Here is a 56,286-nt window from a genome sequence, read left to right on the forward strand (position 1 = left end):
GTACTTGCCGTAATAACCGGATAAAGCACCCAAGCATCCACCCGCAAGGACCGGGATTAATGTCGAAATGAAACCTACTAATAATGAAATTCGTCCGCCGAACACAATTCTTGTAAACACACATCTCCCGAAATCATCCGTTCCAAACGGATACTCCAGACTTGGAGGCAGTAGAAGTGTTGAATAATTGTTTTCTATCGCAAGCGTATACTCGAAAGTAAAATAGCTGCAGATCGATATGGAGAGCAGAACTGTGATGAATAAAAGACCAAGTACAGCCATGGAATTTCTAAATAATCTTCGCAAAATATCAATCCACGTCACGAGTATCTCCTTGTTGTCATTCTTAATTTTGGATAACAACGTAAATCCTAGAAGCAAGGAGAATATATTGCCTGTAATCGAAGTGACGAGTAACAGGTAAGCCAGGGGTACAAGCCTGCGATCCACCGCTCCGTTCTTCACAAAGACAGTGATTATAAACATGGAAAGGACATGTAAGATGCTGATCCCGATAAGAATGCCCATGCCTAGTAAAAACAAATTAGAAACGTAGGGTTTGAATACATTCAGACCTGAGATACTGATGATACAAAAGTTCGTCAAAGCCATATAAATGGCTAGTGTATATTCAATCGATTTTTCTTTTTTGATCATGTCGAGCGCAGCGATCGCAACGAATATATTCCCTGTCAGCAGAGCAACAATCAGTGAAAATCCGAAGATCCGAGTCGACGTTTTGATCGCATTTCCATCCAAGACATCCTTTTTGATTTTCACCGAAACGAGCAGCTGTAACAGTCCGAAAATCAAATAGATACCTGCAAAAGTAAGAAATGGAATATGTATGGTCCGCTCGAACAAATCGTAACCATTGAATAAAAATAAGATGGATATTACAAGAGAAGAAGACCATGCAAAGTTAGAAAGCTTGTATTCCTGAAAAGCTTTCAGTTTGCGTTTTGTCTCACGTTTCATATAGTGTTGTTTGCTCATCATGCACCCGCTTTAGTAGTCTCTCATTTTGGATCTGATTCGGGGGTCTAGGAACGCATACAATAGATCTACCAGCAAATTGACCAGTGAAATGGTCACGGCTACATAGATCACCCCAGCTAGAATGCCCGGAATATCTGGAATAAACTGCTTATCTACGATATAGCTGCCAATCCCGTTGATATTAAATACTTTTTCCGTTACAGCAGCGCCGCCGAGCATACCGCCAAACTGTAATCCGATCACAGTGACGATGGGAATAAGCGCATTGCCGAGTGCGTGCTTTAAGATGACTTTGCGTTCATTCAATCCTTTGGCTTTAGCCGTAACGATATAATCTTGATGAATCACCTCGAGCGTGGAAGACCTTGTCATCCTAGCTACCGATGCTGCGAGTCCCGTCCCTAACACGATGGCTGGATTGATTAAGGATAGCCAATTGTCCGGATTATAGGTGGCTGGCAGCCAGTTTACCTTAATAGAAAAATTCAATATGGCTACGAGCCCCTGCCAAAAATCCGGGATCGATAAACCAATTAATACAAGTAACATGAAGCCATAATCGAAGAAAGAATACTGCCTTGTTGCCGAAATAAGACCAGCAGGTATAGCCATAAGAATGGCGATGATTAATGAAATCACCGTTAATTTCAATGTGATCGGAAGCTTGCGAGTAATCTCTGTTGACACCATTTCGTTCCCGGAGAATGACTTGCCTAGATCAAAGGTAATGAGTCCTTTAAAGGAGTTCCACAATTGAATGAGATAAGGCTGATCCAGCCCGTAAACCTCATTGAATTGATTCAATTGATCCGGTGTTGCCGTCTGACCTAGTATGTTAGCCGCAGGGTCCAGAGGAGATAAATATAGAATCGTGAAGACTAGAAATGTGACTCCGAAAATAACAAACACCATCATGACTAACCGATCGAACACATATTTCAGATATGGCTTGCTGTAGATGTAAATGATCAGGTACATCAATAATCCCGGAAGTAGTGAAGCCATAAAAAATAACGGATTCGAGATCAGCATTTTAAAAGTACCGCCATAAGTAACTTTATTAACCCCGCTAACTCTCATGACTTCCTCTACTTTTTTCGTAACCTCTTCATGAAAGACGTTGTCTGCGAATCGTTTCGCCTCTTTTTGAAGCTTGATTGTGCTAATCGGTTTATTAAAAAATAAATACTTGTTAGTAAGCTGTTTTCTAGCCTCCTCTATAAGTCGGTTTTCATATCCCTCTTGACGATAACGATTTACTGTCTCCTCTCTAATCTGCAAATATGGATCGGATTTCTTTCGAACGAGATAAATAAGGGTCACAATCAGATTGACTGGCAGTCCCGATACAAAAAGCAGGAACTTGTACAGTGAGTTCCTTAGCATCTTTTCATAGGTGCTGCCGATCTGTTGTTGGATGTTTCGATTGTTACTTGTATTCGTGTTTCTCAGCGCCATACGATTCGTGTGGGTAGTTGCCATGGAACAGCCTCCAAATGTGAAAATGCAAAAAAGACAACAAGAAACAAACTGGATCAGTTTGCTTCTCGTTGTCGAGTTAGCTGTATTTATTATCCAAAGGTTAAATAATAATAATTGTACTTCATCCTGCTATGAGGATGCGTTGGGGTGCGAAATGTATGTCCAGTATATCTGGTACATCAAACGTCTTCAATTCCTAGTTATTTAGTATGAATTACAACCCTTGGTTAATTCTATTAAAAACATCTGCAACAGTCAACAGTAAATTTGGAACCAGATTACTTATTGGATGCCGACTGCGTTAAGCTATACCGATTTGGGGGCACTGGCAAATTCAGATGATCACGAAGCGTATCACCTTCATATTCGGTCCGGAACAATCCTTTCTCCTGCAAAAGTGGGACGACCAGATTTACAAAATCCTCCAAACTGCTCGGCAAAAGCGGTGACATCAGCATAAAGCCGTCTACTGCTCTTTCAACAAACCATTTTTCTAAATTATTGGCTATTTTTTCAGGCGTTCCTACAAAGTCGTTGACGGTATATGACCCGGTTAACAAAGAATATAGTTCTCTAAGAGTTGGGTTTTCTTTGATAACGAAAGGACGAAATTTCTCATATTCGAATCGTACACCCGTCAGTTCGCCAAATCCAATATCAAGCGTTCTGGTTTCGAGCGTATGCTCACTTAAATCCAAACCTCCAAAATAATCGGTCAGGAACTTTAAGCCTGTTTCGTCGGTTATTAATGATTCCAAGTAGGCAAGCTTCTGCTGCGCTATCTCATCGGTTTCCCCAATAATCGGCGAAATGCCCTGTAGAATATGCACTTCATCCGCGGAGCGGCCGAAGGAGACGACCTTACTTTTGAATGAACGGTAAAATTCTTGAGAGTCCTCGAGGCTATTTTTATGTGAAAAAATAACCTCTGCGCTCCTAGCAGCGAACAGTTGTCCAGGCTCCGAGGATCCGGCTTGCACCAGCACTGGGTGTCCTTGTTTGGAGCGATGAATATTTAACGGCCCCTGCACCGAGAAAAACTCGCCTACATGGTCCAGCTTGTGAAGCTTGCTGCGGTCAAAAAACTGGCCGCTTTCTTTGTCGCGAATGAAGGCGTCATCTTCCCAGGAATCCCATAAGCCTTTGATCACGTCAATAAATTCTTCAGCCCGCTTATATCGATAGCTATGCTCATAATGCTCACTGCCATTGAAATTCAATGCTGTATTCCCGGACAAATCTCTAGTCGTTACTATGTTCCAACCAGCTCTACCCTTGCTGATATGATCAACGGACATGAATTGTCGCGCCAGATTAAAGGGTTCTACGTAAGAGGTGGAGGCTGTCGCAACAACGCCAATCTTCGAGGTTGCCCCTGCTAAAGCTGTAATTAAGGTGATAGGTTCATAGCGGGTCAAAATATTCGGATGCGACTCCTCATTGATAGCCAAGCTATCCGCAATAAAGGCAATATCAAACTTTCCTCTCTCCGCAATTTGAGCCAAATGTTTGTAGTAATCAATATCTATGCTGGCATCCGCCTGAGCATCAGGATGTCTCCAAGATGCTACATGCATACCGGTTCCCACCAAATAGGCGGACAGTTTTATTTGTCTTTTACGAGACATGAGGCTTCCTCCTTTAATTCCAAGTAATACAATGAATTTAATTTGTTTTAATTTACCACCCTCCCCAATAACCGTCAATCCCAGGATGAAAAGCCTGAACAAGCGGTGAAAGAAATATTCTTGACAGAATTTAAGGCGTCATTTAAATTAAACTAACACGCTCGGATTAATTGGCATTAAGGAGGGTCACCATGATCGTCATCAAAAATCTCAATAAAACATATCGAACACCCCAATCTGTGTTCACTGCTTTAGAAAACGTCAACCTTGAGATCGAAAAAGGGGATATCTTTGGCATTATAGGCTTTAGCGGTGCAGGTAAATCAACACTAATCCGATGTCTAAACCGGTTGGAGGAGCCTGATTCCGGGAGCATTGAGATCGAAGGCAAGGTCATTACAGACCTCTCAGAGAAAGACTTGCGCCTAGCTAGACTGAAGATCGGCATGATTTTCCAACAGTTTAACCTCCTTGAATCCAAGACTGTATTTGAAAATGTGGCCTTCCCCTTGCAAGTTGCAGGTCATCCCAAATCGTACATTCGCCAGCGTGTTAGTGAAATACTGGAGCTTGTAGAACTAAGCGATAAAGAGAATGCTCATCCATCCCAGTTGAGCGGAGGTCAGAAGCAGCGGGTTGGCATCGCCAGAGCTCTCGCTAATGAGCCAGACGTACTTCTCAGTGATGAAGCGACATCAGCGCTTGATCCTCAAACGACCTACTCGATTCTAGAGCTGCTAAAAGACATCAACCGTAAGCTTAATTTGACCATTGTGCTGATCACCCATGAACTCGATGTGCTGCAGCACATTTGCAAAAACTTTGCGGTTATCGAGAAAGGTAAAATCGTTGAGCAAGGATCCGTGGACAAATTTTTCCTACATCCCGAAAGCGACACTGCCAAGAAATTTGTAAAAATCATTGATTTCTACCGCAATAAGCATCACATCGAAGAGAGGGTGCGAGTCAGCATATGATTCAAGAATTAATCGAATTACTCTGGCCTGCTCTTTTAGAAACACTCTATATGCTGTTTTGGTCTTCCATTTTCGCATTGATTATGGGTACTGCGCTTGGCGTCACTCTAGTAGTAACGGAGAAAGGCGGTATTCTTGAAGCTACGGTGCTCCATAAAGTCATAAGTTTGGTAATTAACTGCATTCGCTCCATTCCTTCTATCATATTAATCGTCCTGCTGCTGCCTTTATCTCGCTTGATAGTCGGAACCACCTTGGGACCTACGGCCGCTATCGTGTCACTTTCGATCGGTATCGCACCTTTCTTAGGAAGGATAATCGAAACATCGCTGAAGGAAGTTGGCATTGGGAAAATAGAAGCGGCAAAAGCCGTTGGAGCTTCCCCGTTTACGATTATTTTCAGAGTGCTTATTCCTGAAGCCCTGCCAGCGCTTGTACGCGGAGTCACGATTGCTATTATCGCCATCACCGAGTTTACTGCGATTGCCGGAGCCATCGGTGCTGGAGGGCTGGGCAGTTTGGCCATTCGCTTCGGATATCAGAGATTTCGTGAAGACGTCCTCATCGCAACTGTCATTATCATTATTCTTCTTGTGCAGATTTTTCAGTGGACAGGAGACTACGTTTCTAGGTCCATAAATAAAAAACGCTTCAAGCTTGATTAAAGCTAGAGCAAGATTGTTCCTATCGGTTTCATTGCATGACCAAATATACATAAAAGAAATAGGAGTGAGTTATCCATGGGTAAAAAGGGATTATTTTCTATCGTTTCATTATTCGTAGCTTTTAGTGTTATCCTTGCTGGGTGCGGTGCCAAGAGCAGTACGGAAGCAGCGAGCAGTCCTAAAGCGTCCTCACCAGCAGCAACTGCGGCAGCACCAAGCAGCGCTCCAACAGAAGCACCAAAAAAAGAAGTCACTTTAACCATCGGATCTGCAGAAATCCCGCACTCTGAAATCCTTAATTTCGTTAAACCGAAGCTTAAGGAACAAGGAATTAACCTCGTTGTTAAAGTCACGGATGAAGGTCTGTTGAATCAGCTGCTTAAAGATAAGCAAATCGACGCGAACTTCTTCCAACATGTGCCTTACTTCGATTCAGTTAAAACTGAAAAGGGCTTCGACTTTGTGAATCCGATCAAAGTTCACGTTGAGCCTATCGGCTTCTACTCCACCAAGCTCAAATCGAAGGATGATATTAAAGATGGCGCGAAAATTGGCATTCCAAACAACCCATCCAATGAATATAGAGCGCTTGTACTCCTTCAGCAGCAAGGATTAATCAAGCTGAAAGACGGTTTGACTACCTACCAGGCAACACCTAAAGACATCGTCAGTAACCCGAAAAACCTGAAGTTTGTGGAAGCTGAAGCCCCTACTTTAGCTAGATCCTTACAAGATCTTGATGGCGCGGTTATCAACACGAACATTATTATTGAGGCTAAAATCGATCCAAAAACAGCCTTGTTCAGAGAAGATGCAAACTCTCCTTACGCCAACGTAATTACCGTTCGCAAAGGTGACGAAAACCGCGATGAAATCAAAAAACTGGGAGCTGCTTTAACCTCTCCTGAAGTGAAAAAATTTATCCAAGACAAGTACGGAGTAGCGGTAGTTCCTGCATTCTAAAAAGGAAAAAGCGTCCTTCAAACCGGTTGTACGGTTTGGTGGACGCTTTTTATAACAGATTGTGCTATTTGAAGTTCGGAAATTATATCAGCTCTTTGCGCGCTTTCAAATATCTATACAATATAAAGCCTGATAAAGCACAGATGAGCGCACACAATCCAATAAATCCGTATCCAGCTTGTAGTCCTCGCAGTAGACCCATTTCACCTTCAGCTCCGTAGAGGTTTTTGATGCCGTTTGTGATAGCTCCAATCGCATAGTTACCGATAACACTGCCGATACCCATGAGGGTAACGGCAAATGTGATGGCGGTTTCACTACTGTGTGGGTATCTCCTAGCAATAAAGGCCATGACCGTAGGGTAAATCAGCGAAATTCCTACCCCTGCGACAGCGAACAGAACAGCAAGTGACTCTCCTCCCCAGATGGCGAGGAAGGTACATACTGCAGTAAATCCAGAAAAAATAATGAGGGATAGATTGAACCCGATCTTATCCGTGACTGGTCCCAGCAGAAGTCTTCCAAGTGAGAAGCATAAGAAGAACGCAGACAACATTCCGGAAGCAGAAACAGGTTCCCACTTATAGGCTTTTTCCAGAAAATTGACCAACCATCCTCCCACAGCCATTTCCGATACAACACCAGACGTAAGAATGAGTACGATTAGCCAAATAGCAGGATCGCGTATCAGCGTTTTGAACGGAATTTTCTCCTCATGCTGCAGATTATCGCCCGGAAAAGAGCCGAGAAATGCTGGAATCATCGGCAGCACTGACAAGGAAAGCATAATGAGATACATCCCCCGCCAGTCTACCATATGCCCGAACAAGCTCACCGACATCAAACCTGACGCGAGCATGGGGGCCGCGATAGAACTGAGCCCATAAAAGAAATGGGATAGGTTCATCATTGTACCGGTATTTTTGACAAAAATGCGAGCTCCAAGAATGGCAAGAGCGATCTCGAGCATACCGTTGCCGATGTACATCAAAAAATAAGACGAGGAAAAAACCGGATAGCTGTGGGAGAAAAAGATAAGGATACCCGAAACCAGCATAGTCCCGAAGGCAAGAAGGCTCACAGCTTTGATACCCAGTCTGCGAGTCAAGTAAGCCGTAAAGGCACAGGCGATCAAATAACCCAACGCATTGAGTGACAAAAGGGAGCCAAGCTGCTTTTCATCCAGATTAAAATCGTATTGAATTAACGGAATTGCTGGACCTTTAATATTTTCTGAGATTCCAAAAATAATGAATCCCACAAAGATGGTTGCTAGCTGCATAGCATAAGTTTTATTTAACCCGCGTATACGTTTGTTCATTGAGATAATTCTCCTAACTTAAAATAAAGCGTATCGAGACATTATTTCAAACCAATTCATATAAATCAACATAAAAATTATAAAAAACCGACTGCATTCGCAGCCGGTTAATTCTTGTTGTATGAATCTGTACCTTCTTTTATCATCGCATTAAAATACCTTTATACGCCTTTAGACATGGTATATGGAAATCCCTTACTGCATTTATAGGTATTTTGTTTTATAATTAAAGCTCGAACATGACGAAATATGTCGAATTCAGTACAAAGGGGGCAGCCAGTGCCTATGCTAAACGAAATAAAAGCAAACCAAAGAAATAAGATTAGCTTGGCCACACTTTTAATAGGGCTGGTCTCCCTATCCGTTCTTCTGACTTTAACCATTCTGCTCGTTGCTTCCTATCAATCGAAAAAAAAATCACTGATCGACACAACACTCACTTTGAATTTTTCAAGTGCAGGCAAAATGAGCCAGACCATAGACTCTTTGTTTAAATCCATGCGTAGCAGCTTGTACTATTCTGCAAGCATTTTTTCAAATATAAACGCCATGAATGCAAATGAAGTATATTCTAATCTAGAATTAATGCGTCATAGCAGCAACTACTTTAATTCCATTTCCGTGGTGGATGAAACGGGACTTGTTCGAAATGTGTCTCCGGAATCCATCGGCACAGCTGGAAAATATATTACAACGGAAGCGGCCAAGGCCGCATTGGTATCGCAAAAGCCCTACCTCTCCAAACCTTACATTACTGCAAATTCCAAGCGCCTCATCGTATTTATGAGCGAACCCATATTCGACAAGGAAGGTATATACCGAGGGTTTATCGGAGGAACTCTTTACCTTGAAGAATACAACATATTGAATATGATCTTCGGGAGTAACCCGACAGATAAAGTAGGTTCATATTTTTACATAGTGGAATCCGACGGTCATGTGCTGTTCCATCGCGACACAACTCGGTTAGGCGAGGATATTAGCGCCAATCAAATCGTTCGAAAGCTTATTCAAGGTCATAGCGGATATGAACAGATGGTCAATTTGAAGGGAGAGACTTTACTAGCAGGATACGTAAAGGTTCCGGAAAATGGTTGGGGTGTAGTTGTGCAGTCGCCAATAAGTGTCGTTTATGAACAATTGCTTCGTCATATAACAGCCATTCTGTTGTATGCGATACTTCCATTTTCGTTATTAATGCTAACCGTCATAGGGCTTGCGCGCAGATTGGCGAAACCTTTTGTATCCTTGGCCGACCTGGTGAGCAAAATCGGTAGAGAAAAAGTCGAACTCCCTGAAGGAAAACAGCATTGGAATAGAGAGCTCGATTTGTTATCAAAAGCAGTTAGATATGCATTAACGGCTATAAAAAAACAGACCGATCAATTGACGCATGATGCAATGACAGATCCATTGACCGGGTTAACAAACCGAAGAACACTCGAAGCAATCATGCATAAATGGATTGAGGAGCAAACATCGTTTTCTATTATTATTATGGATATTGATAGATTCAAATCTATTAATGACACTTATGGTCATCAAGCTGGGGACGAAGTGTTGAAGCATTTCGCAAAAATTATCACTTCAACTGTTCGACCAAGTGATGTGTGTTGTCGTTTCGGAGGTGAAGAATTCATTGCACTTATTCCTCAAGTTGCTGCTGACGATGCTTATCATGTTGCCGAACGAATTCGCAATACACTAGAAAATAATACAAATCCTGTTGGACAGCCTATTACTGTCTCCCAGGGCATCGCACACTATTCTTTGCATTCAGATTCGGCTGAAGAGCTGATTCATATGGCCGACCAGGCCTTGTATAAAGCTAAGGAATCTGGAAGGAACCAGACAATTATAGCAAATGTCAACGAAATGAGTCGTTAAAACAAAGCCAAGGGCAGCTTCCAAGTCAGCATTCGACTTAAGAAGCTGCCCTTTTGTTACAGTTCTACAATATTTCCTTCATTTTCTTTCGGATATAGAATTACGACTTCTTTTAGATATCCATGCCGTTACATAGATCATAAGCAGCGTAGGCACAATCGTCCACAAGCTCACGAGCATAAAAAGCCACAGGTTACTTTGATTTGTCTCAAGCATTTTGCTTCCCGGCAAATAATTGAGAAGAAACAGTGCCCATACAATAGAGGCTATGTTTAAGTACACGAATGGTTTCATATCTATCACCTGAATCCAATGTCCCCGAAAACATCGATTTTTATTCACTTATATAAAGGTTTAAAAAAACTCGCCAAGGAAAAAATAGGAATTAATAACCGAGGGCGGTGTACATTCACATAAGATGAACAATGCTAACCAGACAAATATTCAACTCGACATGCAAGCTAGTATCGATGCGATCAAGGCGGATATGTACGATACAGGTGATTTGGTTGTAAAAAAAATCGAGTTTGAGAACAACAAGGTTATTGGTATCTTGTACCTAGGTGGCCTCGCTGACCCAACCGACTTGTTAAATAAATTAGTGAAATTTCCCGAAATAACAAACGATGAAATTGGGAACATAGATTACTTAGTATCTTTGCTTGAAATTAGAGCTAACAATAGCGTGGAAACCATCGAAGAAGCAGTTGAAGAGTTAATCAGTGGTTGTACCATTTTTCTTTTGGAGGGTGCAACTCAAGCTTTATCTGTAGATACGATTTCCGTCCAAACGAGATCTGTTAAAGAGCCAGAAAACGAAGTCTCGATTAAAGGACCACATGATGGTTTTACCGAGTCGTTAACGAACAACATCGCGTTAGTACGCTTCCATTGCAAATCTTCAAGGCTTAAAGTGGAGTATAAGAAGATAAGTTCATACACGAAGAATACGATTGCCATATTATCCATTCAAGGTATCGTTAGTGATGACATCTTGCAGGAAGTGCATAATCGAATCTCAAACATTCCTGAAGAAGATTTTCTTGATGTCAACTATATGGAGGAATGGTTGACGGATAACAAGTGGACGCTGTTCCCTCTGATAGAAACCACGGAGCGACCAGATAAAGCGGTGGGCGCGCTACTGGACGGAAGAATCGTTATCATGCTAAATGCGGTGCCGGGGGCTTTGATTGTCCCTTATGTATATTTTCAGTCGCTTCAGGTGAGTGAGGATTATTACTGGCGCTATCACGTCTCAACCATTCTTAGGTTGTTACGGTTACTTTGTACCTTTATTACATTGTTCTTGCCCGCTTTCTACATTGCAACGGTAACTTACCATCCTGAGTTCCTTCCAACACCCTTATTAATGAGTGTCGTCCAAGGAAGCGAACCTGTTCCTTATCCTACATTAGTTGAAGTCCTGCTGATGGAGGGAGTATTTGAGATTTTGCGCGAAGCAGGAATTCGGTTGCCTAAGCAGGTTGGTTCAGCGGTCAGTATTGTGGGCGCGCTTGTTCTGGGGCAAGCAGCTGTTCAGGCGGGAATTGTCTCGCCAGAGACGGTTATTCTCGTTGCCTTTACAGGCATTTGCTCCTTTACAATCCCTGCAACCAGTGCTGCCTACGCTGTTCGTTTTGTTCGGTTCTTTGTTATTATCTCAGCAGGAATTTTAGGTTACGTAGGTTTGATGGCAGCTGCCATTCTCATATTTATACACTTATCTTCCTTGCGTTCCTTCGGGGTGCCTTATCTTTCACCTATGGCCCCATTTAATTGGTCCGATAGTATAGATATATTTTTTCGACGTCCACTAACATTGAGCAAAAAACGCTCATCTCTTTTTCGAGTGAAAGGCTTCATGCGCTCTGGAAAGAAATAGTACCAAGAACTTCTGTAAGGTGGTTAGCAAATGGAAAAAGAGGTCATTTCAAATCGACAGTTCATGCAGCTGCTTGCTATTATTTCCATTGCCACAACCATTCTATATGTTCCACAGTCCCTTACCGCTACGACCGGCAGAGATGGCTGGCTTTTTATATTTATCTTCGGACTTTTTGGATGTATAAACATTATGTTGTTTATTGTTCTAGAAAGACTTTTTCCTGGAAAAAGTTTTTTTCATATTAATCGTATAGTGTTTGGGCGCTTTATTGGCGGGCTATTCAACTTTGCCTATATTTTTTATTTTATTGATTTATGTACGTGGGTGATGCGTGAGTTCACTGATTTTTTTCTTATTACAATAGAACCTTCCACCCCCTTCTCTGTGTTTCTAATTGTTGCAATTGTTTTATCTTCTTATGTGGTGTTTCATGGTATGGAAGTGCTTTCTCGCATGAATGAAGTCATTTTTTTCATCACTTTTTGTGCCTATCTCATCCTTTGCTTGCTCCTGGTTAATCAATATCATCCTGAATACTTATTACCTATTTTGGAAAACGGCCTTTTAGAGCCATTGAAATTTTGGGCAGTGCCGACGTCCTTCTTTGGAGATGCTTTTATCGTTTGCATGTTTATCAACCATGTTCGGAAAACAAAACATACACCTGTTTACGCGGTCATAGGTATGCTTTTAGCTATATTACTTTCATGCATACTCGTTTTGGTCTCTACGATGACTTTGGGAGCAGAAACAACGGAAAAGCTAACTTATCCGACGCTGTCACTGATTCGCAACATCAATATTGCCAACTTCGTGGATCGGATTGATATGTTTGTTGTAACGATTTGGATGCTTGGCATCTTTATCAAGTTCTCCTTTTATTTCATGGGAAGTGTGTATGGTCTCTCGGAGGTGTTAAGCATAAAAAACCATCGTTGGCTTATTCTACCTATCGCTCTTTGTATGTTTATTCATACCAAATTTAAGGTTTCCAGCCTGGTACAATTATCGACAATTTATAATGTGAAACCGTGGTATTTCCAAACTTTTCAATTGTATCTTCCCATTTTAATCCTGCTAGTGGCCTTGATTGTCCGCAAAAGAATGAGCAAACAACCGTAACAGGAGGAAACATCATGCCTAAGCGGATCATTTCCTTTATGATCTTGATTGTAATGCTAGCGACATTGACGGGTTGTTGGGGAAGGGAGGAGCTCAATGAAATAGCTATTATTCATACGCTTACTATCGATAAAGAAGAAAATAACAACATTCGTGTAACGGTCGAAATATCACAGACGGTTCCGCAAGGTCAAGCACCTTCAGGGCTTAGAGGAAATCCCGTGTACCTGTCTGAGGTAGGGGAAACGCTTTTTGATATTGCCAGGAAATTGAGTGCTACTACGAGCAGAACTTTGATTTGGGGGCATATTAGCGCTATTGTTTTCAGTAAAGAGGTGGCAAAAGAAGGCGTACAGAAACACTTTGATATTCTCACTCGTTTACGTCATTTTCGAAACATGACGAATGTGTACATTACAGACGGAAAAGCAAAGGATATCCTTTCAGCCGAAGTTCCGCTGCAAAAATTGACCTCAATAGGGCTTACTGGGCTTATCAAAGCGCAAAAAAGCAACGCTAGCACCAAACGAGTAACACAAATGCAAGTGTTTCAGACCTTAACGAATGATTACAACGATTTGACTGTACCGGCGTTACATGTGTATAAACATCCCATAACAGAGAAATTGAACTTGCGAGTAGGAGGCATGTACGTCTTTGCCAAAGACAAACTGATTTCCTATATGGACGGAGAAAAAACCAAGTCTTATCTTCGAGCTATCAATGAATCGAAAGAGGCAGAGGAAACGCTTCATTCCGAAGAAAAAAAGAAGTCCTTTTCTTTTGAAAACACCCATAACTCTGCGAAGATCATACCGAATATGCAAAACGGTATCCCCTCAGTTACGATAGAACTTCACGCAGACTTTGACGTGGCAGAGGTACAAAAAGAAACGAAGATCGACCCTGAACAAATTGAAAAGTGGAAAGTTGAACTGAATGAGTCGTTAAAGGAGCAGATGATGGCGTTTATTTCTTATACAAAAAAAAATAAGGTCGATCTCATCGGAATTAAAGAAATCGTTCATCGGAAGTACCCCAAACAGTGGAAAGACCTCGAAAAGGATTGGAACAAGATTTATCCCGAAATTCAATTCCACGTTGTGGTTAAAAGTAAAATCGAACACACCTTCTTGCTATTATGAGAAAACCTCTATCGAAGCCAATCAGAGATGTGCGACCGCGTTTAGAGGTAGGTTTTATCGCCAATAAGAAAGCGGTCTTCGGGATCCGAAAACTTATACTTTCTTATGTGGTGGGAAAGGAGGGGCATCCCCCCCTCTCAATGTTAGAACCCTTATTTCATCAATGCTCTGACGATGCCCTTGATATGGTAGATGGATTGTTGCGTGTATCGATCATGAAGTGCGCTCGATTCGCTTTGTTGAGCCGTCATGTATGGATTAGATACCGGCGGCATAAATTCCATGGTAATGCATCCTTGGTATCCGAGTTCCTGCAATGTTCTAAATACATCCTCAAAGTTGGTTTGGCCTAAACCAGCCGCTTCTCTCGTGTTGTCAGCGATATGGATATGAGCCAGATATGGAGCTATGTTCTGAAGCGCGGATCTGTGGCTTCTTTCCTCAATATTCATATGAAACAAATCAGCCATGATTCGTACGCTGCTTTGATCCACCTCTTGGGCTAGCTGTTTAGCCGCGCTTAACGTATTAACCAAATAAGTTTCAAATCGATTTAACGCTTCAATCGCCAGAACGATGTTTTTCGACTCCGCATAGGCTCCTGCTTCTTGAAGACTGGAGACTGCCAGCTTCCATTCTTCCTTATAGGTCGAATCCGGGCCACTTTTCCCGACTGGCGACGGAACGACGATGACAACAGAAGCCCCCAACTGAACAGCCATGTCGACGCACGCCTTCACATATTGAACGGCATGACTCCGTATTTCCACATTAGGACTAGAGAGATCGCGATCCAATGTATAGATCCCGCATATGGAGGTGCATGCCAGACCGTACTTGCTTAACAGCGATTGAACAACACCCAGGTCCATCTTATCAGGTTCACCGGCAAGCTCCACACCGTCATAACCGTACTTTTTCAATCGAACGAGACTAGTTTCCAAATCTTCATTTCCGTAGATCCATTGCGTTACGCTATATGAATACACTACGCTGCCTCCCCCTTAGTCCTCCTACTTCCTTTAACCCAGAAGGAAGCCTTCCCCGAGCGGGTCAGACGGGTCAACAATAAACTGGTGTGTCCCGGTAATGAAAGCTCGCCCTTGGATAAGAGGGACGATAGCTTCATATTCAGCCACTTTCACAGTTTCCATGACGCGTCCCGTAAACTGACTGTCTACAATACTTTCATGCACAAAGTTTTGACCGATCTCTAACTCGCCACGGGCTTGCAATACTGCCATACGCGCGCAAGTTCCCGTTCCGCAAGGCGAACGGTCAATTTGCCTATCTGCAAATATCGTCACATTGCGCAAATGCGAGCCTTCCTTACGCGGAGAATCCGAAAAGATCACGCCATAAATGCCCTGCAGCTGCGGCTCTAAAGGATGGCTAACTGTCATATTGCTCTCGATGTAGGCTTTAATCGAAGATCCCCACTCTTGGAGTTTAGACAACTCAGCAATGTCAACAGAGATGCCCAACTCCTCTGCTTGGACAATCGCATAGAAGGCGCCGCCAAAAGCGATGTCTACCGTGAAAGACTTTCCTAGAACCTCTACTCGTACGTCTTGTGCGAAAACGAATGAAGGAACGTTCAGAAACGAAACCGATTTCACCTCTGTGCCTTCACATTCGGCTTTAGCAAACACTTTGCCGGCCGGAGTATCCAAAATAATCTGCGAGCGTTCCTCGGCTGCCGGAAGAAAGCCCATTTCAATGGCAGCCGTTACTACAGCAATGATGCCGTGCCCGCACATTGTGCTGAATCCTTCATTATGCATAAAGAGTACGCCGAAATCGGCATCTGGACTTACTGGCGATGTAATTACGCATCCGTACATCCCATGGTGCCCTCGCGGTTCAAACATGAGCACCTTCCGAATGTAATCATAGTGTTCGCGAAAGTAAGCCCTTCTCGCAAGAATGGTATCGCCTTTTAACGGTGGAATCCCCCCTGTAATAATACGCAGAGGCTCTCCTCCCGTATGCGCGTCAATTGTTGTATAATACTGCTTTAGTTCCATCGTTAACGCTCCTTTCTCAATGATCTTCTGCAGGCGGAATCAATAAAAATCCCTCATTAAGCTCATCGTCCTCATGCATAAAAAATGTGTGCATTCCCGTCATCCATGCCGAACCTTCAATTCTTGTCACCACAGCCGGGAAGCGACCTACCTTTGTCGTGCCGACGACCTCGGCACGGAACAGCGAACCGACAATACTCTCGTGTACGAACTCCTCGTTCATGCGTATTTCCCCTTTGGCAAACATCACCGCAAGCTTAGCCGAAGTTCCAGTACCACAAGGAGAGCGGTCAATTCCGCCAGGAGGGACAATCACGGTATTTTTCACATGGGCATCCGGATGTGTCGGGTCTGTATAAAATTCAACGTGGGTTAATCCTCTTATATACGAAGCCTCCGGATGCACCACCTCAACCGATTGATTAATCGCCTTACGCAAGTTTACAGCCATTTTCACAATGGTATCTGCGTTGGAAGGCGTAAGATCAAGCCCCAGCACCCGGGCATCCGTTATCGCATAAAAGTTGCCGCCGTATGCGATGTCGCAGTAGACGCCGCCTAATCCCTCAGCTTCTACCTTTACATGCTTATATAAAAAAGCGGGAATATTTTGAAAAGCAACTTTCTGGACCTTCCCGTTTTGCACCGCAAGCTCCGCTTCAACCAGTCCCGCAGGCGTATCGAGCTTCAAATACGTCGTTGGCTCCGTGACGGGAATCATTCCGGTCTCGACCAATGCCGTACAAACGCCTATGGTATCATGGCCGCACATCGGTAAATAACCGCCAGTTTCGATATAGATCACGCCGATATCCGCTTCCGGATGGCAAGGTTCCACGAGCAGAGCGCCTGACATGACGCCGTGTCCCCTCGGATCGTACATCAATATTTTTCGAATCCAATCATACTCCGTTTTCATATGCAGCATTTTTTCCGACATCGTTGACCCTACCAGTTTGGGAAGTCCGCTGATCACCGTTCTTGTAGGATTTCCACCGGTATGCGTATCTACGGTCGTAAACACTTTTTTGCTCTTCACGTAGGATCCACCCTTTCCTGAAATCTCTCAAACTTTAGAGGTTCGGTTGAAATTATCGTTTCGGACTGCTCCGTAATGATTTGGCTTATCAGTTTCCCCGTCACCGCAGCTAAGCTGATTCCGTCTCCTTCATGCCCTGCCGCGATATAATAGCCCGGCACCTCATGGACTGCAGAAACAATCGGCAAATGATCTTTCGTCCATGGCCGGAGTCCCGTGTAAGTACGAATGATTTGAAAATCTCCGATTTTGGGATAAAAACGAAGCGTTCTTCTCGCCATACAACGAACAACTTCCATATTCACGTGGGTATCAAAACCGACAAACTCCCGGCTGCTGCCAATCAAAAAGTTTTGGCTTTCCGTAGGTTCGAATACGAGTGCAACGCCATATTTCTCCGTGAGTGGGTCGACTTTCCGCCGGCCGCCGAATTTGGAGATCAAATAGCCGAATTCCATCACTTTCCGCAAACCTACAGGAACTTGGCGCGAGGCAACGATCAGATGCCCTTTCCGGGGCACGATCGGAATGTCCAAGCCGACCATTTGGCCGATATGCGGAGCCCAAACACCTGCTGCATTCACGATTTTTTTAGCTGTAAACTCACCCTGATTCGTGCTGATCTTGAAATTCCCTGTTACCCTATCTCTGTTGATGGAAGTAACTTCCGTTCTCAAACAGACACGGGCACCATATTTTTTTTGAGCATCATCAAATAAGGAGTAAGTAAGTAGATAAGGATTGACGGTCGAATCCGTGCCGCACTCGAGTCCGCCCGGAAGATCGTCTGCCAGAAACGGCGACTCTTGGCGAATATCCTGCCGGTCCAGCATCCGAAACGGAAGTCCTAACGCCTTCTGCCTATTCACCCACTGCTGGGCTGCCTCCATTTCTTCATCCGTTTCACAGACGAGAATGCTGCCTGGCGCCCTATATTCGAACGGACATGCCAATTCCCGGCTCAGTTCATCGATGATCTTTTGACTAACCAGCGACATTTGACTGTCAAAGCCTGGATCTTTATCGATAGCCAAAATGTTACCGTCGCAACGAGATGACGTACCGCTCGCCAATTCCCCTTTCTCGAGCACGGTTACGTCCAACCCTTGTTTACTCAAAAAATAAGCAATGGCTGAACCGACGATTCCACCTCCAATAATGACAACTTCCGCATGATTTACACCCATAGACATATTCCCTTTCAAAATGTAGATTCATCACTCATACATTTTTAATAAGCAATTTTCGTGCCAAATCGTTTGAGCAACATGTGTCTAAAAAAATTTACACATATTCACATGAAGCGTATAATTTTAAATAAAAACGCTACCACAACATAAGGCGAGGTCATGACAATGAAGCACAAATCCCCACTCATAGAAGATTTGATTCAGAACAATTATTGTTTCATCGAAAAAGATGGCGACGCGGAAGCTCAGTTTGCGCAATATACATCCTCCCTGCAGCCGAATCAAAAAACGGTGCTATTTTATAAAGACGGCTTGCAGCTTTATTATTATGTTGGAGAGCATCCGTCTAACGGGCTTAGCTTGATGAATATACCTTGGCAAACCGCCGTATCCGTCTCCCAAAAGACGCCGATGGACGCTGTCATCCCACTTTTTCACAAAACCGATTACATCCTTGTGAAAAATACTGCCGACCAACCGATCGGTTATGTGACCGCTGCTGATATGCTTACTGCCTTTCATCAAGCACACCAAATCTTGGAAGCTTATTTCGAGTCGATGATCGACACGATGGATGCCTCCATTTCCATGATTGATGATCAAGAACAGACGGTCGTGTGGACCAAAGGAGCCGAGCGAATCTTTTCTATAAAAGCCGAAGACATCCTTAACAAGCCAATGTCCGATTTCTTCCCTGCTGATATGCTGCAAATCTTACAAACCCATCAAACCGGTGATTCTGTGTTTCGTAAGCTGCACCAACCGCGACCCGATTTATATGTCCTGATTAACTCGAACCCTATTCGGCTTAAAGGACAAATCATCGGTTCCGTCGTTGCAGAAACGGACATCACCAGTGAGGTCAGGTTGAATCAGGAGCTATTCAACGCCACTTCCAAGGTCCATCAACTGCAGCAGCAAATGGCCCAGCTTCAACCATCGACTGATCCATTCAGCCCAATTAAAGGGACGAGCAGCGCCATTAAACGAACGATAGACATGTGTAAAAAAGTTGGCACGACCAAAGCAACGGTACTCATTCTCGGTGAAACCGGTGTCGGCAAGGAGCTTTTCGCCAAAGCCATCCATGACGTGCGAGAAAAATCGGACGCTCCTTTTATCGCGATCAACTGCGGTGCCATTTCTCCTTCCTTATTTGAAAGTGAATTGTTCGGATATGAAAAAGGTGCCTTTTCTGGAGCTGACAATAACGGCAAAAAGGGGAAAATACAACTTGCGACGGGCGGTACCCTATTCTTGGATGAAATTGGTGAAATGCCGCTCGATATGCAGGTCAAGCTTTTGCGTGTGCTGCAGGAGAGAACCTATTTCGCCGTAGGCGGAACCAAGCAGTTGAAAGCCGATTTTCGAATCATTGCTGCCACAAATCGCGATTTAAACGCACAAGTCAAAAACGGGTCGTTCCGTGAAGATCTTTACTACCGCTTGAATGTGGTTACGATTGATATCCCCCCGCTTCGTGAGAGAAAAGAGGATGTAATTGAACTGACTCATTGTTTCTTGAACGAATTTTCAATTAGCTATAACAGGTTCATTCAACATATCCCGCAAGATGTCTTGTTGGATCTGCTGCATTACAGTTGGCCCGGCAATATACGAGAGCTACGGAACACGATTGAACGTTTGGTCGTTTTTGCTACAGACGGATCGGTGAAAAGAGATGACCTGCCGATGTCGATCTATGCCAGTAAGACCAGTAAACATAAGGATGATTCTCCTCTCCAAGAGGAAATTCCGAATGTGATCCAAACCTTGCAGGAGGAGTTGGAAGTACACGAGAGACAGATCATTATCAAAGCTTTGGAACTGGAGAAGGGCAACAAACTGGCGGCAGCCAAACGGCTAGGCCTGTCCCGCGCAACGCTGTACAACAAGATGAACAAGCTGGGTTTTGCCGAGTGAATCGTTCAGATTGATAAAGATGACTCCTGTATTCGGTATTCGCAGGGAGTCATCTTTTTTACATCCATTTATAGCGATTGCTAATTCGATATAATGAGGTCAAAGCGCTCAGAGTAAGCTTTAACCAAAGTTAGCTTGACTGGTCGATAAAACTGTCTATCCATTAATTGTGCCGCTTCAAAACTGGTAGGCATAACTCAAGAATTCGATTTTATTGTCGGTTCAGCAGCTTCGATGCGCTATCGTGATTGCCAATGTTGTAGTTTCTACAACAATTCATATGCTAAAAGGCTATTTTCCAAGTAAAAGTTGTAGTTCGTACAACAATTCGAACCCATTTGTCGTGAAATGGCCTGAATAGGGCTAAATTGTTGTACGTTATGCAACATTGAAGGGATAGAGACGGGATCTAAGGCCGAATTGTTGCACTTTCTGCAACATCATTCGACCGAGAACATGGTTTCATTCATTTACTCATTTACTCATTTACTCATTCATTCACTCATCACTCATCACTCATCACTCATCACTCACCACTCACTCACTCACTCACTCACTCACTCACTCACTCACTCATCACTCATCACTCATCACTCATCACTCATCACTCATCACTCACTCACTCACTCACTCACTCACTCATCACTCACTCTCCAACTCGCTCATTCAGACCCCATTTCCCACACCCCCAACTATTTCACATATCCCCCTTCTTCTTCATTAATTGTTAACGTAAAAAGACCCGAAAGAGGTCACTTTATTCAAAGTGTCCATCTTTCGGGTAACCGTTCAACCATGGGCTCAGGCTGTTTTTTTGTTTACGCTTTGGCGTAATAGAAACGTTTCGATTCAAATTGTACATTTGATGAAACCGCAATAAAAACAGTATTTCTGTGAAATAAAGTGGTTATATAGGTAATTTCACTGTTATTTAATTGTTTATTGACTCCAAAACTAATGCTATTTATAATGATTTACATATCAATCGAAACGTTTCGATTCAATTCAATACCAAATACATTGTCCTAATTAGAAAGAGAGTGAAGAACATGACAAGACCTAATGACACAGACATCTGCATCCGAGCTGGAGAGTTGGCGTTCACTTTTATGAACAGCGGGGATATTAGAAAGATCACCTACAATCAGACGATGATCAATCAGCTGATAGCTAACCCAATTGATGGTTCGATGAACAATCTTTATCTGCGTATCCACCGGGAATCATCGCTATCCTTTGTGCCGCTGCTCGGCATCCGTTCTTCAAGCCGGATCAGTCGCGGTGACTGCCAGATTTCTTGGAAGGGTCATGCCGATGAGCTCGAATATGAGGTCATATTTACGCTCACTCCTCAATTGATCTGGTTCTGGGACGTACGGGTCCATGGTCATGGAGCGGACATCGATCTTGTCTATGGGCAAGATGTGGGCATTGCGGATCAAGGTGCTGTCAGATCAAATGAAGCCTATCTATCTCAGTACATGGATCATTCTGTCTTTCATGACCCTGTCAAAGGCTGGGTCGTCTGTTCTCGTCAAAATATGCCGCAGCAGGGGCAATTCCCGTATTTACAGCAGGGCTCATTAACAAATGCAGCGGAATACACAACGGACGGGTTCCAATTCTTCGGTTTATCCTATAAGGCAACGAACAAGCCCGAGGCGTTGACTAAGGTCAAGCTCGCCAGCGAGATCTATCAATATGAATTTGCCTATACAGCTCTGCAATCGCAGCGCGTGATCGTCGATGGCATGGCGCGATTTGTTTTTTACGGACTGTTCAAGCCCCACCATCCGGATGCAATTGTAAGCCTGGCATACGAACAGGAAGTACAGGAAGCATGGGCATATGCGGAGGCACTAGATACAAAGTGGGATGAAGATCTGGATTCAGTCAGCCTACAGCCCAGATTCGGCGATCCTCTTCAAGTCGAATCTATGACAATCGAAGAGATCGTGCGCGACTTTCCTAGCCGTCATCAAGAGGAATGGGATAACGGGGTTCTGTTGTCTTTCTTCACCGAGGGGCACGAGCATGTTGTATTAAAGGAGAAAGAGCTGCTTGTGGAGCGTCCGCATGGACATATCCTCATGACGGGGGATAACGCTCGCATGAACGAACAAGTGCTTACTACCACATCCTATATGTACGGCATATTTAACTCGCAGCTCGTGGTGGGAAACACGTCCTCCAACAAGATGATAACCAATGCCCGCAATGCGCTGAATGTGCTGAAGACTTCAGGCCAAAGAATATTTATTGAGATACACGGTGAATTCCGGATGCTCACGATGCCATCGATGTACGAGATTGGCTTTAACTACGCGCGGTGGACCTATAAGACGGCTGAAGACACGATTGTAGTCACGAACCACACTGTAATGGACACGCCGGAGGTTCATCTGACCGTACAATCCGTAAGCGGAAAGCCCTACCGATATCTGATTACGAATCAGGTGTCAATGAATAACAATGAATACGGAGTGCCTTTCCTCATGGAACGTGAAGGCGATGTTCTGGTGTTCCGTTCGTGCGAAGGTTCGGATAACGCACGAACCCTTCCAGACCTGTGTTACCGTATGAAGCTTACGGGAGCGGATGTGACCGTGACCGACGAGACAGCACTAGCCGATCATGCTAATCCGGGATCATCTTCGCTCGTTGTGCTCGAATTAAGCGCTTGTTCGGAATGGAGTTTGACGGTTCAAGGACTTATTCATGGCGGTGAGCTGCCGTTCGAGAGGCCAAATATGGCTGCAGAAATAGAACGCTACCGCGAATACTTTAGAAAAGTAATGAATGGCTTCCAATTATCGCACAGGGGTGAAGCGACGGAATCACTAAATAAGGTTAATGCTCTTGCATGGTGGTACACCCATAATATGCTGGTCCATTATTCCGTTCCGCACGGGCTGGAGCAATACGGAGGAGCGGCTTGGGGCACGCGAGACGTATGCCAAGGGCCTACGGAATACTTCATGGCAACGCAGAAATACGATCAAGTGCGCGAAATAATAAAGACCGTATATGCCCACCAATATGAGGATGACGGGAACTGGCCGCAATGGTTTATGTTCGATCATTATTACCGTATCCAACAAGAAGAAAGTCATGGCGACATCATTGTATGGCCGCTTAAGGTTATCGCCGATTATATCTCGGCTACGCACGATTACAGCATTCTTCAGGAGCGCATTCCTTATACGGAGCGGGAGGGCTTCGAGTTCACCGAGGAATGCCCGACCCTGCTTGAGCATGTGCAGAAGCAATTGACGTACATGAAGAATCATTTTCTTCACGATACTCACTTGTCCGCTTATGGCGACGGGGACTGGGACGATACGCTCCAGCCAGCTAATGCGCAGCTCAAGCAATATATGATCAGCAGTTGGACGGTCGCCTTGACCTATCAAGTGCTGAATCAATTATCCGCCGCTCTAACGGATGAACACCAAGAGCTGTCAGCGGAGCTGCATAAGCTAGCATCTGGCATTCAAGCCGACTTCAATCAATATATGCTGCAGAAGGATGTCATTCCCGGCTTCGTCTACATGGAGAAACCGGGTGAAGCAGAGCTTATGCTTCATCCGACCGATACGAAGACGGGCATTCAATATCGCCTGCTGCCGATGACTCGAAGCATGATCGCCGAGCTGCTGACTGAAGAGCAGGCTGAATCGCATTACCGGATTATCAAGCAGGAGCTATACTGCCCTGACGGCGTCCGCTTGATGAACCGCCCGGCACGATATGCTGGCGGCGTAAGCACGCATTTTAAACGTGCGGAGCAAGCGGCGAACTTTGGCCGTGAAATCGGGCTGCAGTATGTGCACGCTCATATCCGCTTCGTCGAGGCGATGGCGAAGCTCGGCAAGGTTGACGAGACTTGGCAGGGTCTTGCCATGATTAATCCGATCGGCTTACGGGAAGTGGTGCCGAACGCCGAACTGCGCCAAAGCAATGCCTACTTCAGCAGCTCAGACGGGAAATTTAATACACGTTATGATGCCCAAGAACGATTCCAAGAGCTGTTCGAAGGGACAGTTCCGGTCAAAGGCGGCTGGAGAATCTATTCCAGCGGACCAGGAATTTACATGAACCAGCTCATCTCCAACTGTCTCGGCATTCGCCAAGACGGAGGAGACCTGATCATTGATCCCGTGCTTCCGCATGAAATGGATGGGCTTCAATTCGACTTTAACTGGAATAACCGCGGCGTAAGATTCGAATATCATATCAGCGGGTCATTGGAATGCCACATCGAGATTAATGGCCATGCAGCAGAGATCGAAGTCATGCCAAACCGTTACCGCCATGGCGGAACAAGAGTGCGGCGCGAGCAATTAGAGATTTTGTTAAGCAGTGAAGATAATGTTATTGCGATTTACATCTAATGGAATCAGTGATCTTTCGGTGGCACCGATATATTGGTATAGTAAGGGGAAATGATGCATTGATCGTTAGGGGCGAGTTATTGTGGTTAGTATTAAAGATATCGCTAAAAAAGCGGGGGTTTCGATCTCCACGGTATCCTATGCATTAAACGGGAACCCCAAAGTGACGAAGGAAACGAGCAGCCGAATATTGGCCGTGGCCAAGGAATTAAATTACATGCCCAATGCGGCGGCCAGATCACTGAAGAAGCGGGAAACTAAGATTATTGGGGCTTTTCTTACGGATTTTAACGGAGCGTTCTACGGGGAACTGCTGCAAGGGATCAAAGAAGTGCTGAATAAAAAGGGTTATGACTTAATCGTTTGCAGCGGCGCGCAATCCCACCGTATGCTGCCAGAACGGAATATTGACGGAGCCATCGTGCTCGACTCATCATTCTCAAGCGAAGAGATACTTCAATATGCGGAGCTCGGACATAAGCTGATTGTGCTCGACCGTGAGCTGAACCATTCGAATGTGAATCAAGTACTGCTCGATAATAAGGCGGGGGCCGCATTAGCTATGGAGTATATGATTGAAAAAGGGCATCGTAAGATCTATGTCATAACGGGGCCTGAAGCCTCGTTTGATTCGATGCAGCGCCTTCAGGCTGTCCGTCAGGCCGTGGAACGCCATCAGCCGCTTACCTATACGCAGATTCAAGGCGACTTTAACAAGTCGGCCGGCGAAGAAGCCGCCGAACGAATCATTCGCGAATATACAGAACCTGTCGCTGTCTTCTGTTTGAACGATGAGATGGCCATCGGCTTATATAATGCCGTCAAGGAATCCGAGTATAGGATTGGCACGCACATTCATATTATCGGTTTCGATAATATTGAATTGACGCAGTATACGGAACCCCGTCTTGCGACGATTGATTACTCGAAGCGAAAGTGGGGAGCATTGGCCTCCGAACAGCTATTAAAGCTGATTGCGGATGAAGAGATCAATCACGAACGCATCTATGTGACTTTGGTCAAAGGCGATTCTGTACATTCGGTATGAGGAAGAGGTTGTCCCTTAGTCATTCAATGACTTCTGGACAACCTCTTTTTTTGCAATCTTACAATCTGCGCAACTGCTTTGGATAGTGTGTCAACACTTCAACCTGGCCGTTTGGCTGCACATACACATCGTCCTCGATTCGAACGCCGCCAAGTGAAGGCAAGTAAATGCCCGGTTCGATCGTGAATACATGTCCCGGCTCAATGAGCATCTCGTTTTCACTGTTAATCGATGGATCTTCATGCACATCCAGACCTAAGCCGTGACCGATCCGATTATTGAAATAAGCGCCATATCCCTTTGCTGCTATGACACTTCTCCCCGTTTGATCGATGACTCCGTATGGTGTGCCCACTTTGACCGCCTGAATGGCTGCCAAATTCGCGGATAACACGGTTTCATAAATCGTTTCCTGCTCCTTGGTTCCTTCCCCAATTAAAAACGTTCGGGTGATATCCGAACAAAACCCGCCCGCATATACGCCAAAATCGAAGAGTAAAAAATCATTCTCCTGGATCGAATAAGCGCCTGGTTTGCCGTGAGGCAAGCATGATCTTTTTCCGGTCAAAATGATCGATTCGAATGCCGGCTTATCGCCTCCGAACATCCTCATCTTATATTCCAGTTCAGCCGCAAGCTCCTGTTCCATCATGCCGACTTTAACTTTTTGCACGGTACTTTCAAGCACTTTTTCGGCAATATCCACTGCCCGGCGAATGCTGACAAGATCTTCTTCTGACTTAACCAGCCGCTCTTGTCTAATAAATGGTTCTATATCCGTATTGTGCACCTCGGGAAACAACGTCTGCAGCTGCTCAACCTGGTAAAGACTGATCACTTTTTTTTCCAAACCCAACGTACCGATGCGAGTTCTACCCACTTTGTCTTTCAACAGATCGTAAGGATTCTCGCTGTCTGAACAAGGGATCAAATCGCGAACGAATGAATGCTGCTGCGCAGCTTCCAAATCCAAGCCGGGAACAATCATGCTTTCACGAGCGCTGCCCATGTCGACGATAAGCGCCATGAATCGCTCATGCGGATTCGAATGGAACCCGGTAAAGTAATAAATATTCGTTGGATTCGTAATCAAGGCGATATCAATTTGCTTTTTCTCCAAGTAACTACGCAGTTTGTGCAATCTCAATTCATAAATGGAACTCATACATGTACCCTCCCGTTTTCGTAACAGTCATCCTTAGATTAGCAAAAACCGTGCCAATATTTCCAGTTTTACGTTTTTTTGATCAGATTGGCGCGATTATTGCTAGAAATGTGTAAGAAGGAATCGTATTAAACCGAAAAGGAAGGAACTCCATGAACATGACATCTGTTATTATTTGCCGGTGCGAGGAAGTGAAATTTGCTCATTTGCTTGAAACCTTCGAACGGCATCCTTGTTCTTCACGTGAACTGAAACTGCGCACCCGAGCAGGCATGGGTTATTGCGGTGGACGCAACTGCCGTTTATTGGTCGATAAGATCGTACAAGAGCTTTCACAAGCCCCCATGTCTAATGAATTACCGCTGAAACATCAGCCTCCCGTCCGACCTGTTTCATTTCACAACTTAGGAGGAGATCAACCTTGAGTTATGGACGGATTATGAACCACCCCATTTTAGGTGCGTGGAGTGAACGAAAAGGTATTTCCTTTCGTTTGGATGATCAGGAATACGAAGCTTTTGAGGGTGAGACGATCGCCGCAGCGCTGCTCGCACAAGGTATTCGCACGCTTCGTTACCACGAAGATACCGGTACACCGCGCGGCTTTTATTGCAACATCGGACACTGCTTCGAATGCCGCGTTACGGTCGACGGGATAGACGGACAAAGAGCATGCCTCACACCACTAAAAAACGGAATGGACATCCGCACTGGCAGGACACTTCCCTCCCCGTTGAAGAAAGGAGCTCATCTTCCATGACAGACGTTCTCATAGTCGGAGCCGGTCCAGCCGGTTTGTCAGCCGCAATCTCCTGTGCAGAGCGCGGGTTAAAAGTAACGGTTGTCGACGAATTCATGAAACCAGGTGGCAGACTGCTGGGACAGTTGCATCAGGAACCTAACGGGACATGGTGGAATGGAATTGAAGAGTCAGCCAAACTTCAGAATAAAGCTGTGTCTCTTGGCGTGGATATCAAACTCGGCATTTCTGTTTACGATATTAAACAATCGGCATACGGTTGGATCGTTTATACGTCAAGTGGCGTGCAGGAAGTGCCTGCTCTTCTGCTTGCTACAGGTGCAGCTGAGACCGCTGCCCCCATTCCAGGGTGGACGCTTCCGGGTGTCATGTCCATTGGAGCTGCTCAAGTGATGACGAATGTGCATAGGGTCCGCGTGGGCATGCGCGGGATCATTGTGGGAATCAACGTGCTGTCCATTGCCATTGCACGCGAACTGCAATTAGCTGGCATCGATATTGCCGCTATGGTGCTTCCCGCCAAAAACATCTTAAATAAAGATGCGGGAGATCCCCAAAAAGTGATGCAGTCAATGCTGCGCCTAGGGCACCTTGCACCGTCTCCTATTCTTCGACTTGGCAGCGGCTTGATGCGTTATTCCCCGCTGCAAACTTGGGGACTTCGACTTTACCCAAAGCATGGTTTTAAAATTTGGGGGATCCCCATCCAACTGCGTAAAGCAGCTCTCGCTATTGAAGGGGAGGAAAAAGTCGAGAGCGTGCAGCTGGCTGAACTAACACCAGACGGAGAAATCGTGGCTCATTCCAAGCGAAGCGTTCCCGTCGATTTCGTCTGCATGGCGGGTAGTCTTTATCCACTAGCCGAACTTGCAGCTGTAGCCGGATGTCCCTTCCGTTTCATACCCGAATTAGGTGGACACGTCCCGCTCCACAACGCCCAGATGCAAACACCGCTTAACGGTTTGTTTGTAGCGGGAAATATCACTGGAATTGAAAGCGCCAAGGTAGCAGCCGCCCAAGGTACGGTTGCAGGGATTTCGATCGCGGCTTTTCACAAGGCTAGCGGGACAGATGTAGAGCTGCAGCGTGCCGTAGAGCATGTTCGTGCGATGCGTGAACAAGCGCTGATTCAATTTCATCCCCAGGTCGCGGAGGGGCGACGACATATAGAAACGATGTATGCTGATGCCTAAAACAGCACGAGCACGCCTCCCTACTCATAGCGTCAACTGCTTCTCCGTCGCAAGGTTGAGCATACGACACGCTCATCTTCCTGTTACTTGGATTCGGTTGAACAGCGTTTGGTTTGGGTGATCTAAACTGCCTATCAGCCCTTCGTGAAGGGTTATGGGTATAGTGATTACCACTGTTGCAATTTATACAACAATTCACACGCCAAAAGGCTTTTTTGCAACTTGAAGTTGCATTTCGTACAACATTTCGACCCATTTGTTGCAAAATCGCCTGTATTGGCCCAAATTGTTGTACATTATGCAACACCGTAGGGAGAAAGGCGGGAACTTAGCAGCGATTGTTGTACATTCTACAACATCAATCAACAGAGCATAGGGATTCATTCATCCTGCAACCTAAAGTGAGCATATTTAGCGATGGGTTCCGAGTTATGACACTTCCATGAAGAACTAGATTCGATGAATGAATCGACGGTCTCATGTATTCCAATATTTTAGACACTTGACATGCCTCTATGTCTAATTTCTTAGATACTTTATCATAATCTCCCTTGCCCAAATCCTGCAAATGATTCGTCACAACGTCCAAAGTTCCCAACTGTAGCATGCGGGTCTACATTCCTGCTTTCCGTTGAAAATAAAGTGTTAGACTGGCACTGAAAAAGAAACAGCGGCGGACTAGGACTTGAAAATAAAGTCTTAGACTGCCGCTGTTATATTGAGCTAATGTTCTGCGTTAGCGTAATGTGAGTGTAATTTTTTTTTCAACTGGGAAGTATAAATACAATTCGCCGGTATTATCTTTAGGATTATAAAATTCTTGAATTGCTCCAACGATTTGATAATTGTTTTGAGGTAAATAATCTGCAATCATATGATTAAAAATGTTTTGATAAGAATCTTGAGTACATTTTGTTACAACATATTTGAATGCTGGAATAACCCATTTTGTCCATCCATTTGGGACAATAGCGTCGTCTGTAACTTCGCATCCTGCTAAATATTTACCTTCTTCTTTCCACCTTTCAAACTTCTCATCAACATCACACATAGCACCCCAAATCCCAGAAATGTTACCTTCAGCATCCAACTTTGCGAGATTGCTTATTTCAGCAAAGTTACTATTTGCCTCTTGCCATAATGGAGGTATCCACTTTGTGCCTTCATTCGCAAGTCCTTTCCCCATTTTTCCAATAACTGAAAACTGCTGTTTTTCGATTATATCGACCACTTTTTCTTCCCTCCTGTATTAACGATAAAACATATGTCTCTTGCACATTTTACCATATTATACTTATCAAGGTTTTTGAAGTATGCTGCCCGTTAGCATAATGAACTGGAGGCACTCTAGAACTTTATTTTCACAGTCTAATACTTTATTTTCCCAGTCTACAACTTTATTTTCTCCTGACTTTGGGACCATTTTTGTAAGAGCGCGGCTCGGGCAAAATACAATTTAGATACAGTGAAACCCCGACTTGAAGTATTTAATTCAGAACTACAACCAAAAGGATTTACACAAATCTATTACCCGACAAATCGCCTCGTCGATTAGATTCACAATTTGTTATGCACAAGGCAGATACACAGTAAACTGAGTCCCACGACCAACCTCACTTTGTACCGAAATGAAGCCTCGATGAGCCTCGACAAATTCTTTTGCAATTGCAAGTCCCAGACCCATGCCACCCGTATGACGGGAACGTGATTCTTCAACGCGATAAAAACGGTCGAACAGGAAGGGGAGTTGCTCCGACGCGATACCGACTCCGGTGTCCGCAATCGAGACGGACGCAAAATGCGACTCATCATGGGAACTATCCGTAATTCGGATCGAAATCCTTCCACCGGACGAGGTATACCGCATGGCATTGACCAACAAATTATAGAATACTTGCGTAATCCTGTTAGGATCGACGAACGCATTCAATTTTTGTGCCGGATGTGAGCGAACAATGTCGATATGTCGTTCTTCTGCTTCCGGCTTTAACATATCGATGATCCGATCCAAAAGGGGAACAAGATCGGTCGGGGATCGGTCCAGCTGCAATTTGCCTGCTTCGGCCAGCGTTAACTGGTGGAGATCGTCGACAAGCTTGGACAAACGGATTACTTCATCCTGTATAGGCAATAAGGTTTCCGGAGGAATGTCCCGTCCTCCCTCTTGTATCATTTCCATATGACATTGAATAATGGAAAGCGGCGTCCTTAACTCATGCGCCACATCGGCTGTCAAATTTTTTCGTACCTCTTCTGCGCGAAACAACTGCTGCGCCATATGATTGAGCGCTTCGGTTACTTTCCCGAATTCATCTCTTGTTGTCACGGGAATGCGAGTGTGAAGCTCTCCAACTGCAATTTTTTGTATGGCGGGGATGAGACGTTTCAGGGGCTGCGTTAATTTCTTGGTTAACCATAAGCCAAGAAGCAGTGCAACGATCCCGGTATAGACCGGTACCCTGAAACTTGAGGTGTGCATTGAATCCAGAACATACTTCATTAAAAGATAATCTTCGGTCGATTCCCACCTATCGACATAGATCGTGCCGACCGTCGTTCCATTTACCATGACTGTATTCAGTTTCCCCTGCTGTATCAACGACCCAGGATCGCCCGACCCTCTAAAAAACAAAATGTTGCCGTCAGGAGACAATAGAGCGATCTCGCGTTGATCCGGATTTCGTAGCTCCAATTCGTCTGAAATCTTCATTTCCTCTACGCCTTCCCATGAATTTTTATGCTCCTTATAGTAGATTTCAAACAACTCTGTCGTTTTTTCTTTGAAGTAATCTTCAAAACGGTTCTTTAAGTATCCTTGGGTTGCCCCGTAGTAGCCCACCGTGACAAAAAGAACCAGAACCGCCATCGCGCCAAACAATTTATCCCCGATGCACCACCGTACGTTCATAACTTGTCACCGAATCGATAACCGAATCCGAACACGGTTTGAATATATTTCGGGATCGCCGGATCGTTCTCTATCTTTTTCCGCAAGTTGCTGATGTGGGAATCGATCGTGCGCTCGTAGTTGATGAAATCATCTTCCATGACCGATTTCATCAGTTGAAGCCGACTGAATACTATACCGGGTTTGGCGGCCAAAGTAATCAGTAATTTGAATTCTGTAGGAGTAAGAACAATTTCCGCGCCATCCTTCATGACTTGGCATTTCGATTCGATAATCGTCATGTCTCCCCTTAGCATCGTCTGAATTTCTTCGGATTTACCCTGAATGCGGCGTAATACGGAACGTATTCTCGCCGCTAACTCCCTCAAACTGTAAGGCTTTGTCATGTAATCGTCGGCCCCGATTTCCAAACCGATAATTTTATCCATCTCCTCCGTTTTTGCCGTCAACATAATGATTCCATAAGACCCCATGTTCCGAAGTTCGCGGCAAACTTCAATTCCGCTCATTCCCGGAAGCATCCAGTCTAAAACAACCAAAGCCGGACACTCCGTTTTGGCTGCGGTCAGCGCATCCTTGCCCGTTGTCGCGGTCACAATCCGAAACCCTTCATTTTGTAAATATGAAACCATCGCCTCAAGCATTTTCACTTCATCGTCAACCAGAAGTACAGTTGTTTTCATCTAAATCCCGCTTCTTTCTGCTGTTTTTACTCTTATTATAGCTTTATTTTTAAGCAAAAATATAATCACCATGAAAAAAGGATATGTTCTCCACAAGTCCTTAACATTGGCTTGATAAACTATGTTTGAGCATGGGAGGAACGCGGTATCAGGCTGTACTTAAATAGAAAATTCAACCTATGCATTATCAAACGAAAGAGAGGATTCAAAGATGAATAATCAAAGAATAAACCGTAGTGGTGCGTGAGTTGGAGATCTTACGGAGGGTCTAGGGGCCAAGTATCCTTGTTCTCTTTATTTTATTCCAAGACAATGATCAAAGACAGCAAGGAACTTTTGATTTAGCTGAGTTCTGCACAATTATTCCTTACGGACGAATGTTCTGATAGTTGTAACTTCTACGCCAGAAAAGAGAATCTAGGAGGAGAAAGAATGGCCCCTATCAGGGTACGTTACATTGTCGACGATGTAGATGCAACAATCGCATTCTACACACAGCATCTTGACTTCATTGTCAAAGCACATCCTGCACCCGGTTTTGCCGTTTTGCAACGAGGTGACTTGAATCTTCTTGTGAATGCCAAAAATGGTCAAGGCGGAGCCGCTCAAGCCATGCCGGATGGGTGAAAACCGGAACCCGGCGGCTGGAATCGGATTCAAATCGAGGTCGATGACCTGGGCGGCTTTGTCGAGACCCTGCGTAAAGCAGGCCTACGCTTCCGCAATGATATTGTCACAGGTTTTGGTGGTAAGCAAATCTTACTAGATGACCCAGCAGGTAATCCTATCGAACTCTTCGAGCCTCCAAGCAAATGATGGAAAGAACATTATCTCATTTGCATCTAAGCATCAATTAGAAGAACAAGAAGTGATTGCTCGCTTTTGTTTTTCTTATAATAATGTGAGAACTACAACCATCCTAAAATCTGTTTGCTGAAAATATAGAATGCTATATACATTGTATGTATAAGCTGATATATATTCAGTTTGCAAAAACTGCAAAGAGGAGTAATTAACACATGAAAATGAAGCTAGTTTCATTCGTAATACTTTGTGCATTTCTACTTGTTCCAACTATTGCCTCTGCTGAAGTGACCAACGGTAATGTCGGATACGGATTAACCCCCGGGCGACTCTGGGCCACGATGGACGCAGTGGTGGGGCTGATCAGCGCGGTCATCGGTGGGCTGTCTCTGGCCCGCTCCGCCGGTCGTTTCGGCACCGGATCCGGGCGACGCGGGGCCATCGTGGCCGCGGTAGTGGGGCTGATCGTCATAGTCTACGCTGGGGTGCATCTGGCCAACTACCCCGGTGGTTTAGGCACCGGCGACGGGCGAGCCGGGGCTATCATGGCCATAGTGTTGGGGATGACCGGCATGATCCTCGCTGGGCTAACTCTGGCCCGCTCCCGCCGCGCCGGCTGACCCGACCATGGCATCCGATCAACTAAGTTGGCTGATGTTCCTGGTGTTTATCGAGCTCTCGTTCTTCTTTAATTCAAGAAAAATCAATTACCTTGATACCTTCAAGAAATGTTGTATAATTTTGGTTATTAAAACTTAATAAGGGAGCGATGAAGCCAGATCATTACATGGGCACTTTGATCTGGTAGAGCTAATAGTGCAACCGACCTTCTTCCATAAAGAGAGAAGGTTTTTTTTGTTCTCTCTTCTGTAGTCTTAAATATTAGGGAGAGGTATGTATGAAACCTAAGGAATAATGTAGGCTACTTATTTCTCTTTTCTTTCTTCCAAATCAAAGATACAGTGAAAGCAACCACATACCCTGCAACCTTAAAAAGCACCTCTAATATTTCCCTCATCCAATCATCCCCTTGATAAAATTGTACTCACAAATTAATTAGGAGATACCTTACATTGGAATTATCCTACCCGTTCGTATTAACGCCCGACGCCAGTCTACAGACTAACATTTTATTTTCTTAAGACACCTGCAGGTTTCTCTCCCGACACCTGGAGGATCAAACGATTGAAGTTTTTGAAGTACGGATCTGTATACCAAAAAGCTGCTGATAAACGGAATATCAGCAGCTTTCTATGATTAATAGTCTACATACTCACCGCGAGCCTACTGATCATTTTGATCGTCATTTTCATGGTGCCCGCCCTTTTTATTTGACGGTACTGCAGTTACACTATGCCCTACTGGTACTTTGATTTCTGCGTAGCTAACAGCAACACCGTTTACGGTTTTCGTTTCTGCCTTTATAGCTGCCCCATTCACTTGAATATAACGATAAGAACCCGCAAACTGTGCTTCCCAGTTGATCCCTTTTGTACCGGAATTGTTTCTTAAAGTACTCTTTGTCGCACTATCGTGTCTCAAGTAGACATCGTGATCTCCCAAAGAAATATGATTGAGTTCCAGCCACTGAATGTCTTGCGGCAAACGGGATAGGGTAGACAATTTGTTATCAGGCGCATTCGGAGTTAGCCCCATCAATCCCTCAACCGTTTGACTGATTAATGTATAAGAGACTTCCGGATAATCGCCGTTTGTTCCTTGGCTGCTTATCTCATGCGGTTGGTTTAATCTGTCGATGATATACTTCATCCACTTCCAACCGAGTTCATTTTTCCCATAAGGGAAAAATGTATCTGGCAAGTACGTGAATGCTTCGATATTTACCGGCGCCTGTCCGGGCGTTTCACTCATGCTATCGATCAGTCCAAGGAATTGATCTGTCCGCTCGCCGGCTTCGGTAATTTGCTTCATAGGCATGAACCAACTTGCTTCTTTTCCGAAGCTGCTGTAAGCTTTGCCGCCCGCTTCATAACCTCGCACATAACCGGAATCAATTCCTTTTACTCCCCATTCCGTGTTAAAGTATTTTTTAAACGCTCGTGCCTTTTCTTTAAACTCCTGGTACTTCTTCATGTCGCCTTTTTCTTTGGACAAATTGGCATATGCTAGGAGCGCTTGATACTGGGAAGCAATTCCGTCCCCCGCTTCTACGACAGCCTCACCGTTGCGTTCATCATAAGAAGCTGCGCCATCGAAAATACCTTTTCCTGTTCCTTCAGCGACTCCGTTCTTTATTTGCCCGTCATGCAGCGTAATAAAATCCGTCACTGCTTTATCGTAGTAGGTCCAAAGCGTCTCATCGGTCAAATAGTTCTTGTCGCCGGTCCACAAGTACATGTCGTATGCTTTTTCAACAAGCTCGAACACAGCGGGAACTTCTCTGACAAAACTATTTGCGTTACGATAGTCCAGTTTGAAAATCGAGCCATCGAAATTGAGCGCCCATGCCGGGTACCATTTATGCGTTTCGTTCGCTGTCCCGGCAAATGCCTTCAACATAGAGAAATTTTCTCGATCCAGCCCTAGTAGATGGGCGCCCGCCATCTGATGAGCCATATCCCTGGAATAGAAGGCGTATCGGTGTGCATACCCTGCCCAGTAGGATGGCATGTATTCCTTGATTTCCGGTGAGTTTCTAAATGTTTCATCCCGATTAATCAAGCCTTGTTTACCCGTTCTTACATAAGACTTTGCTTTTGGCTTCGCCCAATTGAAAGCATCTTTTATTTTCACATTGGAGGAATCGATCGTAATTTCTTTGTCAGCTACTGAACACTCCACTGTCCACAGCTGTGTCGTGCCGTTCTTCCCTTTGATCGTGTAAGTAACCGGATTGGTAAAGTCTTTCACCTTACCTGTTGACGGAGTAACGAAAGCGCCCTCTGAAACGGCAATTTGCGGGGCAATCGCTTTCACATTCGTTCCATAAGGCACTTTAAACGTAACCTTCTTAGCTGCTCCATCTACCCTCGAAACGCCAACCTGATTCGGTACCGTGAAGGAGACGATATTGGCAAGTTCAGGCAGTGGATTCGTATTCCCAGAGTCACTCAACAGATAAGAGTCGTCAATTTCAACCCATTTGTCGTTAGCGTTAATGCCCGTGAAATACACTTCAACTTGAGCGCCTTTTTCCAGTAATATGCCGTTAAGCGTTTGTGTCACAGGTACACTGCTCTTAGGTGCGTCACCGCTTTTGATATCGCTGCCCTCAGGGAACCTGATGCCGAACTTTGCACCGTTTTCATCAGCCATGTTGAATAAGGCATGTAATTTATAATACCCTGTTGCAGGCACCGTTACGGTTTGGGACAAGTAAGAAGCCGCCCCAGGATCCAAGTAGGCAATAACATTATCGCCTGTCTTGTATGTAAATGCACCGTCATAACGCCAAAATTGTTTCGCAGCATCAAAATTCGAGTTTCTGATCAAATTCTCAGCTAGTGGTCCAATTGGATTGCTCATGGCTGCTTGCCCCTCCTTACCAAACAAATCAACGGGAGTTACTTCAAATCTCACATATTTCCCCTTAAGTCCAACAACTGAAACAAACGTTTTGTTTACTTGTCCATTAATCTCATTGTATACGCCATCCCGAGTATCCGAAACCAACCATCTAAATCGGGTAGCTCCCTCCTTATGTCCATCTGGATCCATGAAGGTATAGCTTCCAACTAACTTTTGTTCTGTCCATGCGTTGCCTGAAACTGAAACATTAGAAGCTAGAGGAGCGGTATTGGGAAAATCGTCAAAATCAAATTGAAAATTGAAGTTATCCGCCTCCATTCTTTTATTTGCTGATAATAAATAGATTTCGACCTCATCGTTTGCATGAAGCTGAATGCCTGTTACAACTTGCTGTTTGTACACACTTGCAGTCACCGACACGCTCTTGAGATCCGTACCGTCTGTTCGTTTCACACCAAAGCTACCTCCATCCTCTTCAACATGGAGCAATGCTGAAAGTTTATAGTTTCCTGTTAAAGGGACTTTGATTTTTTGGAAAACGGTGCTGCCTGCCTCGAGGTATACAGCATTCGATACCGTATTATTATAGGCGATTGTTGTAATTCCTACCTGGCCTGAATGCGCCCAATCACCCAGTCCACTTTCAAAACCGGGATTAACCGCCAAGTTCACACTTTTGGTATCATCGCGAAGAAGTTCTAATTCATCGACATTAACCCAATTCGTTTGAGCGTTACCGCCGGTTACATAAACCTCTACTTGATCGCCTGCGTTGAGAGTGATGTTCGGTATCTCGTATCGCGTATAACTGGATTTGGCTATTGTTGCAACACTGTTTATTTCGCTTCCACCAACTTTTTTTACGCCCAATTTACCTCCGGGTCCCCCTGTAGAAAACCAAGCAGATAAGTTATAACTTCCTGTAACTGGGATGGTCACCTGTTGGGAAATCGTATTACTGCTGCCTGGATCTAACCAGGCTTGGTTTTTTCCAGATTTAACATTATTAGAAGCAACGCCGGCACTTCCACTTTTTGACCAGTCAACAATCCCCGATTCAAAACCAGCGTTTTTAATCAGATTCTCCGCGTCCGCATGTACTTTAGAAATAGGAATAAATAATTCATGAAATGTCGCAAACAAAAAAAATAGAACCACAAGAAGCGGTATCATCTTACTGTTTTTTTTCATAACTTCCCTCCTAAATAAAATACTTAAATTAACGCAAATTCTACCCCTTGACCGCACCAGCAGCCATGCCTTGAATAAAATACCGTTGCAGGACGACTCTACCATTTCACCTCCTCGTCGACTGAGCAAGGACGATGCGTTATCCTCAACATTTCATCCCCTTATTTGTAATTCAACCCATAATGTTCCATGCTGTTGCATAAAAAAAAGGGGGAATCCCCCTTTATATTTACTTGAACGAGGGAAGCCAATTTCCATGTGCTTCGATAAGTTCATCGCATAGCGCAACGGTATCGTCGATAGACAGTTCAGCAGCCGTGTGCGGATCCAGTAATGCAGCATGGTAGATATGTTCTTTCTTCCCAGTCATAGCAGCCTCAATTGTAAGTAATTGCGTATTGATATTCGTTCTGTTCAGCGCAGCGCATTGAGGTGGCAGATCCCCCACATAGGTTGGATTCACGCCACTGGAATCAACAAGGCACGGCACCTCTACGCAAGCTTCCTTCGGCAGGTTTGTAATCAAACCTGTGTTCATGACGTTTCCACCAATTTTAAACGGATTGTTCGTTTCCATCGCTTCAAAGATGTATGAGGCATATTCAAGTGTCCTCTTATGTGTCAAGTTTTTATTGCTGACAATCTCTTCACGCATCGTTTTCCAACGCTCGATTTGGTTTACGCAGCGGCGAGGATATTCGTCAAGCGGAATATTAAATCTGTCAACAAGTTCTGGATAATTCCGTTTAATAAAATACGGATGGTATTCGGCATTGTGCTCGGATGATTCCGTAATGTAATATCCGAAACGAAGCATCATTTCAAAACGAACCATATCATCATGCTTCTCTTTTTGTTTCTCGCGTGCACGTTGTTTGATTTCAGGATATAAATCGACGCCATCCTTCTTCACTTCAAGAAGCCATGCCATATGATTGATACCCGCTATTTTCCACTGTACTCCACTGTGATCCATGCCTAAATGTTCGAATATATGCGGCACACATACTTGAACGCTGTGGCATAAGCCAACTGTCTTGACACCACCATAGGTGTTCATGACATTGGTCAACACAGCCATCGGATTTGTATAATTCAAAAACAAGGCATCCGGACATACTTCCTGTATATCTTTAGCAAAATCCAGCATAACCGGAATCGTACGCAGATTGCGGAAAATTCCACCAATTCCGATTGTGTCCGCGATCGTTTGCCGTAAGCCGTATTTCTTCGGAATTTCAAAATCAGTAATGGTACATGGATCGTATCCACCCACCTGAATCGCATTGACAACATAAGCCGCCCCGCGCAACGCTTCCTTGCGATCGGAATAGGCTTTAACGACACATGTGCTCCCCAATGTCTGTTTCAAGTTATTGAGCATATTTTCCGAATCCTTCAAACGCTCTGCATCGATGTCAAACAAAGCGATTTCGAATCCTTGAAGCGCAGGTGTAAGCATGCAGTCCCCTAAAACATTTTTTGCGAAAATGGTGCTTCCTGCACCTAAGAAAGTAATTTTTGACATGTATGTTTCCTCCATATATAGGGATCTTTGAGCGCAGCTCAAAGTCTCTCATTTATTTATCAAACACAATTATCCCTTGACCGCGCCAAGCGTAAGTCCACCGACAAAATATTTTTGCATGATCGGATAGACGAAAAAGATCGGTAATGTAACAATCATCGTTAATGCCGCACGCAGTGTAGTTGGCGATAAATTTCTCAACTTCTCGCTAAGTGCTAACGGATTTCTTAACTCTTCAAACGCTTCAACTTCCAAAAGCAGCCTTTTCAAGTAAATAGGCAGCGTATCCCAGTTCCCACTTGAATTGTAGATGACCGTATCCAGCCAATAGTTCCAGTGGCTTACCGAACTGAATATAGCGATCGAAGCAAATACAGGAATCGAAACCGGGACCGCAATACGGACAAATATGCCAAGCTCGCTTGCACCATCAATTCTAGCCGATTCGTATAAGGAGTCAGGTATACTTTCCATATATGAAGCCATATACAGCATCCAAGTCGCATTAAACATGGCAGGTATCCAGTACACATTGAACGAATCCGTCAATCCGAGGCCAAGAAAAACCAAATAAGTTGGAATTAAACCGCCGGTGAAATAGATCGTTATAATAAAGATGACTTTCATCATCTTTCTTCCAGAGAAATGTTTGATCGTAACGATATAAGCCAATAGTCCAGTTGAAAGCACACAGGTAATCGTGCCGATAACTACCCGCATGATGGAAATCGATAAACTGGAAAGTAGTCTCTGATCCTGAAACAGAAACTGGTAGGCGCTAAACGATAATTTGCGTGGCCACAAATAGATGCCGCCTTTCAATGCATCGGTTCCATCATTAAATGAGAGTGCAAGCAAGTTCAAAAAAGGATACACCACAAGCAAGCCAAAAATTAATAAAACCATTACATTTAAGACATCGAATATTTTGCCGCCTAGCGATTGTTTTGAGAATGTAGTGACCATGTATGCTTCCTCCTAGTAGAGTGACGTATCCATCACTTTTTTCGTAAAGCGATTGGCCCCGAATACTAAACTAATCGCAATGATTGATTTGACTAATTCAATGGCGGTTGCAAAAGAATAGTTTCCGAGTTGAAGTCCATAAGTAAAGACGTACGTATCTAGGACTTCCGAATAGTCTCTGGTTTGCGAATTCCCGATCAAGAGAGGGGCTTCTAAACCTGCCGTAAAAATACTACCCAAACTCAGAATCCACAGTACTACAATCGTGGGACGAATAGCGGGCAGTGTAATGTGCCATATGCTTTTGAATCTGCCGAGTCCATCCACTTTTCCTGCATCGTACAGCTCCGGGTCAACACTCGTAATCGCGGACAGGTATATGATGGAGTTCCAACCGACGGCTTTCCACACACCGAGTCCCGTGATAATACCCCAGTAATATTTCCCTCCTTCACCTAGGAAGGCTATAGGTTGATCACTGAATCCGAAACGCAGCAAAAATTCATTGAAAACCCCTTCATTTCCAAATAAGGTAAAAGTAATACTCGCAATAACAACCCATGAAAGAAAATAAGGCAAGTATGAAGTAGATTGGATAAATTTACGAAAAGACTTACTGCGAACTTCATTTAGCAGTAGTGCCAGAATAATCGGCGCTGGGAATCCAAACAAAATATTCAGCCCGCCGATGGCCAGCGTATTCCGCATAATCATGGGGAAATCCGGCGATGAAAAGAACGTTTTGAAATGCAGAAGGCCTACCCACTCACTCTTGAAAACAGAAGTCCCAGGAATGTAATTCATGAAGGCTGTAATTACGCCTAACATAGGTAAATACTGCATGATAGCAATAAAGATAAGAATGGGGATGCAAAGCATCCATATTTGACGCTCTCTAATAAATCTTCTCTTAATCAATTGAAACTTTGTCTTTTTCGCCTTAGAACTTGTTCTATAGTCATTAAGTTCATGCACAGTGCTCTCCATAAGTACCTCCATATCCGATTGTTTTGATTTACTGAGACAATTCGGACAAAGGAAAGGAAGGAGTGACCCTTCCTTTCGCTATTGTTATTTCCACTCTTTTAATCTTCTTTGGTATTCATCGGTTTTATATTTCTCGATCTTATCCAAGCCTGCTGAATTCAGCTTTTCTTTCAGGGCTGCGTAATTAGTCCGGCTCTCTTCTTCCGTCTTGCTCATAACCGCTTTAGCCCACTGCGACTCAAGCAAATCTTTCACTTGCTTATCGGTTATTGCCAGCGGGTCATTTGCAGGAATTTTGATATCCCCAACGGTATTGTCATAAATCGTATCTTTCAAATTATCGTTCATCATCTTTTTCCATTTTGCATTATCGTTGAAGTTTTGATCAAACCAATATGCGCTCTTACCGTCATCCTTTGTAATGCCTTGGCTAGTAACCAGATTATACAAATCCATGCCGAGCAGATCACCAGCATCGTAATCAAACTTGGAATCGATAATCGCTTGTTTCTGTGATTCAACAAAACTGGCTTTCCCATCTTTGAAGTTCCAGATCGATTTGTCGGTATTCGGAACTCCCCAGCCGATTAATCTTGTACCGGTATCTGTCACAGAGAAGTTTAACCATTTCATAATTTCTTCCGGATTTTTGGCTTTATTCGTTATCACCGTCATACCTGTGCTTCGCGAATTCTTCCCTGACAAGTAAGCTTTATCCGCACTCGCAGCTTTTGCGCTCACTTGCATAAAACGCTTCTCTTCATTCCATTTCGGATCGCTCTTCTGCCAAACTTCGTGCCCTGCGTTCCAGCCAATCCACCATGCGCCAATGAAGCCCATAACACGATCCGTTGACATTTTAGCTTTCATGTTCTCGTACTTGTTAATAAATGTATCTGGATCGAGCAAGCCATCGCGATAAATCTTGTTCATGAAAAGCGTAAGCTCAAGACCTTCAGGCGTATTAATCCAATGCGTAATCTTTCCGTCAGCGCTGATTTTATTCCCGTCTTTCAGCCCCCACATGCCAGCCAGTGTTGGAACGATCTTTTCCGTAACCGGTGCAAAACCAGAGAGCGCGTACGTCTTTTCACCTTTATCATTCTTCGGATGCTTCTCCTGAATTTTCTTCAGTACATCATAGTATTGATCTGGCGTTTCAAACTTCGGAGTTCCAAGTTCTTTCCAGTAGTCATAACGAATATGTGCTGAGAAATCCGGGATTGGCAGTGATCCCCAATAACCTGGAAGGGCATACAATTTACCGTTCGTTAAGTATGTTTTATAAAGATCCCCTAGCTGCGTCTTTATGTTCGGCGCTACCTTGTCGATAGTTGGACCAATTTCAAGCACTTTCCCTTGTGCGACCCACTTCGCTACTGTCGCCTCATCCATATTCGCAATCACTTCGGGATAATCGCCTGAAGCAAGCATCAAATTCAGCTTATCTTCTTTCTTAGCATCAAAAGTAATTTTATTAATGTTGACGTTAAACTTCTCCAATAAGTATTTATGCATTAAATCGCTATTCTTTTTGGTCTTGTCTGGGTTGATCGCATCAGCATAATAGTAACTAAACTCAATCGGCTTACTAGGCACTTCCCAGCCAAACTCGTTCGTTGCGGCTTTTGCTGTTTCCACTTTTGATTCCGTAGTAGCTTTTGGTGTTTCTGTTGCTTTGTTATCAACCTTCTGTGTGGAGCATCCAGCAACAACACTCATCGTTAGTGCCGCAGATAACATAACTCGCAATGTCTTTTTCAAATACGACCCCTTCTTTCATTTGAATTAGTTTAAAATGATTGCGCTTTCAAAACCGTCCTTTAAGATTTCCTCCTGCATTCCAGCATATCAATTCTGTGACCATGCATTCTGTTGTAAGCAAGTTGTCTTTGCACATTTGATTGTAGAATCATTTTCTACACTTTTTATTTTACTAATAATTTTCTAAAAACACAATAGTTTTTACTAAAATATTTTAAATTTTATCTATAAATTTGATTTTATTTACTAAATAACTATTTTATTCGTAAATATTTTCAAAAAAGTAAAAATGGTAAAACGAAAGACTTACCTATTCGCTTTACCACGTCTTACCTGTTATGCGCTGACCTAACACTTTGCTCTTATTCGTTCTATCATGCTTCCGCACCACAGCTCTTTCTTACCATTAGTTTCGTTGGAATGGTTACATGCAGCGGCAGTTCTCTACCTCTCAGGCGATCAACCATCAACTTAACGGCTGTTTCCCCCATTTCTTCCATAAAAACTTTTATACTCGTTAATGGAGGAGTCACAAACGAAGCTAGTTGAATATCGTCAATACTCACGATCGCTATATCGTTAGGCACTTTATAATCGGATTCATTCACTGCCTTAAGAGCAGCAATTGCCATAGGGTCGCTGCCAATCACGAAGGCAGTAGGCACGTCTTCCGCCTCTAATGCTTGTTTCATTAGCTCATACCCAACTTCGGCGCGCCAATCACCGACAAACATAAAATTAGGATTGAATAAGTCCATTTCTTTCAAGATATCTTCAAACTCTTTTTGGCGAGTATCTGTATTGAACATTTTGCCTTCCGATGTTCGGATATAGCTGATTCCGCCTATATAACCAATCTTTCGATGACCCAATTGAAGTAAATGATCCAAAGCTTGCCTGGTCGCTTTGGACAAATCGAACATCACGGAATCAAACTCATCACTCAGCACATAATCAATGGAAACGATGTTTGGCGTGCGGGTCGATTTATTGATGATATCGATATGCACTTTTCCAATCACGATTAATCCGTCTAACTGATGGGCATCAATGTTAATATTGGATTCATCCATGAATCGGAACACCCTGCTAATGTTAATCCCGTGCTTTGCGCACTCCTTCTCGATGCCTTGGCGGATAGACAAATAGAAGGGATCCGAATATTCCATCTGCTCGGAACACCAGATCAGTAAACCAAACTTTAACTGCTGCATTTCATTTGGCTCATCTTTCTGTTTCCGCTCATTTCTGCGATAGTTCAACTTACCTGCAGTTTCAATAATTCGATGCCTTGTCTCAGCGGGTACATTGAACGTTGTATCGTTGTTTAACACCCTTGAAACCGTAGCAGAAGAAACTCGAGCGATTTTGGCGATATCTTTAATCGTGGCTATCATCATCACATACTCTCAATACATTTTTGAAGCTATTCGTAAACCGTTGCCACACCGCAAGGTGGAATATCCAAACGATGAATGCCAGCTTTCAGTTCCAAACGTTCCTTAGAAATCAATTGACCCTTACAATCTCGAACCTCTACCCATTTCGCGCCCCAATCCTCTTCAATCTCCACATAAATACGCGAATTCAACGTTCCGTTCACGAACAGAACAAGCTCGGGATGATTGCGACCTGGTTTGACAGTTACATCGCCATAGGCGCAAACAATCCTTTTATGCCCGTTATCGGCGATGACGAATGGATAGAGAAAGTCTGGATGCTGAGGTTTCAACTGGCCGTCTAACAACACATCGCGATGCTCTCTCCAAAAAGATAGCCAATAACGCACCATTTGAAGATGTTCTTCCGGTAGGCGATCCAACAGAACAGAAATTTGCGGAACGGAAAATAGCGTATTAACGATCTGCAGCGCAGAGCTTTCAACTGGTTCTTGCGGATGCCACATCACCATATCGGAATGAACAACCGTATCTCCGCTAATTAACCGGACATCGAGCGTTCTGATTCTATTTTCGATCGCATCATTCGGACAATCCGTTGCCCTAAACATGTTCCCGTATTTTCTCATTAAGGGGCCGATATAATTTTGACGGAATTCGATCATGACATCAGGCTTTATGAGTCTCAACCTGTCGATGATATTGCTCATTAAGCAGTCTACAGCCTCAGGAATTGAGATGTAATCCATCGAGCTATCTTCCTTATAAATTGTCTCTTCCGTTCCAACGAAGCTATCTACAAAATCAAGCTTAAAGCCATCAAGATCCCACTCCACCAACGCTGTTTCATACAAGTTAATAATAAATTCTCGTACATCAGGATACCGCGGATCCAGTACGCCTGTTTGCAAGCTGTCAATCGTCTTTAGCAATTTGTCTTTAAAGCGATCCCAATTCTTACTCCTGAATCCAACAAAAGGAACCGAATACCATAACAGATATTTCAAACCCATTTGATGTACACATTCAACATGAGCTTTCATATCGGGAATTTTCTCTTCACAAACTTCCCAGTCTCCGCAATAGGCATAGCCACGCGTGTTATCAGACGTTTGCCAGCCATCGTCAACAATGACGGCTTCGCAGCCTAATTGTTTGGCTAGCTTACATTCTTGCTCTATCCCTTCCGAAGTAAGCTGCTGATGGAAGCTGTACCACGTTGAATACATGGGAAGTTTAGCTGATTCAGGTACAATAGCAGGCGTATAACCGGGAAGGGAAACCCACCACTTTTGAACATCATCCAAGCATTCATAATACGCCATCTCTCTCGTGTCCAAGCGCAAAGTCGCTTCGTAAACAGACATGGGTGCACTAGGTTCAAAAAATAACTTGACCCCGCAGCGAAAAGTGGCTGTCTCCTCATTGACACCTGCTGACAAGGCTACGGAATTGAGCGCATCAGAGAAAGCGAAAGTGAGTCGGTTGCTGCCCTGTATGTTAAATAAACTAAAGACTGGCGCCGAATACGTTGATTTGGAAACGACTCCTTCTTCCCAATCCACACGAAGTCTCTTGGAACGATATGCGCTAGGGTACCAACTGCCCTGAATATCTATGCCTGGATGGTGCCAAATTAACTCGATCGTGGGCGGTTGTTGTAGGTTCTCACCTTCCAACTTGATGTGAATAAGTTCTACACCTTCCTGAACGTTCGTCCGAGTCATCGAGCCGCGAAACTGCTCGCTGCAGCCCGATAATTGAAAATGGTAAGGACCTACCTCTAACGTGCAATTGTTCAAAGCTTCATCTTTCATGTTGGCTCCTCCATTACAAAATAAATATATTTACTAAATGTTTACTCGATTTTAGCATTTAAATGATACTTTCTCAATTGTTTTTTATTCGGCATTCAGTAAATTTCAATTAAAAAAGCCATCCATCAAATCTTTACAGATCTGAGTGAACGGCTTCTTGATTCTTTTCTATTCAATTTTTGTTCCACAACTTTCACGTATGATAAGTTTTGTTGGTATGGTCACATGGAGAGGAACATCACGGCCGTTGAAACGGTCAACCAACAGCTTCACAGCCGTAACTCCCATATCTTCCGTAAGCACCCTTACGGTTGTAAGAGGAGGGGAAACGAACGAAGCTAGGGGAATGTCATCGAAGCTTACGATGGCAATCTCATCCGGCACTTTAATATCAGATTCCTGCAATGCTTTGAGCGCGGCTATAGCCATTGGGTCACTGCCAATCAAAAAAGCAGTTGGCCGATCATCCAACTCTAATGCTTGCTTCATCAAAATGTAGCCCTGCTCTGTGCGCCAATCGTCCACAAACAGGTGAGTTGGTTCGAACCATCCCTTTTCCCTCATGATCGCTTCGTATTCTTTTTGACGTACATCGATGTTATGAACTTTGCCCTCTAGCGTGCGAATATAACTGATTCCGCCAATGTAGCCGATCTTTTGGTGACCAAGCTGAAAAAGGTGATCCATAGCATGTCTAGTCGCTTTTCGCAGATCGAACATAACGGAGTCGTATTCGTCATCTAACACATAATCGATCGAAACAATATGCGGTATCTGCGTCGATTGTCTCAGCAAATCGATATGCACTTTGCCGATGACGATTAAGCCATCCAACTCCTCTGCGATATTCATATCGAAGTCATCCATGAACATCACCTTGTTAACGGTAATACCTTGCTTTGCACATTCTTTGCCGATTCCTTGACGAATAAACATGAAATACGGATCTGAGGACTCCAACTGTTCCGAGCCCCAGATAACTAATCCGATGATTTGTTTTTTTTCAGCTTCTACTTCAAGGTTCTTATTTGCACGTGATTTCGTTTTTTTATAGTCCAGTTGCTTGGCAACTTCAATAATTCGCTGCCTAGTTTCCTCAGCAACTTGCAAAGTCATGTCGTTATTTAGAACGCGTGAAACTGTGGCACTTGAAACTTGCGCTTTATTCGCGATATCCTTTATCGTTACCATGCTATCACACACTTTCGCCATTTAAATAAACAGATATTTACTAAACATTCTACAGACTAATGGCAGCAATGGCAATAATTTGACATTCCAAAAAAAACTGTGGGTTTCAGCATGATAAGTCAACCTTTCCCCTTTTGAACATTCAAACCTCTTCCCCTTGTGGCGTTCTAATTTCGTTAAGTCTGGTTTTATAAATCTCCCCCCATTCTTTCATAGATACTATGATCGGTACTAACGTCTTTCCAAAATCAGTAAGCGAGTATTCCACTCTAGGCGGTACTTCTTTATAAACTTCTCTATGAATGATCCCATCCCGCTCAAGCTCCCGTAACTGCAGTGTAAGCATAAATTGTGTAATACCCGGATTGAGACGTCGAAATTCATTAAATCTTTTCGTTCCGTCAATGAGATGATAGAGAATGATCCCTTTCCATTTCCCCCCAATGACATCCAGAGTTGTCTCCACAGGACATCCTGCCATGTTTGGGCTAGCACCGTATTTATTTCTTCGATCTCCCATTACGCTATCTCCCTCCAATGGTATGATTTTTAGTACTATATAATAAAATTATGCCTACTTCCTAAAAGTAAGTATACAACATATAATTCAAACGTACGATATACCAACTTGAAAGGAAGAAGAAAAAATATGAGTAATCACCAAAAAATGAAAGCCGTCGGCGCTTACCGATATCTCCCTATATCCGACCCGGAGAGCCTTGTTGATCTGTATATGGAAAAACCGGTTCCTACAGGACGCGATCTACTGGTTGAAGTAAAAGCCATCTCTGTCAACCCTGCCGACTTGGGTGTGCGAGAGAAAAACAACTATGAAGAAGAATCACCCAAAATTCTAGGTTGGGATGTAGCTGGTATCGTTGAACAGGTTGGACCTGAATGTCAGTTGTTTAAACCTGGAGATGAGATCTATTATGCGGGGAGTGTGGCTCGACCAGGAGGTAATAGTGAATTTCACTTGGTAGATGAACGCATTGTGGGAAACAAACCGAAGAGTTTGGATTTCGCACAAGCAGCCGCTTTACCGCTTACCTCAATTACTGCCTGGGAGGGTTTGTTTGATCGTTTAGGAATCCATCATAGCGTAGAAGAAAATAAAAATAAAAGCATACTCATTATCGGTGCAGCAGGGGGAGTAGGGTCGATAGCAACTCAACTTGCCAAATTAGCAGGTCTCACTGTAATAGGTACTGCTTCACGCCCAGAGTCAATTCAGTGGACTAAAAATCACGGGGCAGATTTTACAATCAACCACAATAGCCATTTTGCATCGCAACTCAAGAATATTGGATTTGAGGCTGTCGATTATATATTTTGCTTAAATGACACCGTACAACATTTTGCGAATATGGCAGAGGTCATAGCCCCCCAAGGTAAGATATGTTCAATCGTTCCTGCAGATAAGGCTTCTTGGGCGGGAAGCTTGGATATGGACCTACTTTTTTCTAAAAGTGTCACGTTTGTATGGGAGCTTATGTTTACCCGATCCATGTTCCATACCAAGGATATCATCAAACAACACGAGCTACTGAATGAACTGGCTGACTTAATCGATAACGGTAAGTTAACAACCACTTTAAATGAACGCCTAGAACCAATTAATGCAAAAAACCTACGTGCCGTACATGAGAAAATGGAAGCAGGTAGATCGATAGGAAAGATTGTGTTGGAGAATTTCTAACAAAGCTTCAACGAACACCGTAGTGATTATATTCCGCTGCCAGCTGTTACTTATACGGGTTCATGGACGCTCAGCAACACCAGGGGATTCGGTGATTACCAGGATGATGTGCATTACACGACGAACAACGACTATTTCCAATGTACCGATTAACGCGGACCCTGCTAAAAAACCGCCTACTGATTAGGCGGTTTTCTTCAGCTATTTTTCTCCATTAGCGAAAAATCGAGAAATTCAATCAATCTTCGCACCGTGTGAACGCAAAAAAGCAACAGCTTGTTCTCTGTCCATCCGTGCGCCTTTGACAACAAGCGTTTTAAAATCGATACCATCCATTTTAGCGCCACGCAAGTCCGCACCCTGCAATTTTGCTTTTCCAAAAATCACACTTGTCAGGTCGCAATCTCTTAGATCAGCCTTCTCCAGATTAGCATCAGAAAGATCTGCTCCATAAAAACGGACTCCTCGCATAGCCTGTTTTGCTAACCTGGCTTGTCTCAAATTTGTATAGGACCAATCCCCTTGAACCAAGGTAACACCATCCAATTGTGCGCCTGCAAAGTCTGAGCCTGTCATTTTACAATGGTTAAATTCTGAAACGAAGAGATTAGCTTCAGCAAAATTACAGTTTTCATAAGCTGATTCCGTGTGAATCGAACCATTCAACGAAGCTCCGCGAAAATTGCATTCTATGAACCGGCATTGGTTTATCGTGATTTCCTCCATCGAGCTGCTAGTAAATGTACAACGTTTAAAAGTGCAGCGAATGAGTTCGCCGTATCTTAAATCCCGCCCGCTAAAATCAACTGCCTCGTAGTGTTGATCCATATACTGAAACATACTTGCCTCCTTCAAACAAACAACAATTTAATAAATAACTCTACAAACCTCGGTTTTTATTTCTTTAATATATCACATGCGTGTCAAGCCCCCGTCTAATCTCATTCGAAAGTCAAGCGTTTTAATTTTAAGTCATCATAGAATCGCGCAGGTTCTTGATATCACTTATCGGCGGGCGTCCGAATAACGGGCGTATTCCCGGTTGAACTGGGAATCTGATTTTGACGATTCCACAGTTTAAGCATTGCCCTAATGATATTTTTTCGGGTACCTGATATATCGCGACATTGTCATAGGTCTGAGTTTTACCTCGAAATTGCGCCAGACTCATCGCCTAAGTCCGACCATCATATAAATTCATCGCTCCCATTGTACTTCGTGATTTGTGCCGTTTTCGGCAACTCAATAAAAAAAGTGAAATGCCCGTTCACATGCTTCAGACCGATTCTTCCTCCGTGCAGCTCGACGATATAGTTCGCAATCGATAGACCGAGTCCTGCGCCCGAAGGCACATCTCGATCGCGTCTGGAAGGCTCCGCCTTATAAAAACGCTCGAACAAAAGCTTCTCCTGCTCCTTGGTAACCGGGCTTCCCCAATTTTCAACCGCAAACACGATAAAATGGTCGTGTTCGGCAAGCCGAACCGTAATTTCGCCGGGCTTCAAGGAAAACTTGAGCGCATTCATGAGCAGGTTATCGATTGCCCGCACCAGCTTTTCAACATCAACATGGGCAAATAGGGGCTGTTGTTCCCAATCCTTCTTGACCGTAAGGGAGTGCTCTTGCGCGATCGGCTCGAACTCGATGATGATTTGCTCCAGGAGGCTGTTAAGGTCGATCTTCCGGAAGGTAAGATTGGCGTCGCCGCTGGTAAGACGGGTATACTCGAACAGATCGTCGATCAGCTTTTTCATTTGTTGGGTCTTGTTAAAGGCGTTATGGATGTACCGCTTGTGTTCGTCCAGGTCATGGTAGTCGTCATTTTTGAGCAGGTTCAAATAGCCGATGATGCTCGTCAAAGGCGTGCGCAAATCATGGGATACATGCGTGATCAGCTCCATTTTGGATGTCTCGATCTGGCGTTCTCTCTTCATCATGCTTTGAAGCTGCTCGGCCATGTAATTGATGTTCTGCGCGACTTCCCCCAGCTCGTCTTGGCCCGGTAAGGGCACCCGGTAATTGAGATCCCCCTTGGCGATCGCCATGAGACCGTCGGCAAGAGTTCTCACTTGCCTGACAATATGACGCATCAGGAAGAAAAATATGAGCAAAAAGCAAAACAAAAACGAGAGGAAGGAAAAGGCCGCGCCAACAAAGGAAAAAGCCGCGCCTTCAATCTTCGGTGCGATAATCTGCGGCAAAATAAATCTCAAAATGTTATTGATGAGGGACGTTCCGAAAAAAGAGACGATAAGGCTAAACAGAAGCGATCCAAGCAAACGCAGCCTGATGCTCTTTTTCCAGTTAAAGAGGGAAAAGAAGTCTCTATTCAACTTTATATCCCACTCCCCAAACCGTTTTGATAAATCGCGGTTCGCGCGGATTGTCTTCGATCTTCTCGCGAATGTTGCGCACGTGGACCATCACCGTATTGTCGGACAAAAATTTATCTTCCTTCCAAACGCTCCTATAAATTTGCTCCACATTGAACACCTGTCCGCGATGGCCGGCAAGCAGCTCCAAAATGGAGAACTCGATCGGTGTAAGAGACGCCTCCCGGCCGCGCACCGTCACGAGGTGCTTGTTTTTGTTAATGACCAGGTCGTCGATCTCCACTACGCTGTCATCGGAAGCTTTGAGCTGATGATCGGCCGCGCCGGTGAACATTTGCCTGCGCAGCTGCGCCTTGACTCTTGCGACCAGCTCCAGCGGATTGAACGGTTTGGCCACATAATCGTCCGCCCCGGTCGTAAGCCCCGTTATTTTGTCGATATCCTCGCTTTTGGCGGAGAGCATGATGATCGGAATTTTCGTCATCTCTCTAATCTTGAAGCAAGTTCTGATCCCATCCATATTCGGCATCATGACGTCCAGAATGATCAAATCAACTGATTCACGTCGCAGCAGCTCAAGTGCTTGAACGCCGTCCTCCGATTCAATAACGCGGTAGCCTTCATTTTGCAAGTAGATACGAATGACGTCGCGAATTTCCGGATCGTCGTCGGCGACTAGAACGCTTATTGTCAAGTTGGATCACTCCTAGTCCCAGGTTTGTTTGTATTTAGTTTAGCCAGCGTCTAAGACGCCGGTAAGCGTTTATCCTTGTGCGAAAAGCGGATAATCACCCACGTAACGTTGTGGACTCCGACCACATAAGGCATGACATGCCGGATGATAGGAAAAAAATAACTAATGCCTATTGCAAAGCTACCATATTTTAGGGAAATCGTCTCCGAAAAAAGAAAATACTTTTCATTTTTTTCTTGCGCATCAACCGCATCAAAACAGGTGTTCCAACATACCGACCGAGCAAGTAGCCTGGCGTCAAGCCGACGATGCCGAGTCATAGCGCAAAAAATAGCGCCGCATAACCGAATTGCTGAAGGAGCGACAGAAGCCATTCATAGTTCATGCGCGCGAGCTTCCTTTGATGTTTTGCGGTTTTCAAAACGGATTAGCTTCACGGCGAAAACAAGCGCTTCGGTCAGCAAAACGGCCCCAGCAACGTCCAGAAGCGCATGCTGTTTCACGAACAAAGTGGAGATGATGATGCTCCATGCGGCTATGAAAATCGCCGTTCGCGCTATTCGCTCAAAGCTGCAGCGATACGATGCTTTCAGTACGATGTAGCTGGCCAGGACATGAATGCTCGGAAAGCAGTTGAACGGCTTATCGGTCGCATAAACGAATTTCACAAGCCCGGTCAGCCAACCGTCGTCATTCATGAGCGGTCTGGGTACTGTCGTTTGATACGCCGCATAAATAAGGTAGCAGGAGATAAGCCCTGCGCACAAGACAATCAAGCTGCGGTAGTAGACGGCTCTATCCTTCAGGAAGAAGACGATGAACATGCCGAAAATGAACGGATACCAGATCAAGTAAGGAATAATAAAGACTGGAACGAAAGGGATCCGATTGTCCAAATCGGTCATCAGATTGCCAACATCGCCGCTGCCGTTATTCAGCAGACCGTAAAATACGTTCAAAAGCGGAATTGCAAGCAGCCAAAGAAGCGGAAAATAGGTGGCAAGCTTCGATATGACGTAGTTGTTGGCGTCGGTTTTTATCGCGTCCATCAAGCCCCCCCCCTTTTGCGGCAGACGTATACGAAAGCGGGCGGGACGTTGAGAGGGACAAAATGAACGTGCTCGATTTCGAATCGCTGGCTGAGCTGCTTCCGCATCTGCTGCGAATACTGGAAGGCGATGAACAAGCCGCCCGGCTTCAGCGTCGTTTCGATCTGGTGCATTAATTGCTCGCGCAAAGCCGGCGGAAAATTAAAAAACGGAAGGCCGCTCAAGATGCAATCGAGCCCGTCTATTCCTTCTCTCCGTAAGGCAGGCTGCATGCTGCAAGCGTCGGCATAGCAAGCGAAGTCCCGAAACCGGGCAGACAATTGACTGCGCAGCTGTAGGTCTTTTTCGAACAATAAAACCTTTGCATCATCATGCAGAACCTGTGCCAGATGTCTGGTAATGGCGCCGGTGCCCGCCCCGAGCTCGGCGACGCTCCTTACTTGGTTCCATTGAACGGGTTCGAGCATTTTTTTGGCCAGAAACACGGAGCTCGGCGCGACGCTGCCGATCTGCTTCGGCGCACTTATGAATTTATATAGAAACAACAGCTGCTCTTGCATAGCTCTAATCATGAAAGAACTCTCCTCTCGTTATCTTACGATGCATCTATCGTAACGAAACATTCTGCAGAATGAGCTAAGAAAAAAATAAAGGAATTCTGAAGAAAGTTTGAAGAAAGAGCTAACACAAAAAGCCCCTGTCCAGTCGCTTACGCAACATGACAACAGGGACTTTGATGTGGTTGAAGCGGCGGGCCGAGCTGCCCACCTTCTGAGACCAAGCCAGACTACAATTTTTTTACAGCCGATATTGAAATCGCATTCCTCAATCGCATCGTTCATGCTCTGGATACCACATATATGGCCTTCATTGCGCAGATGATCATCAGCGGGTACGGGTTATCTATGGCACAGCCGTCAACGAAATCGGCAAAGTATGACAGACCTGACAACTAACATTCTCCAGCTTGCTTCTCCAGAAACGCGCGAATGGAAGGATCCATGCACAGTCCAATGGAGCGGCTGTATGCGGCACGGGCCTCTTCGAATCTCTGCATCCGTTTGAACAAATGGGCGCTCAGCGCCCAATAAGGTTGATAGCTCTTGACCGCATCGGCCGGCACTTCTTCCAGCAGCGCCATCCCGATTTCGGCTCCACGCGCCTCAGCAACGGCTGCCGCCCGGCCGACGATTGCGCCTATCGTTGGCGCGATACGCACGAGCCCCTCGTATAGCAACGCGATCGCTTCCCACTCCGTTCGGCCAGTCCAGGCACGCTGGGCGTGCACGGATTGAATCGCCGCTTCAAGCTGGAACCGCCCGATGCGGTTCCCTTGCGCGGCAACACGCAGGCAATGCTCCGCTTCCTCGATCATCGTGACTGACCAACGAGAATGATCCTGTTCAGTTATCGGAACATAGTCACCTGCCTCATTGCGCCGCACATGGCGGCGTGCTTCGCAGTGCAGCATAAGCGCCATCAATCCCAGCGCTTCTGGTTCCCCCGGCATGAACCGTAAAATCAGTCTTCCCATGAAAATCGCTTCTTCGGCCATTCCTTTCCGGCGTGGATCTACGCCGGCCACATCATCCCAGCCGCTTCCATAGGCTGCATAGACAGCTTCAAGCACAGCTTCAAGGCGCTCAGGCCATTCGTCCTTTCCGGGCAAATCGAAAATAATGTCGTCGCTTTTCAGTTTCGCTTTCGCGCGGGTAAGGCGCTGCCCCATCGTTGCAGGCTTAACAACGAAGGCAGAAGCAATGCGGGCTGCGTCAAGGCCAAGCACGGACTGGAGCATGAGCGGTGTACGTACGACTGGATCAATTTCGGGATGGGCGCAAATAAACAGCATCTTGAGCCGTTCATCCGGAAAAGACGCTTCGAGTTCGGCCCATTGCTGCGTATTTTTCGCCATTGCGATCAAAGTCTGCTCCGCACCGGCATGCACTCGGGCATGCCGGGTACCGTCGATCAGTCTGCGCTGCGCAGCAGTAAGCAGCCAGGCCTCGGGATTATCCGGCACTCCGGTCGCAGGCCATGATTCCAGCGCGGCCAGGAAAGCGTCGGCAAGCGCATCCTCCGCTGCGGCTAGGTCACGCCAGCGCACAGCCAGAAAAGCAACCAGACGGCCGTAGGAATCACGGGCCGTCTGTTCAATCAGTTGATGAGCATGCATGGCGCTCATAATGAAACTGGATGCAAGTTAGGGCGAACCTCAACCGAGCTGCCGGGACAACGTGCTGCCCATTCCAATGCGGTGTCCAAATCTGGCACGTCGATGATCATCAAACCGCCAAGATGTTCCTTGGTTTCGGTGATCGGGCCATCCTGAACCAGCAATTCACCACCCCTGAGGCTAAGCGTGGTTGCGGTTTCGGGGGCCTCGAGACCTGCACCGTTTACAACAATGCCTGAATCGAGCATCGCTTTGACATAATGGGCCCAGCTTGCGGCATATGCCTCCTTGTGAATCGGATCGTTTCGTTTGGCGAAATCCTCCGTCGTTTCATACATTAGCAGTGTGTAATTCATGTTATTGCTCCTCTCGGCATTCATAATGGGGTGTTAGATGTCTTCAATATAATGACGATCCATATCTATGAATTTCTACATCATGCGAAATATTTTTTAAACGGCAGGTGACGCAACTCAAAGCAGCCGTTTTTTGGAGCCAAGTATTGAAATATCGTTTTAAATTATTTACCTCCGTCTGGCACTAAATACCCCCCCACTATTCCTCATGATGAATGGCTCGTATTTTCATCCTCAACTATTTGAAAACTTAAGATAAACTCCGAGAATGAATCTGCTACTAAGTAAACATTATTACATAATTCTTCTTCTGAGGGGTCAAAGTGTTATATCGTTATGAATATATTTTTTTCTTTTCAAACAAAGTATTTGATTAAAAATACTACCTTGACAGACATAGTAGTATGTCGTATTATAAAAACACGGAGGTGATGA

47 protein-coding genes and 1 riboswitch (1 of these 48 cut by a window edge) are annotated in these 56,286 nt (G+C 44.6%); of the genes, 18 read left to right on the forward strand and 29 right to left on the reverse strand.

Annotated features, from left to right (window positions below; genetic code table 11):
• The 3 genes from GC102_RS14740 to GC102_RS14750 form a co-directional block, all read right to left on the reverse strand.
• Window positions 1-996, reverse strand: the 5' portion of a protein-coding gene (locus tag GC102_RS14740) for an ABC transporter permease (RefSeq protein WP_171690255.1). The gene continues 513 nt to the left of window position 1, outside the view; the window shows 996 of its 1,509 coding nt (coding positions 1-996); it begins with the start codon at window positions 994-996; its stop codon lies beyond the left edge, outside the window.
• Between the two features lie 12 nt (window positions 997-1,008).
• Window positions 1,009-2,481 (reverse strand): ABC transporter permease, encoded by a 1,473-nt coding sequence (locus GC102_RS14745; RefSeq protein ID WP_312883276.1) that lies wholly within the window; start codon window positions 2,479-2,481, stop codon window positions 1,009-1,011.
• 278 nt (window positions 2,482-2,759) lie between these two features.
• Window positions 2,760-4,109, reverse strand: coding sequence for an LLM class flavin-dependent oxidoreductase (locus tag GC102_RS14750; protein ID WP_171690212.1), 1,350 nt, complete (start codon window positions 4,107-4,109; stop codon window positions 2,760-2,762).
• A gap of 191 nt (window positions 4,110-4,300) precedes the next feature.
• Here GC102_RS14750 and GC102_RS14755 point away from each other — a divergent pair, with 191 nt between their 5' ends.
• The 3 genes from GC102_RS14755 to GC102_RS14765 all read left to right on the forward strand — a co-directional run bounded on the left by GC102_RS14755 (window position 4,301) and on the right by GC102_RS14765 (window position 6,714).
• Window positions 4,301-5,086, forward strand: a complete 786-nt coding sequence (locus tag GC102_RS14755) for a methionine ABC transporter ATP-binding protein (protein WP_171690213.1) — start codon at window positions 4,301-4,303, stop codon at window positions 5,084-5,086.
• A complete protein-coding gene (locus GC102_RS14760) occupies window positions 5,083-5,751 on the forward strand; it encodes a methionine ABC transporter permease (RefSeq protein ID WP_171690214.1) in 669 nt (222 codons plus the stop codon). The genes GC102_RS14755 and GC102_RS14760 overlap by 4 nt, the downstream gene beginning before the upstream one ends.
• Window positions 5,752-5,826: 75 nt before the next feature.
• Window positions 5,827-6,714: a MetQ/NlpA family ABC transporter substrate-binding protein gene (locus GC102_RS14765; protein WP_171690215.1), complete on the forward strand. Its 888-nt coding sequence runs from the start codon at window positions 5,827-5,829 to the stop codon at window positions 6,712-6,714.
• An 82-nt stretch (window positions 6,715-6,796) separates the two neighbouring features.
• Here GC102_RS14765 and GC102_RS14770 read toward each other — a convergent pair whose 3' ends face one another.
• On the reverse strand, window positions 6,797-8,035 hold the full coding sequence (locus tag GC102_RS14770; RefSeq protein WP_171690216.1) for an MFS transporter: 1,239 nt from the start codon (window positions 8,033-8,035) through the stop codon (window positions 6,797-6,799).
• A 285-nt stretch (window positions 8,036-8,320) separates the two neighbouring features.
• On the opposite strand from GC102_RS14770, the gene GC102_RS14775 reads away from it, so the two are divergent.
• Entirely contained in the window at window positions 8,321-9,922 is a 1,602-nt protein-coding gene (locus tag GC102_RS14775) for a sensor domain-containing diguanylate cyclase (protein ID WP_246320926.1), read from the forward strand.
• A 78-nt stretch (window positions 9,923-10,000) separates the two neighbouring features.
• On the opposite strand, the gene GC102_RS14780 is transcribed toward GC102_RS14775, so the two are convergent.
• Complete coding sequence (locus GC102_RS14780) at window positions 10,001-10,216, reverse strand: hypothetical protein (protein WP_171690218.1); 216 nt, start codon at window positions 10,214-10,216, stop codon at window positions 10,001-10,003.
• 124 nt (window positions 10,217-10,340) lie between these two features.
• Here GC102_RS14780 and GC102_RS14785 point away from each other — a divergent pair, with 124 nt between their 5' ends.
• From GC102_RS14785 to GC102_RS14795, 3 genes are read left to right on the forward strand one after another with little or no spacing between them, the layout of a single operon-like run.
• Window positions 10,341-11,807, forward strand: coding sequence for a spore germination protein (locus GC102_RS14785; protein ID WP_171690219.1), 1,467 nt, complete (start codon window positions 10,341-10,343; stop codon window positions 11,805-11,807).
• A 30-nt stretch (window positions 11,808-11,837) separates the two neighbouring features.
• The gene (locus GC102_RS14790; protein WP_171690220.1) at window positions 11,838-12,932 is read left to right on the forward strand and encodes a GerAB/ArcD/ProY family transporter; all 1,095 of its coding nucleotides are present in this window, start codon (window positions 11,838-11,840) and stop codon (window positions 12,930-12,932) included.
• A 14-nt stretch (window positions 12,933-12,946) separates the two neighbouring features.
• Entirely contained in the window at window positions 12,947-14,077 is a 1,131-nt protein-coding gene (locus GC102_RS14795) for a Ger(x)C family spore germination protein (RefSeq protein WP_171690221.1), read from the forward strand.
• A gap of 152 nt (window positions 14,078-14,229) precedes the next feature.
• Here GC102_RS14795 and GC102_RS14800 read toward each other — a convergent pair whose 3' ends face one another.
• From GC102_RS14800 to GC102_RS14815, 4 genes are read right to left on the reverse strand one after another with little or no spacing between them, the layout of a single operon-like run.
• A complete protein-coding gene (locus GC102_RS14800) occupies window positions 14,230-15,066 on the reverse strand; it encodes a sugar phosphate isomerase/epimerase family protein (RefSeq protein ID WP_171690222.1) in 837 nt (278 codons plus the stop codon).
• 33 nt (window positions 15,067-15,099) lie between these two features.
• Window positions 15,100-16,104, reverse strand: a complete 1,005-nt coding sequence (locus GC102_RS14805; RefSeq protein WP_171690223.1) for a proline racemase family protein — start codon at window positions 16,102-16,104, stop codon at window positions 15,100-15,102.
• Between the two features lie 16 nt (window positions 16,105-16,120).
• The gene (locus tag GC102_RS14810; RefSeq protein ID WP_171690224.1) at window positions 16,121-17,143 is read right to left on the reverse strand and encodes a proline racemase family protein; all 1,023 of its coding nucleotides are present in this window, start codon (window positions 17,141-17,143) and stop codon (window positions 16,121-16,123) included.
• Entirely contained in the window at window positions 17,140-18,330 is a 1,191-nt protein-coding gene (locus GC102_RS14815; protein WP_171690225.1) for an NAD(P)/FAD-dependent oxidoreductase, read from the reverse strand. Before GC102_RS14815 ends, GC102_RS14810 begins: the two co-directional genes overlap by 4 nt.
• A 168-nt stretch (window positions 18,331-18,498) precedes the next feature.
• Here GC102_RS14815 and GC102_RS14820 point away from each other — a divergent pair, with 168 nt between their 5' ends.
• The 3 genes from GC102_RS14820 (at window position 18,499) to GC102_RS14830 (ending at window position 25,698) form a co-directional block, all read left to right on the forward strand.
• Window positions 18,499-20,256, forward strand: coding sequence for a sigma-54 interaction domain-containing protein (locus tag GC102_RS14820; RefSeq protein WP_171690226.1), 1,758 nt, complete (start codon window positions 18,499-18,501; stop codon window positions 20,254-20,256).
• Window positions 20,257-21,305: 1,049 nt separating this feature from the next.
• On the forward strand, window positions 21,306-24,650 hold the full coding sequence (locus GC102_RS14825) for a GH36-type glycosyl hydrolase domain-containing protein (protein ID WP_171690227.1): 3,345 nt from the start codon (window positions 21,306-21,308) through the stop codon (window positions 24,648-24,650).
• Window positions 24,651-24,732: 82 nt separating this feature from the next.
• Window positions 24,733-25,698, forward strand: coding sequence for a LacI family DNA-binding transcriptional regulator (locus GC102_RS14830; RefSeq protein ID WP_171690228.1), 966 nt, complete (start codon window positions 24,733-24,735; stop codon window positions 25,696-25,698).
• A gap of 58 nt (window positions 25,699-25,756) precedes the next feature.
• Here the strand turns inward: GC102_RS14830 and GC102_RS14835 are convergent, their stop codons facing one another.
• Window positions 25,757-26,863: a M24 family metallopeptidase gene (locus tag GC102_RS14835; protein WP_171690229.1), complete on the reverse strand. Its 1,107-nt coding sequence runs from the start codon at window positions 26,861-26,863 to the stop codon at window positions 25,757-25,759.
• 152 nt (window positions 26,864-27,015) lie between these two features.
• Here GC102_RS14835 and GC102_RS14840 point away from each other — a divergent pair, with 152 nt between their 5' ends.
• From GC102_RS14840 to GC102_RS14850, 3 genes are read left to right on the forward strand one after another with little or no spacing between them, the layout of a single operon-like run.
• A complete protein-coding gene (locus tag GC102_RS14840; protein WP_171690230.1) occupies window positions 27,016-27,288 on the forward strand; it encodes a (2Fe-2S)-binding protein in 273 nt (90 codons plus the stop codon).
• A 14-nt stretch (window positions 27,289-27,302) separates the two neighbouring features.
• Window positions 27,303-27,623, forward strand: coding sequence for a (2Fe-2S)-binding protein (locus GC102_RS14845; RefSeq protein WP_171690257.1), 321 nt, complete (start codon window positions 27,303-27,305; stop codon window positions 27,621-27,623).
• Entirely contained in the window at window positions 27,620-28,816 is a 1,197-nt protein-coding gene (locus GC102_RS14850) for an NAD(P)/FAD-dependent oxidoreductase (protein WP_171690231.1), read from the forward strand. The genes GC102_RS14845 and GC102_RS14850 overlap by 4 nt, the downstream gene beginning before the upstream one ends.
• Window positions 28,817-29,552: 736 nt before the next feature.
• Here GC102_RS14850 and GC102_RS14855 read toward each other — a convergent pair.
• The 3 genes from GC102_RS14855 to GC102_RS14865 form a co-directional block, all read right to left on the reverse strand.
• Entirely contained in the window at window positions 29,553-30,047 is a 495-nt protein-coding gene (locus GC102_RS14855) for a GyrI-like domain-containing protein (protein ID WP_312883277.1), read from the reverse strand.
• 336 nt (window positions 30,048-30,383) lie between these two features.
• The gene (locus GC102_RS14860) at window positions 30,384-31,724 is read right to left on the reverse strand and encodes an ATP-binding protein (RefSeq protein WP_171690232.1); all 1,341 of its coding nucleotides are present in this window, start codon (window positions 31,722-31,724) and stop codon (window positions 30,384-30,386) included.
• Window positions 31,721-32,407, reverse strand: a complete 687-nt coding sequence (locus tag GC102_RS14865; RefSeq protein WP_171690233.1) for a response regulator transcription factor — start codon at window positions 32,405-32,407, stop codon at window positions 31,721-31,723. Before GC102_RS14865 ends, GC102_RS14860 begins: the two co-directional genes overlap by 4 nt.
• Window positions 32,408-32,839: 432 nt before the next feature.
• Between GC102_RS14865 and GC102_RS39090 the strand changes: the two genes are divergently transcribed.
• The 3 genes from GC102_RS39090 (at window position 32,840) to GC102_RS14875 (ending at window position 33,831) form a co-directional block, all read left to right on the forward strand.
• Window positions 32,840-33,034, forward strand: a complete 195-nt coding sequence (locus GC102_RS39090) for a VOC family protein (RefSeq protein ID WP_216628062.1) — start codon at window positions 32,840-32,842, stop codon at window positions 33,032-33,034.
• 33 nt (window positions 33,035-33,067) lie between these two features.
• A complete protein-coding gene (locus tag GC102_RS40590) occupies window positions 33,068-33,223 on the forward strand; it encodes a VOC family protein (protein ID WP_376769372.1) in 156 nt (51 codons plus the stop codon).
• Between the two features lie 203 nt (window positions 33,224-33,426).
• The gene (locus tag GC102_RS14875; protein ID WP_171690234.1) at window positions 33,427-33,831 is read left to right on the forward strand and encodes a DUF6223 family protein; all 405 of its coding nucleotides are present in this window, start codon (window positions 33,427-33,429) and stop codon (window positions 33,829-33,831) included.
• Window positions 33,832-33,964: 133 nt separating this feature from the next.
• A riboswitch (cyclic di-GMP riboswitch) is annotated at window positions 33,965-34,048 on the forward strand.
• A 447-nt stretch (window positions 34,049-34,495) separates the two neighbouring features.
• On the opposite strand, the gene GC102_RS14880 is transcribed toward GC102_RS14875, so the two are convergent.
• From GC102_RS14880 to GC102_RS14920, 9 genes are all read right to left on the reverse strand, one after another.
• Entirely contained in the window at window positions 34,496-37,891 is a 3,396-nt protein-coding gene (locus tag GC102_RS14880) for an SGBP N-terminal domain-containing protein (RefSeq protein ID WP_171690235.1), read from the reverse strand.
• Between the two features lie 229 nt (window positions 37,892-38,120).
• Window positions 38,121-39,419, reverse strand: coding sequence for an alpha-glucosidase/alpha-galactosidase (locus GC102_RS14885; RefSeq protein WP_171690236.1), 1,299 nt, complete (start codon window positions 39,417-39,419; stop codon window positions 38,121-38,123).
• Between the two features lie 69 nt (window positions 39,420-39,488).
• A complete protein-coding gene (locus tag GC102_RS14890) occupies window positions 39,489-40,385 on the reverse strand; it encodes a carbohydrate ABC transporter permease (protein ID WP_171690237.1) in 897 nt (298 codons plus the stop codon).
• A 12-nt stretch (window positions 40,386-40,397) separates the two neighbouring features.
• Window positions 40,398-41,372, reverse strand: a complete 975-nt coding sequence (locus GC102_RS14895; RefSeq protein WP_171690238.1) for an ABC transporter permease — start codon at window positions 41,370-41,372, stop codon at window positions 40,398-40,400.
• Between the two features lie 84 nt (window positions 41,373-41,456).
• A complete protein-coding gene (locus tag GC102_RS14900; RefSeq protein WP_171690239.1) occupies window positions 41,457-43,136 on the reverse strand; it encodes a type 2 periplasmic-binding domain-containing protein in 1,680 nt (559 codons plus the stop codon).
• Window positions 43,137-43,510: 374 nt separating this feature from the next.
• Window positions 43,511-44,536 (reverse strand): LacI family DNA-binding transcriptional regulator, encoded by a 1,026-nt coding sequence (locus GC102_RS14905; RefSeq protein WP_246320927.1) that lies wholly within the window; start codon window positions 44,534-44,536, stop codon window positions 43,511-43,513.
• Window positions 44,537-44,562: 26 nt separating this feature from the next.
• Window positions 44,563-46,353 carry a glycoside hydrolase family 36 protein gene (locus GC102_RS14910; protein ID WP_171690240.1) on the reverse strand — a complete coding sequence of 597 codons (1,791 nt, stop codon included), beginning with the start codon at window positions 46,351-46,353 and terminating at the stop codon, window positions 44,563-44,565.
• 168 nt (window positions 46,354-46,521) lie between these two features.
• The gene (locus GC102_RS14915; RefSeq protein WP_171690241.1) at window positions 46,522-47,544 is read right to left on the reverse strand and encodes a LacI family DNA-binding transcriptional regulator; all 1,023 of its coding nucleotides are present in this window, start codon (window positions 47,542-47,544) and stop codon (window positions 46,522-46,524) included.
• A gap of 142 nt (window positions 47,545-47,686) precedes the next feature.
• The gene (locus tag GC102_RS14920) at window positions 47,687-48,064 is read right to left on the reverse strand and encodes a winged helix-turn-helix transcriptional regulator (protein ID WP_171690242.1); all 378 of its coding nucleotides are present in this window, start codon (window positions 48,062-48,064) and stop codon (window positions 47,687-47,689) included.
• Window positions 48,065-48,193: 129 nt separating this feature from the next.
• Between GC102_RS14920 and GC102_RS14925 the strand changes: the two genes are divergently transcribed.
• Complete coding sequence (locus tag GC102_RS14925) at window positions 48,194-49,243, forward strand: zinc-binding alcohol dehydrogenase family protein (protein ID WP_171690243.1); 1,050 nt, start codon at window positions 48,194-48,196, stop codon at window positions 49,241-49,243.
• Window positions 49,244-49,477: 234 nt separating this feature from the next.
• Here GC102_RS14925 and GC102_RS14930 read toward each other — a convergent pair whose 3' ends face one another.
• The gene (locus GC102_RS14930) at window positions 49,478-50,083 is read right to left on the reverse strand and encodes a pentapeptide repeat-containing protein (RefSeq protein WP_171645744.1); all 606 of its coding nucleotides are present in this window, start codon (window positions 50,081-50,083) and stop codon (window positions 49,478-49,480) included.
• Window positions 50,084-50,430: 347 nt separating this feature from the next.
• Window positions 50,431-51,333, reverse strand: a complete 903-nt coding sequence (locus GC102_RS14935) for a HAMP domain-containing sensor histidine kinase (RefSeq protein WP_312883279.1) — start codon at window positions 51,331-51,333, stop codon at window positions 50,431-50,433.
• Here GC102_RS14935 and GC102_RS39460 point away from each other — a divergent pair.
• Window positions 51,313-51,606: a hypothetical protein gene (locus GC102_RS39460; protein ID WP_246320929.1), complete on the forward strand. Its 294-nt coding sequence runs from the start codon at window positions 51,313-51,315 to the stop codon at window positions 51,604-51,606. The genes GC102_RS14935 and GC102_RS39460 overlap by 21 nt on opposite strands.
• Here the strand turns inward: GC102_RS39460 and GC102_RS14940 are convergent.
• From GC102_RS14940 to GC102_RS14960, 5 genes are all read right to left on the reverse strand, one after another.
• On the reverse strand, window positions 51,569-52,270 hold the full coding sequence (locus tag GC102_RS14940; protein ID WP_171690245.1) for a response regulator transcription factor: 702 nt from the start codon (window positions 52,268-52,270) through the stop codon (window positions 51,569-51,571). The genes GC102_RS39460 and GC102_RS14940 overlap by 38 nt on opposite strands.
• Before the next feature lie 374 nt (window positions 52,271-52,644).
• Window positions 52,645-53,319: a phosphatase PAP2 family protein gene (locus tag GC102_RS14945; RefSeq protein ID WP_171690246.1), complete on the reverse strand. Its 675-nt coding sequence runs from the start codon at window positions 53,317-53,319 to the stop codon at window positions 52,645-52,647.
• Window positions 53,319-53,891 carry a class I SAM-dependent methyltransferase gene (locus GC102_RS14950; RefSeq protein WP_171690247.1) on the reverse strand — a complete coding sequence of 191 codons (573 nt, stop codon included), beginning with the start codon at window positions 53,889-53,891 and terminating at the stop codon, window positions 53,319-53,321. Before GC102_RS14950 ends, GC102_RS14945 begins: the two co-directional genes overlap by 1 nt.
• A 380-nt stretch (window positions 53,892-54,271) precedes the next feature.
• Window positions 54,272-55,495 carry an RNA polymerase sigma factor gene (locus tag GC102_RS14955; protein ID WP_171690248.1) on the reverse strand — a complete coding sequence of 408 codons (1,224 nt, stop codon included), beginning with the start codon at window positions 55,493-55,495 and terminating at the stop codon, window positions 54,272-54,274.
• A 5-nt stretch (window positions 55,496-55,500) separates the two neighbouring features.
• Entirely contained in the window at window positions 55,501-55,851 is a 351-nt protein-coding gene (locus GC102_RS14960; protein ID WP_171642403.1) for a YciI family protein, read from the reverse strand.
• Window positions 55,852-56,286 lie beyond the last annotated feature (435 nt).

Origin of the sequence: Paenibacillus germinis (assembly GCF_013141785.1) — a bacterium.
In the GTDB taxonomy this organism is placed as follows: Bacteria; Bacillota; Bacilli; order Paenibacillales; family NBRC-103111; genus Paenibacillus_E; species Paenibacillus_E phytorum.

What these genes read in the sequence shown, in the direction of transcription:
- GC102_RS14915 (WP_171690241.1), bottom strand. Translation starts at nt 47,544, where the DNA reads ATGGTAACGATAAAGGATATCGCGAATAAAGCGCAAGTTTCAAGTGCC.
- GC102_RS14775 (WP_246320926.1), top strand. Translation starts at nt 8,321, where the DNA reads ATGCTAAACGAAATAAAAGCAAACCAAAGAAATAAGATTAGCTTGGCC.
- GC102_RS14950 (WP_171690247.1), bottom strand. Translation starts at nt 53,891, where the DNA reads ATGATTAGAGCTATGCAAGAGCAGCTGTTGTTTCTATATAAATTCATA.
- GC102_RS14750 (WP_171690212.1), bottom strand. Translation starts at nt 4,109, where the DNA reads ATGTCTCGTAAAAGACAAATAAAACTGTCCGCCTATTTGGTGGGAACC.
- GC102_RS14825 (WP_171690227.1), top strand. Translation starts at nt 21,306, where the DNA reads ATGACAAGACCTAATGACACAGACATCTGCATCCGAGCTGGAGAGTTG.
- GC102_RS14780 (WP_171690218.1), bottom strand. Translation starts at nt 10,216, where the DNA reads ATGAAACCATTCGTGTACTTAAACATAGCCTCTATTGTATGGGCACTG.
- GC102_RS14860 (WP_171690232.1), bottom strand. Translation starts at nt 31,724, where the DNA reads ATGAACGTACGGTGGTGCATCGGGGATAAATTGTTTGGCGCGATGGCG.
- GC102_RS14770 (WP_171690216.1), bottom strand. Translation starts at nt 8,035, where the DNA reads ATGAACAAACGTATACGCGGGTTAAATAAAACTTATGCTATGCAGCTA.
- GC102_RS14895 (WP_171690238.1), bottom strand. Translation starts at nt 41,372, where the DNA reads ATGGAGAGCACTGTGCATGAACTTAATGACTATAGAACAAGTTCTAAG.
- GC102_RS14805 (WP_171690223.1), bottom strand. Translation starts at nt 16,104, where the DNA reads ATGGAACTAAAGCAGTATTATACAACAATTGACGCGCATACGGGAGGA.
- GC102_RS14920 (WP_171690242.1), bottom strand. Translation starts at nt 48,064, where the DNA reads ATGGGAGATCGAAGAAATAAATACGGTGCTAGCCCAAACATGGCAGGA.
- GC102_RS14930 (WP_171645744.1), bottom strand. Translation starts at nt 50,083, where the DNA reads ATGTTTCAGTATATGGATCAACACTACGAGGCAGTTGATTTTAGCGGG.
- GC102_RS14875 (WP_171690234.1), top strand. Translation starts at nt 33,427, where the DNA reads ATGAAAATGAAGCTAGTTTCATTCGTAATACTTTGTGCATTTCTACTT.
- GC102_RS14755 (WP_171690213.1), top strand. Translation starts at nt 4,301, where the DNA reads ATGATCGTCATCAAAAATCTCAATAAAACATATCGAACACCCCAATCT.
- GC102_RS14885 (WP_171690236.1), bottom strand. Translation starts at nt 39,419, where the DNA reads ATGTCAAAAATTACTTTCTTAGGTGCAGGAAGCACCATTTTCGCAAAA.
- GC102_RS14945 (WP_171690246.1), bottom strand. Translation starts at nt 53,319, where the DNA reads ATGGACGCGATAAAAACCGACGCCAACAACTACGTCATATCGAAGCTT.
- GC102_RS14960 (WP_171642403.1), bottom strand. Translation starts at nt 55,851, where the DNA reads ATGAATTACACACTGCTAATGTATGAAACGACGGAGGATTTCGCCAAA.
- GC102_RS14905 (WP_246320927.1), bottom strand. Translation starts at nt 44,536, where the DNA reads ATGATGATAGCCACGATTAAAGATATCGCCAAAATCGCTCGAGTTTCT.
- GC102_RS14815 (WP_171690225.1), bottom strand. Translation starts at nt 18,330, where the DNA reads ATGGGTGTAAATCATGCGGAAGTTGTCATTATTGGAGGTGGAATCGTC.
- GC102_RS14790 (WP_171690220.1), top strand. Translation starts at nt 11,838, where the DNA reads ATGGAAAAAGAGGTCATTTCAAATCGACAGTTCATGCAGCTGCTTGCT.
- GC102_RS14865 (WP_171690233.1), bottom strand. Translation starts at nt 32,407, where the DNA reads ATGAAAACAACTGTACTTCTGGTTGACGATGAAGTGAAAATGCTTGAG.
- GC102_RS39090 (WP_216628062.1), top strand. Translation starts at nt 32,840, where the DNA reads ATGGCCCCTATCAGGGTACGTTACATTGTCGACGATGTAGATGCAACA.
- GC102_RS14785 (WP_171690219.1), top strand. Translation starts at nt 10,341, where the DNA reads ATGAACAATGCTAACCAGACAAATATTCAACTCGACATGCAAGCTAGT.
- GC102_RS14880 (WP_171690235.1), bottom strand. Translation starts at nt 37,891, where the DNA reads ATGAAAAAAAACAGTAAGATGATACCGCTTCTTGTGGTTCTATTTTTT.
- GC102_RS14850 (WP_171690231.1), top strand. Translation starts at nt 27,620, where the DNA reads ATGACAGACGTTCTCATAGTCGGAGCCGGTCCAGCCGGTTTGTCAGCC.
- GC102_RS14840 (WP_171690230.1), top strand. Translation starts at nt 27,016, where the DNA reads ATGAACATGACATCTGTTATTATTTGCCGGTGCGAGGAAGTGAAATTT.
- GC102_RS14820 (WP_171690226.1), top strand. Translation starts at nt 18,499, where the DNA reads ATGAAGCACAAATCCCCACTCATAGAAGATTTGATTCAGAACAATTAT.
- GC102_RS14935 (WP_312883279.1), bottom strand. Translation starts at nt 51,333, where the DNA reads ATGCGTCATATTGTCAGGCAAGTGAGAACTCTTGCCGACGGTCTCATG.
- GC102_RS14910 (WP_171690240.1), bottom strand. Translation starts at nt 46,353, where the DNA reads ATGAAAGATGAAGCTTTGAACAATTGCACGTTAGAGGTAGGTCCTTAC.
- GC102_RS14795 (WP_171690221.1), top strand. Translation starts at nt 12,947, where the DNA reads ATGCCTAAGCGGATCATTTCCTTTATGATCTTGATTGTAATGCTAGCG.
- GC102_RS14745 (WP_312883276.1), bottom strand. Translation starts at nt 2,481, where the DNA reads ATGGCAACTACCCACACGAATCGTATGGCGCTGAGAAACACGAATACA.
- GC102_RS14890 (WP_171690237.1), bottom strand. Translation starts at nt 40,385, where the DNA reads ATGGTCACTACATTCTCAAAACAATCGCTAGGCGGCAAAATATTCGAT.
- GC102_RS14765 (WP_171690215.1), top strand. Translation starts at nt 5,827, where the DNA reads ATGGGTAAAAAGGGATTATTTTCTATCGTTTCATTATTCGTAGCTTTT.
- GC102_RS14955 (WP_171690248.1), bottom strand. Translation starts at nt 55,495, where the DNA reads ATGCATGCTCATCAACTGATTGAACAGACGGCCCGTGATTCCTACGGC.
- GC102_RS14835 (WP_171690229.1), bottom strand. Translation starts at nt 26,863, where the DNA reads ATGAGTTCCATTTATGAATTGAGATTGCACAAACTGCGTAGTTACTTG.
- GC102_RS14760 (WP_171690214.1), top strand. Translation starts at nt 5,083, where the DNA reads ATGATTCAAGAATTAATCGAATTACTCTGGCCTGCTCTTTTAGAAACA.
- GC102_RS14925 (WP_171690243.1), top strand. Translation starts at nt 48,194, where the DNA reads ATGAGTAATCACCAAAAAATGAAAGCCGTCGGCGCTTACCGATATCTC.
- GC102_RS14845 (WP_171690257.1), top strand. Translation starts at nt 27,303, where the DNA reads ATGAACCACCCCATTTTAGGTGCGTGGAGTGAACGAAAAGGTATTTCC.